This is a genomic window from Actinomadura kijaniata (assembly GCF_014138665.1).
GTDB lineage: Bacteria > Actinomycetota > Actinomycetes > Streptosporangiales > Streptosporangiaceae > Spirillospora > Spirillospora kijaniata.
On record NZ_JACJIA010000001.1, the window covers coordinates 954,289 to 1,010,911 of the forward strand.

Consider the following 56,623-nt stretch of genomic DNA (forward strand, 5'->3'; position numbering starts at 1 on the left):
GCACACCCACGGCACCGGCTGCACCCTCGCCTCGGCGATCGCCTCCCACCTCGCCCTCGGCGCGGACGTGCCCACCGCCGTGGAGCGGGCCAAGGAGTACGTCACCGGCGCCATCGCCGCGGGCTTCCCGCTCGGCGCGGGCATCGGCCCGGTCGACCACGGCTGGCGCACGCGCTGAGCCGGCGCGCCGCCGGCCGGCGGGCCGCGGGGCGGTCGCCGCGACCGCCCCGCGAGGTCACGCGGGCGGCCGGGGGCGACACGAAAAGCCGGCCCATCGGATCACTCCGATGAACCGGCCAGAAGTGCGCGGAGCCTTCCCCGCGGCCGAGCGTCAGACGGTCGGCTTGGCGACCTTGCCGGCCTTGATGCAGGACGTGCAGGCGTTGATCCGCTTGGTGCCGCCGTTGATCACGGCGCGCACCCGCTGGATGTTGGGGTTCCAGCGGCGCGGGGTGCGGCGGTGCGAGTGGGAGACGCGCATGCCGAAACCGGGTCCCTTGCCGCAGACGTCGCAAACGGAAGCCACGGGAAACTCCAAGTGGGTGTCGGTGCTCTGAATCTGGAGCGCCCGGTCCGGCGGCCGTGCATGACGCTGGGCCCTGGTGAGGCGCTCACTGATAGGCGCCCCGGACGAGGCGCATGGATCAGACTAGCCGACCCCGCGCCCGGTATGCGAATCGGCCTGCGGATTCACCCTTGATCGGTTTCCAACGACACCGCGGGCGCGATACAGAGGTAACCCGGAACCTACGGAGGGGAGCCAGGGTGGGCGAGGTCCTCGACGGCGCGGCGGCACGACGGTGGGCGCGGCTGGCGGCCGAGGCGCTGGGCCGCACCCGGGGCGAGATCGACGCCCTGAACGTCTTCCCCGTCCCCGACGGCGACACCGGCACCAACCTGCACCTCACCGTGCTCGCCGCCGCCGACGCCGTGGACGAGCTGCCCTCCGGCGCCGGGACGGCCACCGTCTGGCGCACCCTCGCCCAGGGCTCGCTGCTGGGGGCCCGCGGCAACTCCGGGGTCATCCTCAGCCAGATGTTCCGCGGCCTGGCCGACATCCTCGGCCACCAGGGCGCGCCCCCGGACGGCGAGGTGTTCGGGGACGCCCTCGAGTACGCCGCCGTGCTGGCCCGCAACGCCGTCGAGCACCCCGTCGAGGGCACGATCCTCACCGTCCTGGAGGCCGCCTCCGCCGCGACCGGACCGGCCGGTCCCGGCCTGGCCGCCGCCGCCCGCGCCGCCGCCGCCGGGGCCCGCCGCGCGCTGCGGGCCACTACCGGCCAGCTGGAGGTGCTGGCCCGCAACGGCGTCGTCGACGCGGGCGCGGCGGGCCTGTGCGTGGTCCTCGACGCCCTCGCCGCGGTGATCACCGAGGAGTACCCCGAGCGCTACGAGGTCCCCGCCCGCACCGCCGGGCCCACCCCCGTCCGCGAGGAGCGCGGCCCCGCGCCCGGCCCCGGCTACGAGGTGATGTACCTGCTGGACGCGCCCGACGAGACCGTCCCGGACCTGCGCGCGCGCCTGGACGGCCTCGGCGACTCGCTGGTGGTGGTCGGCGGCGGCGGGCTGTGGAACGTCCACGTCCACGTCGACGACGCCGGGGCCGCGATCGAGGAGGGGCTGGCCGCCGGGCGCGTCCACCGCATCCGCGTCACCTACCTGCACGCCCCCGCCGCCGAGCAGGAGCAGCCGCACGCCCCCTGCCGGGGCCGCGCCGTGGTCGCCGTCACCGCCGCCGACGGGCTGGCCGAGCTGTTCGAGGCGGGCGGGGCGACGGTGGTGCGGCGCGCGCCCGGCGCCGTCCCGCCGCTGGCGGTGCTGGCCGAGGCGATCCTGGCGGCGGGCGACGAGGTGGCGGTGCTGCCCAACGAGCCGGAGGTCCTGGCCCTGGCCGAGGCCGCCGCCGAACGCGCCCGCGACAGCGGCGCCCGCATCGCCGTCGTCCCCACCAAGGCCTCGGTGCAGGGGCTGGCGGCGCTGGCGGTGCACGATCCGCTGCGCCGCTTCGGCGAGGACGTGATCGCCATGACCCGCGCGGCCGGGGCCACCCGCTTCGGCCATCTGGAGATCGCCGCCGAGGAGGCCGTCACCAGCGTCGGCCTGTGCCAGCCCGGCGACGTGCTCGGCATGATCGACGGCGATGTCGCCATGATCGGCGCGGGCCTGCCCGCCGTCGCCCGCGGCGTCCTGGACCGGATGCTGTCGGCCGGCGGCGAGCTGGTCACCCTCGTGGTCGGCGCCCACGCCCCCGCCGGGCTGGCCGGACGGCTGGAGGAGCACCTGCGCATCGCCCACCCCGACGTGGAGGTCGGCGTCTACGAGGGCCGCCAGGAGCGCTACCCGCTGCTCGTCGGCGTCGAGTGACATCCCGCCCGCCCGGCCGCACCGGGCCCTTCCTGTCACCCCCATGGGCTTGAATGGGACGCGTGGCGAATCTCGACGAGCCGTTGCACAAGGTCCTCGGCGACAAGACCGCGAAGGTGCTGGCCAAGGGGCTCGACCTGCACACGGTCGGGGACCTGCTGCACCACTACCCGCGCCGGTACGCGCACCGCGGCGAGCTGACCCCGCTGAACGAGCTGGAGGACGGCGAGCACGTCACCGTGATGGCCGAGGTCGTCAAGGTGCAGGGCCGCAGCCTCACCCGCAGCCCCGGCTACGTGCTGGAGATCACGGTCACCGACGGCACCGGCGAGCTGAAGCTCAGCTTCTTCGGCCGCAAGGGCTCCTACGTGCCCGAACGCGACCTGTCGCCGGGCACCCGCGCCCTGTTCGCCGGGAAGATCAGCAGCTACGCCATGCGGAACGGCCGGGTGCAGCGCCAGCTCGCCCACCCCCAGTACAAGGTGGTCGCCGCCCGCGACGCGGCCGCCGCCGCCCAGGAGTGGGCCGACGAGATCATCCCGATCTACCCGACCACCAAGGGCCTGGACATCGACGCGATCGGCAAGTCGGTCGGCCTGCTGCTGGACCAGCTCGACCTGGGCCCCGACCCGGTGCCCGGGGAGCTGCTGCGCCGCCGCGGCATGATCGGCCTGACGGAGGCCTACGAGGGCATCCACCGGCCGGCGGACTGGGAGGAGCTGGGCCGCGCCCGCCGCCGCCTGAAGTGGGACGAGGCGTTCGTCCTCCAGATCGCCCTGGCGCAGCGCCGCCTGGCCGCCGCCGCCCTGCCCGCCAAGCCCCGGCCGAGGGTCCCGGGCGGCATCCTGGACGCCTTCGACGAGCGCCTGCCGTTCGACCTGACCGACGGCCAGCGCCAGGTCGGCGAGGAGGTCGCCGCCGACCTGTCCCACGAGCACCCCATGCACCGCCTCCTCCAGGGCGACGTCGGCGCGGGCAAGACGGTGGTCGCGTTGCGGGCGATGTTGCAGGTGGTGGACGGTGGCGGGCAGGCCGCGCTGCTCGCGCCGACCGAGGTGCTCGCCCAGCAGCACCACCGGTCGATCACCGGGATGCTCGGGGAGCTGGCGCAGGCCGGGCAGATCGGCGGGGCCGAGCAGGCGACGCGGGTGGCGCTGCTGACCGGGTCGCAGGGGGCGAAGGCGCGCAAGGCCGCGTTGCTGGACGTGGCGTCGGGGTCGGCGGGGATCGTCGTGGGCACCCACGCGCTGCTCCAGGACCACGTGCAGTTCGCCGACCTGGGGCTCGTGGTGGTGGACGAGCAGCACCGGTTCGGGGTGGAGCAGCGGGACGCGCTGCGGGAGAAGGTCGCCGGCGGGCGGCCGCACGTGCTCGTCATGACCGCGACGCCGATCCCCCGGACGGTCGCGATGACCGTGTTCGGTGACCTGGAGACCTCCGTGCTCGGGCAGCTCCCGGCCGGGCGGTCGGCGATCCAGACCCATGTCGTGCCGCCGGAGCGGCCCGCGTTCCTGGCCCGGACCTGGGAGCGGATCAAGGAGGAGGCCGCGCAGGGCCGGCAGATCTACATCGTCTGCCCGCGCATCGGGGAGCGGGAGGGCGACGAGGGCGACGTCCCGGCCGCCGCCGACGGCGAGGACGGGCCGCGCCGGTCCCCGCTGGGGATCATGGAGCTGCTGCCCCGGCTGGAGGAGGAGCTGCTGGCCGGCCTGCGGATCGGGGTGCTGCACGGCAAGCTGCACCCCGACGAGAAGGACGCGGTGATGCGGCGGTTCGGCGACGGCGAGCTGGACGTGCTGCTGGCGACCACCGTGATCGAGGTCGGGGTCGACGTGCCCAACGCCACCGTCATGGTGATCATGGACGCGGACCGGTTCGGCGTGTCCCAGCTGCACCAGCTGCGCGGCCGGGTCGGGCGGGGCAGCCTGCACGGCCTGTGCCTGCTGGTCACCGACGCCGAGCCCGGCAGCAAGGCGCGCGAGCGCCTGGACGCCGTCGCCTCGACCACCGACGGGTTCCGGCTGTCGCGGCTGGACCTGGAGCAGCGCCGGGAGGGCGACGTGCTGGGGGCGGCGCAGGCGGGGCGGTCGTCGAGCCTGCGCCTGCTGACGTTGCAGCGCGACGAGGACGTGATCCACGACGCGCGCGCGGAGGCGACCGCGCTGGTGGAGGCCGACCCCGAGCTGAGAGGACATCCGGCCCTGGCGGCGGAGCTGGCCGTCCTGCTGGACGAGGAACGCGCGGAGTACCTCGAGAAGGCCTGACCGGCACGGTTCCCGAACGGCCCCCGGCGCGAGCGCGCCGGGGGCCGTTCGCTGTGACGACCGTCACCTATTGAACCCCCCGGGGGTATGTTAGCTTCACCTCTCGAATGGATACCCCCTAGAGGTATATGGAGGCGGCGATGTCCGCGAACGTGCAACGGCGCCGGTGGTGGGCGCTCCTGGTGCTGGCCATGGCCCAGTTCATGGTGATCATGGACACCTCGATCATCGGGGTCGCGCTCCCCGACATGCAGCGCGACCTCGGCTTCTCGTCCGGCGGCCTGCAGTGGGTGTTCAACGCCTACGTGGTCGTCTTCGGCGGCCTGCTCCTCCTCGGCGGCCGCCTGTCGGACCTGCTCGGCGCCCGGCGGGTGTTCGCCGCCGGCTGGGCGGTGCTCATCGCCGGATCGGTCGTCGCGGCCGCCGCGCAGGACGCCTGGGTGGAGATCCTGGGACGCGGCGTGCAGGGCGTCGGCGGCGCGCTGATCACCCCGGCGGCCATGACCCTGCTCATGGCGATCTTCGGCGGCAACCCCCGCGAGCTGGGACGGGCCATGGCCCTGTACGGCGCGGCGGCCCCGGCGGGCGGCACGGCCGGGGTGTTCCTCGGCGGCGTGCTCACCGAGTGGCTGAGCTGGCCGTGGGTCTTCGTCATCTACGTCCCGATCGGCCTGGCCACCCTGGCGGCCGTCCCGGCGGTGCTGCCGGCCGTCGGGGCCCGGCGCGGCTCGGTGGACCTGCTCGGCGCGGTCGCGGTGACCGCGGGCCTGGCCCTGGCGGTGTTCGCGGTGGTCCGCGCCCCCGAGCAGGGCTGGGGCTCGGCGGCGACGCTGCTGCAACTGGGCGGCGCGGCGGTGCTGCTGGCGGCGTTCGTCGGGATCCAGCGGGCGCTGCGGCAGCCGCTGATGCCGCTGCGGATCTGGCGCACGCCCGACCTGGCCGCCGCCAACGTGGTGTTCGCCCTGCTGGGCGCCGCGTGGATCCCGGCCTGGTACTTCCTCAACCTCTACCTGCAGCAGGTCCTCGGCTTCGGGGCGTTCGCCAGCGGCGCGGCGCTGCTGCCGATGACCGTCACGATCATGGTGCTGATGGTCGGGGTCACCGGGCGGCTGATGGGCCGGTTCGGGACCAAGTCGCTGACGGTGACCGGCCTGGCCGTGCTGGCGCTCGGCCTCGGCGGACTGTCGCTGGCCCGGCCCGGCGGCAGCTTCGCGGTGGACGTGCTGGCCGCCTCCCTGGTCGCGGCCCTCGGCATGTCGCTGGCCTACATCCCCACGATGATGGCGGCGATCTCGCGGGTCGCGCCGCAGGAGAGCGGGCTGGCCTCCGGCATCGTCAACACCACCTACCAGGTCGGCTCGGCGCTGGGCCTGGCCGTCGCCACCGCGCTGGCCACCGCGCGGGGCGCGGACGCCCTCGGGAACGCCGCCCGGCTGACCGACGGCTTCCAGGCGGCGTTCCTGGTCGCGGCGGGCGTCGCCGGGCTCGGGGCGGTGCTGGCGCTGGTGCTGCTGCGCGGGCGCCGCGCCGACGCCGCCGAACGGAGGGAGCCGGTCGCGGAGCCGGTCGCATGACCGGGTGCTGTAGCGGGACGAGGGGGCGCACCGGTGGCGCCCTCTCGCTCTCGCCCCCATTCCCTACTTAATTAGTTGATTTAATCGAGACCTTGGGTGACCATGGAGGCGTGAACGTCACCGCGTCCCTCACCGCGCGCCTGCACGTCGACCTCCGGCGGCAGGCCAGTGCGCTGTGTCGCCGTCCCTGATCCCGCCGACCCCGACCGGATCCGACGGCCTCCCGGAGGACAGCACCATGACGATCATCGACCACCGCTCCCGCCCCGACACCCTCGACCCCGACCCGCCCGTGCCCGCCGACCTGGAAGGACACCTGCGCGCCCCCGAGCCCGAGGCGCGCGTCGCCGCCCTGCGGGCGCTCGTCCGCACCGCCCGCGACGGCCACGTCCCCGGTGGCACCGGCGACGCCCTCGCCTGGGCGCTGGCCGACCAGGACGCCGCGGTGCGCCGGATCGCCGCCGCCGCGCTGCGCGAGCTGCCCGAGCTGTACCTCGGCGACGACGGCGTGCGCGCCCTGCGCCTGGCCGCCGCGCACGGACGCGATCCCGACGTCCGCTCCACCGCCGCCGACCTGCTGGACACCCTGGTCCGCGGCGCGTCCGAGCTGTACGCCCAGGGCCTCCAGGACGACGAGACCCACGTGCGGGTCCAGGCCGTGCTCGGCCTGGTCGCGCTGGGCGCCGCGGGCGGGGTCGCCGAGGCCGCCGACGACCCCGCCCGCGAGGTGCGGGCCGCCGTCGCCGAGGGCCTGGCCCGGCTGGCGACGCCCGCCGGGACGGCCGTCCTGGACCACCTGCTGGCCGACCACGACCCGGTCGTGCGGATGGCCGCCCTGGACGCCGCCGCCGAGCTGGGCGTCCCCGAACGCCTGGCCGCCCGCGTCGCCGCCGCCGTCACGCACCCCGGCTGGCAGGTCCGCCGCCGCGCCGCGCTCGCCCTCGGCGCGGCCGCCCCCGAGACCGCGATCCCGCCGCTGGTCCACGCGCTGCGCGACCGCATCGTCGACGTCCGCCGCGCCGCCGTCCAGTCCCTGGAGCAGTGGGCCGCCGACCACCCGCGGGCCCTGACCGCGCTGACCGAGGCGCTGGCCGACCCCGACCCCGGCGTCCGCACCCAGGCGCGCTGGTCACTGGCCTGACCCGGCCCGGAGGCGCGGACCGAACGCCTCCGGCGCCGCCCCCGATGCGGGCGGGGCGTCTCGGGGTGGGGACGCCCCGCCCGTTTCCGGGGCGGCGCCGGAGCGTTTTCCGTAATCGACTCGTCACCGAACGCGATGGACCGTGAGGGCGTCGAACCAGTAGGGAGGAAGGAAACAGCGCCCGACTCAAGGAGCACCGATGACGGCCGTACGTCCCCTGCTGCCGCACGACCCGGCCCGGCTGGGGGGTTACGAGCTGGTCGGCCGTCTCGGCGAGGGCGGGCAGAGCATCGTCTACCTGGGGCGGGGCGAGGACGGCCGGACCGCGGCGGTGAAGCTGCTGCGCGTCCAGCTCAGCCAGGACCCGCAGTGGCGCGCCCGGTTCGAACGCGAGCTGGACGTCCTCGGCCGCGTCGCCGGGTTCTGCACCGCGCAGGTCCTGGCGGCCGACGTCGCGGGCGACCTGCCGTACGTGGTCAGCGAGTACGTGCCCGGCCCCTCGCTCACCGGGCTGGTCACCGAGCGCGGCCCGCGCGTCGGCACCGACCTGGACCGCCTCGCCATCGGCACGGTCACCGCGCTGGCCGCCATCCACCGCGCCGGGATCCTGCACCGCGACTTCAAGCCCTCCAACGTGCTGATGGGCCCCGACGGCCCGCGCGTGATCGACTTCGGGATCGCGCGGGTGATGGGCGCGGCGCGCTCCACCACCAGCGGCATCGTCGGCACCCCCTCCTACATGGCCCCCGAGCAGATCAGCGGCGAGGACCTGGGCACGGCGGTGGACCTGTTCGCCTGGGGCGCGACGATGCTGTTCGCGGCGACCGGGCGGCACCCGTTCGGCAACGACACCATCTCGGCGGTCTTCCACCGCATCCTGCACCACGAGCCCGACCTGTCCCCGCTGCCCGAAGCGCTGCGCGAGGTCGTGGCCGCCAGCCTGGACAAGGACCCCGCGGGCCGCCCCGAGGCCCAGCAGGCGCTGCTGGACCTGCTGGGACGCCGCGCCCCCGCCCCGGCGGTGCCGCCCGAACGCGCCCTGGACACCGGCGCCTTCCTGGCCGAGCCCCCGACCGACGAGACGCCCACCGAGCGGATCGCGGCCCGCGCCGACGAGGAGCGCACCCCCCGCCTCGAACCGCCCGTCCCCCCGGCGGCCCGGCCGCGCCCCGGCCGCCGCAGGGTGATCGCGGCGGGGATCCCGGTGATGCTGCTGGCCGCCGGGGGGACGGTGTGGGCGCTGGCCGACGACCGGTCCTCGCCCGTCCGGCGGGGAACGCCGTCCGCCGCCGTCGCCGACACCCCGGCCCCGCCCGGGCACGCCGTCACCGCCGCGGCCACCGCGGCCGGGACGATCGAGGCGGTGCTGACGTTCGAGCACGACCGGTTCGACCGGAACGTCGCCGCCGCGCACGCCCGCGTCACCCCCCGGTACCGCGCCGACTACGACGCCCGCCTGACCGCCGAGAACTTCCGCGAGAACCTGCGCGCGACCCGCAGCGCCGTCGCCGTCGACGTCACCGACACCGCCGTCACGGCCGCCGGGCCCGGCGGCGTCACCGTGCTGGCCCATCTGCGCCGGACCGTCCGGTCGGCGGGGCGCGCGCCCGAGACCCGGCGGTACACGATGCAGGCGACCCTGGTCGCGCGGGGCGCCGCCTGGCTGCTGGACGGCCTCTACGAGGTGCGGGCCGACGCCGTTCCCGCGTCCGCCGGGACCGGGGCCTGGCCCGGCGCGGCCGCCCGCGCCGCGCTCGCCGCCGCCGCGCGGGACGGGGCCGCCGCGTCCGGCGCGGTCGTGGCGCGGGGCCTGCGCCCCGGCGACGCCCCCGGCGAGCTGACGGCCCTGCTGGCCGTGGGCGACTGCCGTCCCGGCGCCTGCCGCGCCACCGCGCGGGTGACCGTCCGCAGGATCGCGCTGAGACGGGACGGCACCGGCTGGCGGGTGGCCGGCTCGCGCCGTCCGTGATCCGCCGGGCCGGTGCCGTTCCCTCGGCTCGGGCCCCTCAGGTCGGGACCGGCCGGGTCAGGAGCGGTGCGAACGCCGCCGCGCCCCCGCCACGGCCACGCCGCCCACCAGGGTGAGCGTCACCCCCAGCGCCGCCAGCGGCAGCACGTCGAGGCCGGTGAACGGCAGGCCCCCCGAGGGTGAGACCCGCGTCCCCGACTCCGCCGGGGGCGTGCCCGCCACCGCCCTGTCGGGCAGCTTCGGCAGCGACGGGACCGGCCGCGGAAGCTGCGGCAGGGGAGGAACCGGGCCCGGCTGGGGCGGCTGGGCGGGCGGCTGGGCAGGGGGTTGCGCGGGAGGTTGCGCGGGCGCCTGGGCCGGGGGGACGGCGACCGGGGCGATCTCGACCGGCGGCACCGTGAGCGGGGGCAGCTTGACCGGCGGCACCGCGATCGGGGGGATCGTGACCGGGGGCACCTTGACGGGCGGCACCTTGATCGGCGGGATCGCGATCGGGAGGCAGTCGTCGTCTCCCGCGGGCGGCCGGGGCGGCACCGGGTCCCGGTCCCGGCGCGCGGGCCCGACGCGTTCGGGGAGCGCGCGCCGGGAACGGACGCGCTCGGAGCGGACAGGGCCGGAACGGACACGGTCGGAAGGGGCGGGGACGGAGAGGAGGCGGTCGAGGCCGACGCGGACGATCGGTTCGGCGCGTTCCCGGCCGGAGGGCCCGGGCGGCCGGTGGTCGGCCCGCGCCGTCCCGCCCAGGACGGCCAGCCCCAGGAACGTCGCCCCGGCCGCCACCGCCAGTCGTTTTCCGTGATGCACAGGAGTCTCCTGATATCGACGGCAGACACGAACAGCGTTCATCCATACACGTCGGGTAGCGGACCTGGACGGCGATAGGCGGTTTTGGATATGGCCCCGCGGCGCGGCGCGAGCGCTGCCGGGACGCCGCGATACTGGGGGGATGAGCAGGGTCATCGCGGGAAGCGCCAAGGGGCGGCGGCTGGCCGTCCCGCCGGGCCGGGACACCCGGCCCACCAGCGATCGCGCCCGGGAGGGCCTGTTCTCCACCGTCCAGGCCCTGCTGGGCCCGCTGGACGGGCTGCGGGTGGCCGACCTGTTCGCCGGGTCCGGCGCGGTCGGCCTGGAGGCGCTGTCGCGCGGGGCGGCGCACGCGCTGCTGGTGGAGTCCCACCCCCGCGCGGCCAGGGTCGTCCGGCAGAACGCCGACGCGCTGGGCCTGCCCGGCGCGGTCCCGGTCGCCGACCGGGTGGAACGCGTCGTCCGCCGCGCCCCCGCCGAACCCTACGACCTGGTCTTCCTCGACCCGCCCTACGCGCTGGCCGACACGGCGGTCACCCAGATCCTGGAGGCGCTGCGCGACCACGGCTGGCTCGCGCCCGACGCCCTGGTCGCGGTGGAACGTTCGGTGCGGGGTCCCGCGTTGGAGTGGCCGGGGGGCTACGAGGCCGAGCGCGACCGCCGCTACGGCGAGGCCGTCTTCTGGTACGGGCGCGCCCCCGCCTGAGCCCTCGTCCCTCCCCCCGCCGGGACGAGACGAGGAGTGGACACGCGACTTCGGGGGATGGGGTCTGGGATGGACAAGGCGTTGCGGCGCACCTGGGTGATCGCGCTGGTGGGAGCGTTGGCCCTGCTGGCGAACATCACCTACGTCCAGGGGTTCGAGGCCCAGGCGCTGCGTGACGATCGCCACAACGCCCGCCAGTTCCAGAACCGCGACAAGATCAACCGCGGGCCGATCGTGGCGGGCGGGGAGCGCCTGGCCTGGTCGGTCCCGGTCTCCGGCGGCCGCTACCAGCGCCGCTACCTGGACAGCGAGATCTTCGCCCCGGTCACCGGGTACTTCTCCCAGTACTCCCAGTCCGGCCTGGAGAACGCCGAGAACCGCCTGCTGGACGGCACCGATCCCCGGCTGGCCACCACCAACCTGATCGACAAGGTCATCGGCAAGAAGGTGGCGGGCGGCGCCGTCGAGTCCACCGTCGACCCCGGCGCCCAGCGCGCCGCCTACCGGGCGCTGAAGGCCACCGGGGCCCGCCGCGCCGCCGCCGTCGCGCTGGACACCCGGACCGGCGCGATCAGGGTGATGGCGTCCACGCCGTCCTACGACGCCAACACGGTCTCCACGCTCGACACCAGGCGGGCCGACGCGGCGTTCAAGCGGCTCAACGCCGACCGGCTCAAGCCGATGCTGAACAAGGCGATCGGGGAGACCTTCCCGCCCGGCTCGACGTTCAAGACCGTGACGGCCGCCGCCGCGCTGGCCGCCGGGACCACCGCCCAGACCCCCGTCCCGGCCAGGCGCAGCTACACCCCGCCGGGCGCGGCCCGCCCCATCAACAACGACGAGAGCGACATCGGCGGCGAGTGCGACCTGCCCGCCATCCCGCTGATCAACTCCTACGCCCAGTCCTGCAACACCACCTTCGCCCGCATGGGCGCCGAGCGGCCCGGCGGCGACGCCATCGCGGCGCAGGCGCGCAAGTACGGGTTCGGGCAGCGCATCGAGATCGCCAGGGGGATGAGCAGCGCCCCCAGCGCCTACCCGGTCAGCGACCCCGCCCTCGACGCCCTGGGCGCGATGGGCCAGGGCAGCACGGTCGCCACCCCGCTCCAGATGGCCATGGTCGCCGCCGCCTCCGTCAACGGCGGCCAGGTCATGCGGCCCTACCTGGTCGAACGGGTGCGCGGCGCCGACGGCTCGGTCGTCGAGCAGACCAGGCCCGCCCGCCTGTCGCAGGCGCTCACCGCCGACCAGGCCGCCCAGCTGAAGCGGATGATGCGGGCCGTCGTGGAGCGCGGCACCGCCGACGATCTGCGCGGCACCGCCGTGGAGGGCGGCAAGACCGGCACCGCCGACGTCGACGACGCCTCCTACAACGACCGCTGGTTCATCGGGTTCGGCTCCCGCTACGCCGTCGCGGTCATGACCGAGGCCCCCGGTTACGGCATCGAGTCCGGCCCGGCCGCCGCGGCCATCCTGAAGGCGCTCGGCCGCTGACCACCGGACCAAGGAACGGCAAACCCCGGGTGCCGGTCGCCAACCGGTGGTTTGGTACGGTCGCGCCGCAGGTCAGATAAGCGGACCGAAGGGGTTCACCTCGTGCGACGTGTCGTCTGTCCGGGATCGTTCGACCCCGTCACCAACGGACATCTCGACATCATCAGCCGGGCGTCCCGCCTCTACGACGAGGTGGTCGTCGCCGTGCTGATCAACAAGAGCAAGAAGAGCCTGTTCACGGTGGACGAGCGCGTCGACATGATCGCCGAGGTCACCCGGGAGTACGGCAACGTCAAGGTCGACAAGTTCTACGGCCTGACCGTCGACTACTGCAAGCAGCAGGACATCCCGGTGATCGTCCGTGGGCTGCGCGCGGTCAGCGACTACGAGTACGAGCTGCAGATGGCCCAGATGAACCACCGGATCGCCGGGGTCGAGACGCTCTTCATGGCGACGAACCCGCTGTACGCGTTCCTGTCCTCCAGCCTGATGAAGGAGGTCGTCAAGTTCGGCGGCGACATCTCCGGGCTGGTCCCCGACAGCGTCCACCAGCGGCTCATCGAACGCCTCCAGCGCGAGGACTGACCGCGCCGGGTCCCGTCGGCCCGTGCTGTCGGCCCGTGCTGTCGGCCCGTGCTGTCGGCCCCGCAGGTCGGGGCGCGAGTTGGGTCCGCGCGCCATGGTCGGTTACCCTGGGGAATCGGCCAGGACCGACGGCCGTCGTTCACCATGCCTCACGAAAGCAGGATCACTCTGTCTCGCCTCGACCCCACCGCTCCGCTCGTGCTCGACACGCGAGTCCTGAGCCGGCAACCCGGGTCGTCGAAGGAGATGATCCGCAGCGTGCCGGCCCCGGAGGACTTCGGCGTCGAGATGATGGGCGTGCCCGAGGGCGCCACGATCGAGCTGGACATCCGGCTCGAGGCGGTGCTGGAGGGCGTGCTGATCACCGGCACCGCGCGCGTCCCCCTGGAGGGGGAGTGCGGGCGCTGCCTGGACCCGATCGCCTCGACCTTCGAGGCGGACTTCCAGGAGCTCTTCGTTTATCCTGACACCCGCTCCGGCGGGCACGCGGACGACGACGAGCTCCGCCTCGAGGACGATCTGATCGACCTCGAGCCGGTGCTCCGCGACGCGGTGCTGCTCGCACTGCCGCTGTCGCCGCTGTGCCGGGACGACTGTCCCGGTCTGTGCCCGGAGTGCGGTGTACGGCTGGCGGACGCCGAGCCCGACCACCACCACGACGCCGCCGACCCCCGGTGGGCGGCGTTGCGGAACCTGACCACCGAGGGCCCGGACAACGGGTCGGCGGCGGACTCCTCCGGTGGGGGGAGCGGGAGGAACGTCTCCCACGGACCATTCGACCAACGAGAAGGAAAGCAGGAGGGCTGACGTGGCCGTCCCCAAGCGTAAGAAGTCGCGCAGCAACACGCGGCACCGGCGGTCGCAGTGGAAGGCCGTGGCCCCGACCCTGGTCGAGTGCCCGACCTGCCGCGACAAGAAGCTCCCGCACGTCGCCTGCGCGACCTGCGGCACCTACGACCGTCGGCAGGTCATCGCGCCGTCGGCCTGATCTTCTGCACTCTGGGGGGCGGATCCGCGTACCGGTTACCGGTGGACGCGGCCGCCCCTCACGGTGTTCTCACCCACGGCCGGGGGCACGTTCCCCGGTGAGAGCAGTGTCACCACCCATCACGGCGCGTGACCCGGGCCGGAGCCCGGAGCGACCGGCCCGTCGGTGACGGGGCCCGGAGCCGTGGTGCACGCCGGGATCGAGACCGGCGCGCACCTCGTCTTCGCGGACCGAACCCGACGGCCGACCCGCCCGCCGGCCCCGCCGTCACCGCCGCAGCGGCCACCGCGCGACGCGGCGGCCCGGCCTTGCGAGGAGGGCCTGTGAGCGGCAAGAAGAACGGCGCCCCGGCGCCCGACCGGGCGGAACTGGTCACCGCCCTCGGCGTCGAGGTCTCCGACGAACTGCTGGAACGCGCGCTGACGCACCGTTCCTACGCCTACGAGAACGGCGGCCTGCCCACCAACGAGCGCCTGGAGTTCCTGGGCGACTCGGTGCTCGGCCTGGTCGTCACCGACACCCTGTTCCGCGACCACCCGGACCTGCCCGAGGGGCAGCTGGCCAAGCTGCGCGCCGCCGTGGTCAACATGCGGGCGCTGGCGGGGGTGGCGCGCGGCCTGGGCGTCGGCGCGCACATCCGGCTCGGCCGGGGCGAGGAGGGCACCGGCGGGCGCGACAAGTCGTCGATCCTGGCCGACACGCTGGAGGCGCTGATCGGCGCGGTGTACCTGGACCGCGGCCTGGAGGAGGCCTCCGCCCTGGTGCACCGGCTGTTCGACGGGCTGATCGAGCGTTCGGCCGGCCTGGGCGCGGGCCTGGACTGGAAGACCTCGCTCCAGGAGCTCACCGCCGTCGAGGAGCTGGGCGTCCCCGAGTACCACGTGGCCGAAAGCGGCCCGGACCACCAGAAGACGTTCCGCGCCTCGGTGCGGGTCGGCGGCACCGCCTACGGGTCGGGCGAGGGCCGGTCCAAGAAGGAGGCCGAGCAGCACGCCGCCGAGGCCGCCTGGACCGCCATCCGCGAGAGGGCCGTCAAGCGCGAGACCGAGAAGGCCCGGCAGGGCTCCGACGAGAACGGCGCCGGCCCCGCCGTGGCCGCCTCCGACAGCGGGCCCGCCGGTGCCTGAGCTGCCCGAGGTCGAGGTCGTCCGGCGCGGTCTCGACCGCTGGACCACCGGCCGGACGGTCGCGGCCGCCGAGGTGCTGCACCCGCGCGCGGTGCGCCGCCACCTGGAGGGCCCGGCCGACTTCACCGCGCGGGTCGCCGGGCGCACGTTCCTGGCCCCGCGCCGCCGCGGCAAGTACCTGTGGCTGCCGCTGTCGGACGCCGGCCCGGACGCCCCGCCCGACACCGCGATGATCGCCCATCTGGGGATGAGCGGCCAGCTTCTGGTCAACGAGTCCGGGCGGGAGCCCGAGAAGCACCTGCGCGTGCGGTTCACCTTCGCCGACGGCGGCCGCGACCTGCGGTTCGTGGACCAGCGGACGTTCGGGCACCTGATGCTCGCCGACCTGGTCCCCGACGCGCTGGCCCCGGACGCCGCGCCGGTGCCCGCGCCGATCGCGCACATCGCCGCCGACCCGCTGGAGGCGGCGTTCGACGAGGAACGGTTCTTCCGGGCGCTGCGCCGCAAGCGGACCGGGATCAAGCGGGCCCTGCTCGACCAGTCGCTCATCAGCGGCGTCGGCAACATCTACGCCGACGAGGCGCTGTGGCGCGCCAGGCTGCACTGGGCGCGGCCGACCGAGACGATGACCCGGGCGGAGGCCGAACGCGTCCTGACGGCCGCCAGGGAGGTCATGGCGGCGGCGCTGAAGGCGGGCGGGACCTCCTTCGACAGCCTGTACGTGAACGTCGACGGGGAGGGCGGCTACTTCGAACGCTCCCTGGACGCCTACGGCCGCCGCGACGAGCCGTGCCGCCGCTGCGGGACGCCGATCCGGCGGGACGTGTTCATGAACCGGTCCTCGTTCAGCTGCCCGACCTGCCAGCCGCGCCCGCGCCGGGCCCGGGCCTGAGGGACGGGCCCGGGGGACGGTCCGGTACCGAGGGGGAGCACGATGGACGAGGGACGCGACGGCGAGAAGATCGCTGACGAGAAGGCCGGGACACGGTTGACCGCGTGGGTGCGCGGGCATGTTCAGGGCGTGGGTTTTCGCTGGTGGACGCGGGCCCGCGCACTGGAGCTCGGTCTGGTGGGAAGCGCCTCCAACCTTCGCGACGGCCGTGTGGAGGTCATCGCCGAAGGGCCTCGCGAGGCGTGCGAGAGACTGCTGGAGCTACTGCGCGGCCCGGGGACGCCGGGACGTGTTTCGGGGGTGGTGGAACGGTGGAGCGAGCCCCGCGGCGGACTGGTCGGTTTCGAGGAACGCTGACGGGGTAGGGAAATCCGGTTTGTACCTGCTAAACTAGTCACGACAGGTTGTTACCGGCCCGTGATGTCCGTCTTGACCCGGACCTCGGGCGGTGCGACTCTAGACGATACGCGCACCAACATCTCGTTGCTCTTCGTGCGCGATTCCTGCTGGTTACTCAGCGTGGAGGACCCTTAGTCATGGCGAAGGCTCTACTCGGCCACGTCGGCGGTCCCGACCCCCGTATGGTCGCGGAGATGCGGCGTCTGCAGCAGCGCGTACGTGATCTGGAAGCCGAGCTGGTACGGCTTCAGACGGAGAACGACGCCCTCGCGACCGCGTCTGACGGCGATGCCGTCGTTCCGCTCGGTGTCTCGGACCGCGAACCGGCGCTGACCTGATTCAGCGCTTTCTCAAATGAACAGGGGGACGCCGCCTTCGGCGTCCCTTCCTTTTGCCCGGAGTGGTTTGTCGCGATCTGAGTGATCAGCGAAGATTGCGGCCAAGAATGCCGTCCATCCGGGATTGTGGCGTATCCCGCGGGTGCGTTACCGCACCCGCCGACCATCCCGTCCCTTCGGGCCGGGATCACCAGTTCGGGATCATTCGTCCGCGCCACGTTCCGCCCTACCCGCGAACGGGCCACCGCGGCCCCTCCTCCGGGAAAACGCCCCCGCGCCGCACGCCGGCGTGGAAGATGGCACATTGGAGGAGAACGGCCGCGTGGCCGACGGGTCCTGACGGGGTTCCGTCGTACCGGCCCGGTATCGTTCGTGAACGCTCCCGAGCCGTGCGCCGGTGAGTGACCAGGGGGAATCTCAAGCAGGAGGACGGCGACCGCGTGTACCTGAAGACGTTGACGCTGCGCGGCTTCAAGTCCTTCGCGTCCGCCACCACGCTGCGGTTCGAGCCCGGCATCACCGCCGTGGTCGGCCCCAACGGGTCGGGCAAGTCCAACGTCGTGGACGCCCTCGCCTGGGTCATGGGAGAGCAGGGCGCCAAGTCGCTGCGCGGCGGCAAGATGGAGGACGTCATCTTCGCCGGCACCGCCAACCGCGCCCCGCTGGGCCGCGCGGAGGTGGTGCTGACCATCGACAACTCCGACGGCGCGCTGCCCATCGACTACTCCGAGGTCACGATCTCCCGACTGATGTTCCGGTCGGGGCAGAGCGAGTACGCCATCAACGGCGACCCCTGCCGCCTGCTGGACATCCAGGAGCTGCTGTCGGACTCGGGCATCGGCCGCGAGATGCACGTCATCATCGGGCAGGGCCAGCTCGACCGCGTGCTGCACTCGGGCCCCGAGGGCCGCCGCGCCGTCATCGAGGAGGCGGCCGGCGTCCTCAAGCACCGCAAGCGCAAGGAGAAGGCGCTGCGCAAGCTGGACGCGATGCAGGCCAACCTCAACCGCGTCCAGGACCTCACCGCCGAGCTGCGCCGCCAGCTCAAGCCGCTGGGACGGCAGGCCGAGATCGCCCGCCGGGCCGCCGTCATCCAGGCCGACCTGCGCGACGCCAAGGCGCGGCTGCTCGCCGACGACCTGGTCACCCTGCGCGACAGGCTCGAACAGGAGGCCGCCGACGAGGCGTCCATCCGGCGGCGCCGCGCCGAGACCGAGCGCGCCCTGGCCGAGACCCAGGAGCGCGAGGCCGTGCTGGAGGCCGAGGAGGCCGCCGAGGCCCCGAAGCTCGCGCAGGTCCAGGACACCTGGTTCCGGCTGTCGGCGCTGCGGGAACGGCTGCGCGGCGTCGCCGACCTGGCCGCCGAACGCCACCGCAACGCCGCCGAGGCCCGCGACGAGGAGCGCCGGGGCCGCGACCCCGAGGACATGGAGCGCGAGGCCGCCGCCGTCCGCGAGCAGGAGGAGATGCTGCGCGCCGCGCTGGAGGAGGCCCGCGAACGCCTGGAGTACGCCGTCGAGGAGCGATCCACCGCCGAGGAGGCCCTGACCGCCGAGGAGCGCCGCCTCCAGGCCGCCGCCCGCGCCGCCGCCGACCGCCGCGAGCAGCTGGCCCGGCTGCGCGGCCGCGTGGAGGCGCTGCGCAGCAAGGTCCAGGCGGGCCACTCGGAGATCGGGCGCCTCACCGAGGCGCGCGCCGAGGCCGAGCAGCGCGCCGAGACCGCGCGGGCCGAGTTCGAGGCGTTCGAGGCCGAGGTCGTGGAGGACCCCGAGCTGCTCGCCGAGCACGAGGCGGCGCAGGAGGCCCTGGCCACCGCCAAGGACGCCGTCGAGACCGCGCGGGCCGCCGTCGACGGCCCGCGCCAGGAGCTCAAGGAGGCGCGGGCGGCGGTCGCGGCGGCGCGCTCGGCCGACCAGGCCGCGCAGAAGAGGGTCGCCGCGCTCCAGGCCCGCATCGAGGCGCTGAACCTCACCCTCGCCAGCGCCGCCGACGGGGGAGAGGCCCTGCTCGCGGCCGGTTCCGACGGGACGCTGGACGGCGTGCTGGGGACCGTCGCGTCGCTGCTGACCGTCCGCCCCGGCTACGAGACCGCCGTCGCCGCCGCGCTCGGCCACGCCGCCGAGGCCGTCGCCGTCGGCTCCCTGGACACCGCCGCGGCCGCGCTCGCGCTGCTGCGGTCCCGCGACGCCGGCCGCGCCGGGCTGCTGGTCGGCGGCGGACCGTCCGGAAACGGCCACCGCGTCCCCGGCGCCGACTACGCCATCGACGCCGTCACCGTCCCCGACCCCGTGCGCCCCGCCCTGCACCACCTGCTCGGCGACGTCGTGGTCGCCGACGACGTGGCCGCCGCCGCCGAGCTGGTGCGCCGCGCGCCGGAGCTGCGGGCCGTCACCCGCGACGGCGACCTGGTCGGCGCCCACTGGGCACAGGGCGGCGGCGCGGGCGGCGCGCAGGGCCTGCTCCAGATGCGCGCCACCCTCGACCAGGCCACCGAGGACCTGGCCACCGCCGAGTCGGCCGCCGAGCACACCGCCGCCGCCCTCGCCGAGGCCATGGAGCGCGAACAGGCAGGCCAGGCCGCGCTGGACGCCGCGCAGGCCGCCGTCCAGCAGGCCCAGTCCGGCGTCAACCAGGCCCAGTCGGAGCTGGACCGGGTCCGCTCCCGGCTGCGCGAGTTCGACGCCCAGGCGGCCCAGGAGGCCAAGCGCGCCGCCCGGCTGGAGGCCGACGTCCGGGCCGCGCGCGGCGAGGTCGAGCGCCTCACCAAGGCCGTGGACGCCGCCCAGCAGTCGCTGGAGTCCGACGCGCGGGCCGCCGAGGAGCTGGCCCTGCGGCTGGCCGAGGACGAGGAGGCGGCCGAGGCCGCCGACGACATCGGCCACGACACCGAGGCCCGCGACGAGCTGGCCGCCCGCGTCCAGGAGCTGCGCTCGGCCGAGATGGAGCAGCGCCTGTCGGTCCGCACCGCCGAGGAGCGCGTGCAGGCCATCGCGGGCCGCGCCGACGCCCTGGTCCGGGGCGCGCAGCGCGAACGCGAGGAGCGCGCCCGCGCCGCCCGCCGCCGCGCCCGCCGCGAGCAGCAGGCCAGGATCGCCGAGGCGGTGCTGGCCGGGGCGCGGATCGCCCTGGAGCGCATCGAGACGTCCCTGGCCGAGGCCGTCACCCTGCGCGAGGCCGCCGAACGCGCCCGCGCCGCCCGCGACGCCGAGCTCAAGGTCGTGCGCGGCCAGGTCCGCGAGCTGTCGTCCACCCTGGAACGCCTGGTCAACGTCGTGCACGGCACCGAGGTCGCCCGCGCCGAGCAGCGCCTGCGCCTGGAGCAGCTGGAGCAGCGCGCCCTGGAGGAGTTCGGCCTGGAGGTCGAGGCCCTGGTCGACGAGTACGGCCCCGACCAGCCGGTCCCGCCCGGCCCCGAGGCGGGCGAGGACGCCCGGCCGGTCCCCTACGACCGCGCCACCCAGGAGAAGCGCGCCCGCGTCGCCGAACGCCAGCTCAACCAGCTCGGCAAGGTCAACCCCCTGGCGCTGGAGGAGTTCGCGGCCCTGGAGGAGCGCCACGCGTTCCTCACCACCCAGCTGGAGGACCTGAAGAAGACCCGCCGCGACCTGATGAACGTGGTCAAGGAGGTCGACGAGCGCGTCCAGGAGGTGTTCGCCTCCGCCTACGCCGACACCACCGCCCAGTTCTCGCGGATCTTCGCGCGGCTGTTCCCCGGCGGCGAGGGCAGCCTGTCGCTCACCGACCCCGAGGACATGCTCGCCACCGGCGTGGAGGTCTCGGCCCGCCCGCCCGGCAAGAAGGTCAAGCGCCTGTCGCTGCTGTCGGGCGGCGAGCGCTCGCTGGTGGCGATCGCGTTCCTGGTGTCGGTGTTCAAGGCGCGGCCGTCCCCGTTCTACGTGCTGGACGAGGTCGAGGCGGCCCTCGACGACACCAACACCCAGCGCCTGCTGACGGTCTTCGAGGAGCTCCGCGAGTCCTCCCAGCTGATCATCATCACGCACCAGAAGCGCACGATGGAGGGCGCCGACGCGCTCTACGGCGTCAGCATGCGCGGCGACGGCGTCACCCAGGTGGTCAGCCAGCGCCTGGAACGCGACCGCGACGAGTAGCGCGGCGGGCGGGCGCGTTCGGCGCGGTGGCCGTTTTGCCGTTTTCTGGAGAACCCTTTCCGGCGCGCCTGGCTCTGGCGGGGACGCCTTATAACCTCGCCTCCGTAATTTCGCAAAGGTGCGCGCGTTCACCAGGGGCGGGACCTCCACGGCCATCATGCTCGCGTTGGCCCTGGGAGCGTCCATGGGCGTCCGCCGGTGCGAGAAACCGCCCACCACGCCCGCCGCGCCCACCCCCACCGCGAGCGCCACCGGCGCCGTCACCACCGCCGCCGAGAAGCACGGCTGGGGTCGCTCGATCGCCGACGACGACTTCAGCGGAAGACGGCTCGACCCGGACGACTGGACGGTCTACGACGGCCCCGGGCACGCGGGCAAGGGGCGCCGCAGCCCCTCGGCCGTGGCGGTGCGCGGCGGCGTCCTGACCATCACCGGGACGCCCGACGGCACCACCGGCGGCCTGTCGTGGCTGCCCGGCGCGCGCAAGCACGGCCGCTGGGAGGCCCGCGTCCGGATGGACCGCGCCTGCGCCTGCTACCACCCGGTCCTGCTGCTGTGGCCCGTGCGCGGCGGGGGCGGCGTCGCCCCCAAGGGGGGCGGCGGCGAGATCGACTACCTGGAGGTCACCGACGACGGCACCCGCCGCAGCGCCCTGTTCTTCCTGCACTACGGGTCCGAACGCGAGCACCGGCAGCTCAGCGCCCGCGTCGAGACCGACCTGACGCAGTGGCACACGTTCGCCGTGGAGTGGACGTCCCGCGCGGTGACCGGATACGTCGACGGCCGGGTCTGGTTCCGCTCCGACGACCCCGCCACGCTGCCACCGGGGAAGATGGGGCAGGCCATCCAGCTCGACTGGTTCCCCGAGGACGCCGGGCGCACCCACCGCGACGTCCCGCGCGACGCGCGCGCCACCCTCCAGGTGGACTGGATCCGCATGTACCGGCCCTGACTGGCCGGACCGCCCGTTCGGCGCACCGGCGCCCGTCTGGAAAACTGGTACGCGTTATGGAATATCTGATCCTCATCGCCGGGCTGGCGGTCGTCGCCTTGGTCATCGGCGGCGTCGTGTTCTTGCGGCCGGGCCGCCGCAAGCCCAGCCCGCCCGTGGAACACGCGGAGCGGCCCGAGGTTCCAAGGACCGGCACGACCGTCCTCGAGAAGGAGGATCAGGCGGCGCCGCCCGCCGAGCGGGCCCCGCCGGTCGAGGAGGCCCCGGTCAGGCCCGGGGTCGAGATCGAGCAGCCGCCGCCCGGCGCGGGGCGCCTGGTCCGGCTGCGCGCCCGGCTGGCCCGCTCGCAGAACGCGTTCGGCAAGACGCTGCTGGGCCTGCTGTCGCGCGACACCCTCGACGACGACGCCTGGGAGGAGATCGAGGACACCCTCATCGGCGCCGACATCGGCGTGGCGGTGTCCCGCCAGATCACCGAGGCGCTGCGCACCCGCGTGCAGGTGCTGGGCACCCGCTCGGTCGAGGAGGTGCGCGCCCTGCTCAAGGAGGAGCTGGTCAAGCAGATCGGCCCCGACTTCGACCGCGCCGTCCGGACCGAGCCGCACGGCGACAAGCCCGCCGTCGTGATGGTCGTCGGCGTCAACGGCACCGGCAAGACCACCACCACCGGCAAGCTGGCCCGCGTGCTGGTCGGCGACGGCCGCACCGTGCTGCTGGGGGCCGCCGACACCTTCCGCGCCGCCGCCGCCGACCAGCTCCAGACCTGGGGCGAACGCGTCGGCGCCGAGGTGGTCCGCAAGGAGGAGGGCGCCGACCCCGCGTCGGTCGCGTTCGACGCCGTCAAGCGCGGCATCGAGTCCAAGGTGGACACCGTCATCGTCGACACCGCCGGCCGCCTGCACACCAAGACCGGGCTGATGGACGAGCTCGGCAAGGTCAAGCGGGTGATCGAGAAGCAGGCCGCGGTCGGCGAGGTGCTGCTGGTGCTGGACGCCACCACCGGCCAGAACGGCATGCAGCAGGCCCGCGTGTTCGCCGAGGTCGTCAACATCACCGGCATCGTGCTGACCAAGCTGGACGGCACCGCCAAGGGCGGCATCGTGGTCCAGGTCCAGCGGGAGCTGGGCGTCCCGGTCAAGCTGGTGGGCCTGGGAGAGGGCCCCGACGACCTGGCCCCGTTCGAGCCGGAGGCGTTCGTGGACGCCATCCTGGGCGACGCCTGACCGTCGCCCTCCGTTTTTCCGTCCGCACCCCGTCCGCATCCCTGATGCGGGCGGGGTGTTCGTTGTTCGGCGGAAGGGGCGGGACGGTTCCGGAACGGTGCCGGAAAGCCAGGTTCCACTGGCCTGAGCGGCATGCGGTGAGGCTTTCGAAACAGACCCGAAACATCGGGGTGACGGGTTTCACACCGGCGAAACACTCATGCCCCGCACGTGAAACGGCCTGGCTGAAAGCTCTCGGGCAGAGTCAGTCACCCTCCCCGAAAGGACGGCCAGCATGCCGCCGGACGTGCTCGAATCGCTGAACTCAGGCGACACCGCCTGGGTTCTGGCCGCATCCGCGCTGGTCCTGTTGATGACACCGGGGCTCGCCTTCTTCTACGGCGGCATGTCCCGTTCCAAGAGCGTCCTCAACATGATGATGATGAGCTTCGGCACCATCGCGCTCGTCAGCGTCATCTGGGTGCTCTACGGATACTCGCTGGCCTTCTCCGGCGACGTCGGCAACGGGCTGATCGGCAACCTCGACAAGATCGGCCTGAAGGACACGCTGCTGACGGCCTCGGGCACCTCGCCGGAGCTGGCCTTCGTCGCGTTCCAGCTCATGTTCGCGATCATCACGCCCGCGCTGATCAGCGGCGCCATCGCCGACCGCGTGAAGTTCGGGGCGTGGATGGTGTTCGTCGGGATCTGGGTGACCGTCGTGTACCTGCCGGTCGCGCACTGGGTGTTCTACTTCGGCGACACCTCCAAGACCGGCGACGGCGGCTGGCTGGCCGACAGCGTCCTGGCCCTGGACTTCGCGGGCGGCACCGCCGTCCACATCAACGCCGGCATGGCCGCCCTCGCCCTGGCCCTGGTGGTGGGCAAGCGCGTGGGCTGGCCGAAGGAGCAGATGCGCCCGCACAACCTGCCGTTCGTGCTGCTGGGCGCGGGCCTGCTGTGGTTCGGGTGGTTCGGCTTCAACGCCGGGTCGGCGCTGGCCGCCAACGGGCAGGCCGCGGTCGCGTTCGTCAACACGCAGGTCGCCACGGGCGCGGCGGCGCTCGGCTGGATCATCGTGGAGAAGCTCCGGCACGGGAAGTCCACCACCCTCGGCCTGGCCTCCGGCGCGGTCGCCGGGCTGGTCGCCATCACCCCGGCCTGCGCCTCGGTGAACCCGCTCGGCGCGATCGCGATCGGCCTGATCGCCGGCGCCCTGTGCGCGGTGGCGATCGGGCTGAAGTACCGGCTCGGGTTCGACGACTCCCTCGACGTGGTCGGCGTGCACGCGGTCGGCGGCATCACCGGCGCGCTGCTGATCGGGCTGTTCGCCACCGGCACCGTCACCGGCATCCTGACCCCCGAGTCCGACGGCGTGAACGGCCTGCTCATGGGCGGCGGCCTGGAGCAGCTCGGCCGCCAGGCGATCGGCGTGGTCGCCGTCGGAGCGTTCTCCTTCGTGGCCACCTGGATCATCGCCAAGCTCCTCGATGTCACGATGGGCCTGCGCGTCACGCCCGAGGACGAGGTCTCCGGCATCGACCAGGCCGCGCACGCCGAGACCGCCTACGACCTGGGCCCGTCCACCGGCGGCGGCACGGGCGCGCTCGCGGCGGCGGTCGCCGCGGCCAAGGAGAAGCCGGCCGGCAAGCCGGCTGACCGGAAGGTGGAGGCATGAAGCTGGTCACGGCAGTGATCAAGCCGTTCAAGCTGGACGAGGTGAAGGCGGCCCTGGAGGCCTTCGGGGTCAAGGGCCTGACCGTCAGCGAGGCCAGCGGCTACGGGCGGCAGAAGGGGCACACCGAGGTGTACCGGGGCGCCGAGTACCAGGTGGACCTGGTGCCCAAGCTGCGGATCGAGGTTCTGGTGGACGCCGACGACGCCGACGACATCATCGACGTCATCGTCAAGGCCGCCCGCACCGACAAGATCGGCGACGGCAAGGTCTGGGCGGTTCCCGTGGACACCGTGGTCCGCGTCCGCACCGGCGAGACCGGACCCGAGGCCCTGTAGGTGACCGTCGCGTACGACACGGGGGGCGGATCGGCCGCCCGCACCGCGTCACAGGCCCGCGCCGCGCTCGCCGCGGCGCGGGCCTCGCGCTCGGCGGAGCTGGACCGCTGGCTGGCGGACCTGCCGGCCGCCGGACGCGGCCCCGGCCGCCCCGCGGGCGCCGGCGACGTCGCGCTGGTCGCGGTCGGCAGCCACGCCCGCCGCGAGCTGACCCCCGGCGGCGACCTGGACCTGGTGCTCGTCCACCGGGGCCACCCCGGCATCGCCGAGGTCGCCGACCGCATCTGGTACCCGGTGTGGGACTCGGGCCTGCGCCTGGACCACTCGGTCCGCACCGTGGGGGAGGCCCGCGAGGTCGCCCGCGCCGACATGAAGGCCGCGCTGGGGCTGCTGTCGGCCCGCCGCATCGCCGGCGACCAGGCCCTGGCCGACGAGCTGCGCGCCGCCGTGCTGGCCGACTGGCGCGCCGACGCCCGCCGCCGCCTGGCCGAGCTGGCGGCGATGAGCCGCGAACGCTGGGAGAAGCAGGGCGAGCTGGCGTTCCTCCTCGAACCCGACCTCAAGGACGCCCACGGCGGGCTGCGCGACGTGCACGTCATGCAGGCCGTGGCCGCGTCCTGGGTGGCGCCCGCGCCCGACGCGCGCGTGCGCGCCGCCCACGACCTGCTGCTGGACGTCCGGCACGCGCTGCACGACGCCACCGGCCGCGCCACCGACCGCCTCGTCCTCCAGGAGCAGGAGTCCGTCGCGCACGCCCTCGGCCTGATGGACGGCGACGTGCTGATGCGCCTGACCGCCGAGGCCGCCCGCACGGTCACCCACGCGGGCGACCAGCTCTGGCGGCGCGTCGAGCGCTTCTGCCGCCCCCGCCGCGCCGCCTCCCGCGCCGTCGAACGCCGCCCGGTCGGCGACGGCGCGGTCGAGCAGGAGGGCGAGGTCGTCCTGGCGCGCGGCGCGGACCTGGGCGACCCGTCCCTGGTCCTGCGCGTGGCCGCCGCGGCCGCCCAGGCGGACCTGCCCCTCGCCCCCGCCACCGTGGAACGCCTGGCCGGGCACGCCGCGCTGCCCGGCCCCCGCTGGCCCGCCGGGGCCCGCGACGCGCTGGTGGCGCTGCTGGGCGCGGGGCCGCCCGCGATCGGCGTGTGGGAGGCCCTGGACCAGGCCGGGCTGATCGTCCGGCTGCTGCCCGACTGGGAACGCGTCCGCAACCGGCCACAGCGCAACCCGTTCCACCGCTTCACCGTGGACCGCCACCTGGTCGAGGCCGCGGCCGGGGCCGCCGCCCTCACCCGCGAGGTCGCCCGCCCCGACCTGCTGCTGGTCGGCGCGCTGCTGCACGACATCGGCAAGGGCTGGCCCGGCGACCACTCCACGGTCGGCGCGGTCGTGGCCCGCGACCTGGGGACGCGCCTGGGCTTCCCGCCCGGCGACGTCGCGGTCCTGGAGGCCCTGGTCCGCCACCACCTGCTGCTGCCCGAGACCGCGACCCGCCGCGACCTCGACGACCCGGTGACCGTGGCGACCGTCACCACGGCCGTCGCGGACGTCCCCGGCCGCGAACGCGAGCTCGTGGAGCTGCTGGCGGCCCTGGCCGCCGCCGACGGCCAGGCCACCGGCCCCGCCGCGTGGGGCGGCTGGAAGGCCCGCCAGGTCGCCGAGCTGGCGCGCCGCGCCACCGCCGCGCTGGCGGGCGGCACGCCCCCGCCCCCGCCGCTCCCGGACTCCGAGCACCTGTCCCTGGCCCGCTACGACGGCGCGGCCGTCCGCGTGGCGGGCCCCCGCGTCACGATCGCCGCGCCCGACCGTCCCGGCCTGCTGTGGCGGGCGGCGGGCGTGCTGGCGCTGCACCGCCTGGCGGTGAAGACGGCGCGTTCCATGACGGCGCAGGAGACGCCCACGGCGGTCCTGGACTTCACCGCGGTCCCTGAGTACGGCACCCCGCCGGACCCGGCCGCCCTGGAGGCCGACCTGCGCCTGATGCTGGCCGACCGCCTGGACGTCGCGGCCCGCCTGGACCGCCGCGCCCGGTCGGTCCGCCCCCGGCCCGGCGCCCCGGCCCCGCCGCCCCGCGTCACGATCGTGGACGACGCCTCGCACACCGCGACGGTGGTGGAGGTCCGCGCCCACGACCGCCCCGGCCTGCTGTGGCGCATCGGCCAGGCGCTGGGCTCGTGCGGGCTCCAGGTGCGCGGCGCGCAGGTGGACACGCTGGGCGCGGAGGTCGTCGACGTCTTCTACGTGGTGGACGCCGCGGGCGACCCGCTGACCGACCCCGCCGTCCTGGCCGAGGTCCGCCGGGAGGTCCTGGCGGCCCTGACCTGACCCCGCGCGCGGAGTACCCCGGGACGAGCCGCGCGTACACAGAAGGAAGGACACCGACTCCGTTCCCGCGGCGGAGGCCCGGACGCCGGCGACCGGCCACGCTTGGTCTGTGATCTCGGAAAGCCGCACGACCTCGTCACGGGCGATCCTGGCGGCGGGCATCGCCGTGTACACCCTGGCCTTCGCCTGGCTCCTGCTCACCGGGACGACGCGGATCGGCGCGTCGGCCGACGACGGGGCGGCCAGGATCTCCCTGTGGGCGGCGGTGCTGCCCCCGCTCGCCGCCCTGCTCCTGACCCGCCTGGTCCCGCCCGCCGTGACACCCCCGCTCCCGCTGGCCGGGCTCCCCGGCCGGCGGCTCGCCCGGGAGACCTGGGCGATGATCGGCGCCGCCGTGGCGTTCCCGCTGCTGCTCACCGTGCTGCCCAGGAACGACCTGTACCCCCTGGTCAAGGTCCTGGTGCTGCTGGCGCTGCCCGCCCTGGCCCTGCGGCTGCTCCGCGACGGCGGCCCGAAGGCGCGGGCGTTCCCCGCGCCGGTCACCTGGCTGGCCCCGCTCCCGGCGGCGGCGGCCTGGTTCCTGCTCTCCCAGGTGGGGCCGCTCGCCCCGCCCCTCACCCAGGACCTGCCCGACCCCGTCGTCCTCGCCGTCGCCTCACTGATCACCTTCCTCACGGCGAGCGTGCTGGAGGAGATCTTCTACCGGGGATGGCTCCAGACCCGCCTGGAGGCCCGCCACGGCCGCTGGCCCGCGATCATGATCTCGTCGCTGCTGTTCGCGGCGATGCACGTCACCCACATCCGCGCCGGCGCCGTTCCCGAGGGACTGGCCACGGTCGTGGCCTACCAGGGACTGTTCGGGGTCATGCAGGGCTACCTGTGGTCCCGCTACCGCAACATCTGGGTCCCGATCGCCGTCCACACCGCCGTCAACCTCGTCTACATCGACCTTCTCGTCCAACGCTTCTGAGACCCGGGACGATCCTCGCTCCGCTGCGGTCGCTCGGCCCGATACTCTGATAGGCGATTCTGAAGCTTCCTAGGACGGGTCCAGACAACGTGTTCGAGACGCTCTCCGATCGGTTGACGACGGTCTTCTCGTCGCTGCGCAGCAAGGGCCGGCTCTCCGAGGCCGACATCAACGCGACGGCCCGCGAGATCCGCGTCGCCCTGCTTGAGGCCGACGTGGCGTTGCCCGTGGTCAAGGACTTCATCGCGCACGTCAAGGAGCGCGCCACCGGCGCGGAGGTCTCCCAGGCGCTGAACCCGGCCCAGCAGGTCGTCAAGATCGTCAACGAGGAGCTCATCCAGATCCTCGGTGGCGAGACCCGGCACATCCGGTTCGCCAAGACCGCGCCCACCGTGATCATGCTGGCGGGTCTGCAGGGCGCCGGTAAGACCACCCTGGCGGGCAAGCTGGCCCGCTGGCTGAAGCAGGAGGGCCACACCCCGCTGCTGGTCGCCGCCGACCTCCAGCGCCCCAACGCCGTCCAGCAGCTCCAGGTCGTCGGCGAGCGCGCCGGCGTCCCGGTGTTCGCGCCCGAGCCCGGCAGCGGCGTCGGCGACCCGGTGAACGTCGCCCGCGACTCCATCGACGAGGCCCGTCGCGCCCTGCACGACGTGGTCATCATCGACACCGCGGGCCGCCTGGGCATCGACGCCGAGATGATGCAGCAGGCCATCGACATCCGCGACGCCGTCCGCCCCGACGAGGTGCTGTTCGTCGTGGACGCCATGGTCGGCCAGGACGCGGTCAACACCGCGCAGGCGTTCATGGACGGCGTCGGCTTCGACGGCGTGGTGCTCACCAAGCTCGACGGCGACGCGCGCGGCGGCGCCGCGCTGTCGGTGCGGCACATCACCGGCCGCCCGATCATGTTCGCCTCCACCGGCGAGAAGCTGGAGGACTTCAACGTCTTCCACCCCGACCGCATGGCCGGGCGCATCCTCGACATGGGTGACATCCTCACCCTGATCGAGCAGGCCGAGCAGGCGTTCGACGCCCAGCAGGCCGAGAAGATGACCACCAAGTTCGTGTCGGGCGAGGACTTCACGCTCGAGGACTTCCTCGAGCAGATGATGATGATCCGCAAGCTCGGCCCGATCGGGAACCTGCTCGGCATGATGCCGGGCATGGGCCAGGTCCGCGACCAGGTCAAGCAGATCGACGACAAGGACCTGGACCGCGTCGCGGCGATCATCCGGTCGATGACGCCGGACGAGCGGAGCAACCCCAAGATCATCAACGGGTCGCGCCGCGCCCGCATCGCCCGGGGCTCCGGCGTCCAGGTCGGCGAGGTCAGCGCCCTGGTCACCCGGTTCTTCGAGGCCCAGAAGATGGTCCGCGCCATGGCGGGGGGCATGGGCCTGCCCGGCTCGCCGGCCCGCCGCAACGCCAAGAAGCAGGTCAAGGCGGCCAAGAAGAAGGGCAAGCAGCGCAGCGGCGACCCGCGCAAGCGCGCCATGGGCAACCAGCGCGCCGAGCAGCCCGCGGTCGACGGCGCGCCCCAGGGGCTGCCCCCGGGCCTCGGCGGCCAGCTCCCGCCCGGGCTGGCCGGTCAGCTTCCGCCGGGCTTCCAGATGCCCGACCTGGACAAGCTCCAGAGCCGGAAGAAGAAGGACAAGTAGGGCGAGTCAGACGTGTGACAGCGGCCGCGGCACCCCGGGTGACCGCGGCCGCCGCGCGTTCCCGGGCGTTCCGTGCGGGCGCGCCGCCCGTGACGGCATGCCCGGAACGGGAATGGGGGAGCGCCCGGAACGCGTTCCGGGCACGGGTGGCCGCGTGTCACCGCACGATTGCGCTTTTTCCGCGATCGTCTGGCAGAATGGCACGCTGGAAACCCCGGAATCGCCAGGCGCCCTCTCTCGTCCTGAGCGGCCGGAGTCCATCGAACGCCCGGGAGCCGGTGTTCCCCACCTGGCCGCGGCGCCGTTCACCCTGTAATGAAGTCTGGAGTACACCACACCCGTGGCAGTCAAGATCAAGCTCAAGCGTCTGGGGAAGATCCGGAACCCGCAGTACCGGATCGTCGTCGCCGATGCCCGCACCAAGCGTGACGGCCGGGCCATCGAGGAGATCGGGCTCTACCAGCCCAAGCAGGAGCCCTCGCTCATCCAGATCGACTCCGAGCGGGCGCAGTACTGGCTGGGCGTCGGCGCGCAGCCGACCGAGCCGGTGCTGAACCTCCTCAAGATCACCGGCGACTGGCAGAAGTTCAGGGGCGAGCCGGGCGCCGAGGGCACCCTGAAGGTCGCCGAGCCCAAGCCCGACCGCAAGGCGGTCTTCGAGGCCGCCGTCAAGGAGTCGATGGGCGACGCCCCGGCCGACGCCCCGGCGACCAAGTCCAAGGCCAAGAAGTCCGAGCCGAAGAAGGCCGACGAGGCCGCCGCCGCCGACGACGAAGCCAAGAGCGAGGGCTGACGTGCTCGAAGAAGCGCTCGAGCACCTGGTCCGCGGGATCGTCGAGCACCCGGACGACGTCCGGGTGCGCGCCCGTCGGATCAGGGGCGGCCGGGTTCTTGAGGTGCGCGTGCACCCCGACGACCTCGGCAAGGTCATCGGCCGCAGCGGTCGTACCGCCAAGGCCCTGCGCACCGTGATCAGCGCCCTGTCGGGTGGCCGGTACGTGCGCGTCGACCTGCTCGACGTCAACGAGGTCCGCTGACCGTGGCACCCCGGTTCACACAGCGGGCCACCGCGCCCGCGGGGTCCGCCGTCGCGGACCGGGGCGTCTCGGACCAGGGCGCCGGCCCCGACCCCCGGGCGGGCCGGTCATGACCGAGGCGAACGATCAGCGGATCGTCGTCGGCCGGATCGGGCGGGCCCACGGGGTCCGCGGCGAACTGGCCATCGACGTGCGCACCGACGATCCGGACCTCCGGTTCGCGCCGGGCACGGTGCTGGCCACCGACCCGGCGTCCACCGGCCCGCTGACCGTCGAGAAGGCCCGTTGGCACTCGGGCCGCCTGCTCGTGCGCTTCGCCGGGGTCGACGACCGCACCGCCGCGGAGAACCTGCGCGGCACCTGGCTCGTCGTCGACCCCGACGACCTCTACGCCTCCGACGACCCCGACGACTTCCACGACCTGGAACTGATCGGGCTCGCGGTGGTCACCGTCGCCGGAGAACCGGTCGGCACCGTCACCGAGGTCCGGCACCACGCCCAGGACCTCCTGGTGATCCACCGGGAGACCGGGGAAGAGGTGCTGGTCCCGTTCGTCGCCGCGCTCGTCCCCGAGGTGGACGTCGCGGGCGGACGGCTCGTCGTCGACCCGCCGCCGGGCCTGCTCGACGACGGATCATGAGACTCGACATCATCACGATCTTCCCGGAGTACTTCGCTCCGCTGGAGGTCTCCCTGCTGGGCAAGGCCCGCCGCGCCGGGCTGCTCGACGTGTCGGTGCACGACCTGCGGTCCTGGACCCACGACCGGCACCGCACCGTCGACGACACCCCCTACGGCGGCGGTCCCGGCATGGTCATGAAGCCCGAACCGTGGGGCGAGGCCCTGGACGCGGTCGCCCCGCCCACCGCCGAGGCCACGCCGCGGCTGGTGGTCCCCACCCCGAGCGGACGCCCGTTCACCCAGGCCATGGCCGCCGAGTACGCGGCGCGTCCGTGGCTGGTGTTCGCCTGCGGCCGCTACGAGGGCATCGACCGGCGCGTCTACGACGAGGCCGCCACCCGCATGCCGGTCGACGAGGTCAGCCTCGGCGACTTCGTGCTGGCGGGCGGCGAGGTCGCCGTGCTGGTCATGATCGAGGCGATCAGCCGTCTCGTCCCCGGCGTGCTGGGCAACCGCGAGTCCGTCACCGACGACTCGTTCGCCCCCGGCGCGATGGAGTCCCTGCTGGAGGGGCCCGTCTACACCAAGCCGCCGGTCTGGCGCGAGCGCGCCGTCCCCGACGTCCTGCTGTCGGGCCACCACGGCGCCATCGCCCGCTGGCGCCGCGACGAGGCGCTGCGCCGCACCGCCGCGCACCGCCCCGAGCTGCTGGCCAGGCTCGACCCGGCCGCCCTCGACAAGCACGACCGCAAGGTCCTCGCCGAGGCCGGTTTTCCGGTTGACGGCGAAGATATGGCACACTGAAGCGTTGTCGCGTACACGCACGCCTGCGTGCGACACACCGACTTGAAGATCCACTCGCGCGGCGCGACGCCCCCTCTGCCCGTTCTTCCGGGGCCTCTCGACGTCCGCGCTCCATCCAGTTGAGGAACGCCATGCACACCCTGATCCAGGAGATCGAGCAGGCCGCGCTGCGCACCGACCACCCGGACTTCCGTCCCGGTGACACGGTGCGGGTGCACGCCCGCATCACCGAGGGCAAGGTCACCCGTGTCCAGGTCTTCGAGGGCGTGGTGATCCGTCGCCAGGGCGGTGGCGCCCGCGAGACCTTCACCGTCCGCAAGGTCAGCAAGGGCGGCTACGGCGTCGAGCGCACCTGGCCGCTGAACAGCCCGCACATCGAGAAGCTCGAGGTCGTCACCCGCGGTGACGTCCGCCGCGCCAAGCTGTACTACCTGCGCAACCTGCGCGGCAAGGCCGCCCGCATCAAGGAGAAGCGCGACTTCTGAGCCCGTCGGCTCCACCGACCGCTCCGACGCCCCGGGAACCCGGCACGGTTCCCGGGGCGTTGCCCGTTGCGGTGGGGAACTGCCCGCGACACGCTTGTGCACAGGGTGCGAAGGGCCCGCCGCCGATAGGCTTGCCCTTCGATGACAGACGAGGACGATCGGAGAGACGTGCGTTCCGAAGCCGAGGGCGCGGTGCCCGAAGAGAAGCAGACCGTGACCTCCGGTGAGGACACCGCCGCCGACGACGCCAAGGGCAAGAAGAAGAAGCAGGGCTCGTTCTGGAAGGAACTGCCCCTCCTGATCGGCGTGGCGCTGGTGCTCGCGCTGGTCATCAAGATGTTCGCGGTGCAGGCGTTCTACATCCCCTCCGGCTCGATGGAGAACACCCTGCAGATCGGCGACCGGGTGCTGGTCAACAAGATCGTCTATCACACCCGGGACGTGGCGCGCGGCGACATCATCGTCTTCAACGGCCTGGACTCCTGGGACCCCGAGGCCGAGGTGCCCGAGCCGACCAACCCCGTGTCCAAGGCGCTGCGCGCCGTCGGCACGCTGTTCGGCGTGGCCCCCAACGAGAAGGACTACATCAAGCGGGTCATCGGCATCCCCGGCGACACCGTCGAGTGCTGCGACGCCGGCGGCCGCGTCACCGTCAACGGCCACCCGCTGGACGAGAGGTCCTACATCTTCACGGACCCGGTGACCCGCGAGCAGGACAAGCCCTCCAACGAGCGGTTCAAGGTGACCGTGAAGGAGGGGCAGCTGTGGGTGATGGGCGACCACCGCTCGCTGTCCTACGACTCCCGCTCCCACCGCGGCGACCCCGGCGGGGGCACGATCCCGGTGGACAAGGTGATCGGCCGGGCGTTCGTGATCGTGTGGCCGTTCAACCGCATCGACACGCTGCCGATCCCCGGCACCTTCAAGCAGCCCGCCCTGAAGGCGGCGGCGGCCCTGACCCCGGTCACGCCGCTGGCGCTGGGCTTCGCGGGGGCCCTTCCCCTGACCTGGCTGACCCGCCGGGTCCGCCTGCGCCTGCGCGGCGACTGACGGGCTCCCGCCCGGCTCCGACGCCCCGGCCGCGCGATCCGCGCGCCGGGGCGCGCCGTTTCCCGGGGGCGGAACGCCGCACACGGCGGTGGATCCGGAGAACCATGGCACATCGGACGGTGGTGGGCACGTACGCTGCGGTGCATGAAGGGTCGTCCGCTCCGTTTCACGCCGCGCCGTGACGCCGGGCTGTACGCCTACGAACGCGCCCTGGAGCACGCCGGGCTCGGGCCGGTCGCGGGCGTCGACGAGGCGGGCCGCGGGGCGTGCGCGGGCCCGCTGGTCGTCGCCGCGGTGATCCTGGGCACCGGCGCGCGCCGCCGCGTTCCCGGCCTCGGCGATTCCAAGCTGCTCACCCCGGCCCGCAGGGAGGCGGTCTACGCCGAGATCGTGGAACGCGCGCAGGCGTGGAGCGCGGTGGTGATCCCGAGTCACGACATCGACCGGGTCGGGGTGCACCGCTGCAACATCACCGGGATGCGGCGGGCCCTGGCCCTGCTGGAGGAACGGCCGGGGTACGTGCTCAGCGACGGCTTTCCCGTGCCGGGCCTGACCGTGCCCTCCCTCGCGATGACCAAGGGGGACCGGGTCGCCGCGTGCGTCGCCGCCGCCTCGGTGATCGCGAAGGTGACCCGTGATCGGATCATGGTGGAGCTGCACGGGCGGCACCCCCGGTACGGCTTCGACGTGCACAAGGGATACATCACCAGGGAGCATTCGGCGGCGCTGGCCGAGCACGGGCCGTGCGCCGAGCACCGCTTCTCCTATGTCAATGTCGGACGGGCCTTGCGCGACAATGGAACGGTGGCCCCGGGGGAGGGCACCGGGACCCCGGCCGCGCGGGTCCCGGGCGTGGGCCGGACGGAAAGGGCGCGCACATGAGTGCTGAGGATCTCGAGAAGTACGAGACCGAGATGGAGCTCCAGCTCTACCGCGAGTACCGGGACGTCGTCGGGCTGTTCGGCTACGTGGTGGAGACCGAGCGTCGCTTCTACCTGACCAACTCGGTGGACCTCCAGGTGCGCGGCGGCGACACCGGCGAGGTCTTCTTCGAGGTCACGATGCAGGACGCGTGGGTCTGGGACATGTACCGCCCGGCCCGCTTCGTCAAGAACGTCCGGGTGGTCACCTTCAAGGACGTCAACATCGAGGAGCTGGCCAAGAGCGACTTCGAACTCCCCTCCGAGCAGTGACGCGCAGGAGGGCCAGCGCGGTGGCCGCACGCGTGCCGGGAGGGGCCGAGCAGACCACGAGGGTCTGGCCGGCCTCCGGCGCCAGGAGCATGTCGCAGTCGAGGGTGAGAGGGCCCAGCTCCGGATGCTCGATGGTCGTGGTGGCGGCGCGCAGGGTGCTGGAGCGCCCGCCCCGCCAGAGCTCGTCGAACCACCCGCTCCCCGCAGCTCGGCGATGAACCGGGCCAGGTCGGGATCGCCGAGGATCAGGTTCTGCTTCAACACCTCCCCCGAGACCACCGTCGACGCGATCCGCCGGTGGATCCGGTAGGACGGTCCCGGTCTACTCGGTCAGCAGCACCAGGCCGTAGGCCGCCAGCGCCTCGCTGACGGGCAGGAAGTAGGCGGCGCAACTGCTGCTCGACGCGGCGACCAGGGTGCCCTGGGCCTGCCCGTTGGCGATGAGCGGGGCGCCCAGGTCACCGGGCCCGGCGCAGATGTTGGTGCGGATCGCCCCGTACAGGATGCCCTCGGGGAAGTTGATGGTGACGTTCCTGGCCAGGATGGTGCCGCACCGCCAGCGGCTGACGGCCCCGGACATGCACGCGGCCGAGCCGACCGGCGCCGCCTGGGCCCCGCGCACGGCGACGAAGGTCCCGTCGTGGCGGTTGACCAGGCCGCGCGGCCGCCAACTGCTGTTGGTCTTCACCCAGGCGACGGCGTTGACGGGGAAGGTCGTGCTCTGCACGGTGCCCTGGGCGACCCCGTTGTAGCCGATGACGCTCTGACCGGCGCGGGCGCACCGGCCGGAGGTGATGTAGCCGCCTCGGACGGAGAAGCCGATCGTGCACCGGCCGGAGGAGGGCGTGGCGCTGAACGCGTCACCGCCGCGAACGTCGTAGGTCACCGCGGCCGCCGCCGAGGCCGGCGCCGCCGACAGGGCGACGAGCGTGCCGCTGAGGACGAGGAGACTCCGGATCATCGGTTCTCCCAGAGATCGGGGGCGTCCCCGTCATTGAAAACACGAAACCGGACCCCGATCCACCGCCGGATCCGGCCACCCCGATCCACCGGCCTCACCAAGACCCCGGCCAAGGACCAGCCCAGCGAAGGCCCCACACTAAGAACGAGCGACCTGGCCCACGGCACCACCCCAGCATGACGCCCTACCCACCTCAGCCCTTCGAAGGCCCGCACGGAGCAGACCGCGCCCCTCGACACCGACCGCAGGCCGGGTGCCCCTAACAGGCCGGGCGACGCGCCCGCATCGCGAAAGGGCACACCTCCACCCACCGCGTCCGGCCGTCCATCCGCTCCTCGTCCGGCTTGGCGACCGCGACTGCGAGGTGACCGACGAAGCAGCCTGGTAGGCCGAAGGAACGGACGCCCCGGCACACCCGAGCGGGGTTGGGGCGTTCGGCCGGCACCGTTCGACATCGGCGCGACCTCGACCAGGTGGCAAGGCGGGATCATCCGGGCAGGCGGCCCAGGAACGCCCCGCTCCGGGGCAGGCGCGGTCGTGTTGATGCTCGCGACTGGTCGAGCCTGCTGGTATCCATCAGATCAGCTCACGCGGCTCGCGGTGCCGCCGGGCCGTGAAACCCGGCGGCACCGCTGCGTCCGTTCGATGCGGGGCCGGAGCCGTACTCCAGCGGCGGTGCTTGGGCCTGCGGCGCTGTGGCGGACTTCGCTTGCGTCGTTCCGCGCCCGCCCCGAGGACCAACATGCGTCCATCGACGCGGCAGAAGGCGCGGCTGTAGTGCCACGGCGCTTCTGACGAAGCTTCAGGACGTCGCTCCCCGCCTCGCCCTACTGAAACTCCGCTGCCGTAAGGCCGCAGGGGCCGCTTCTGCTTCATCAGAAGCGGCCGAGGCTGCGTTTCAACGCCCTCTCCTCCGACGCTCGCCTGGCGGTTCGCGCCTCAGAAGGTCTTGGCAAGAGTGCCGTCGCTTCGTTACCTGACCTGCGAGCCATCGCCTCCGTTTCGGGCCGCAGCCCAGGTGACGCACCGCGTGCATGGCTGAGGCCCACTTTGCGGCAGCCTCCAGCGGGAACGCGCGGAGCCACGGCTCGCGCGTTGGAGAGTGTCGCGGAGAGTTCGGCTTTCGGCCCGTTGAGCGAGGGCCGTCGGGGCTCTTGCCCGTGCCGGACTCGGATGGCCTGCCTTCCGACGCTGTCCGTTGGAGGAACGGCCTTTTGCGCTGGTGCGTAGCGTGCCGTGGAGGGAGCCGGCTCCTCGCCAAGGCATCTCCTGCCCTGCCCGGGAGGTCATTCGGGTGCTCCGGTCGGGTGAGGGCCGCACGGGACGTCTGCGGGGACGGTGGCGAGGGCAGGGGAGTCGATCTTGGCGGCTTTGGTGAGGCGCCAGCCGCCGGGGGCGCGTTCCACGAAGCCCGCCGCTGCCAACAGCCCGAGCTTGGCGTTGGTGGTGGCGAGATCCACGCCCGCCTTGGTGGCGAGCTGGGCCGTGCCGGTCGTGCCGCGCGATGGGAACGCCTCCAGCACCGCTCGGGTCACCGGCTCCAGGTGGTCGCGGGGCAGCACCGGGCTTTCGGGCTCGGGGGCCAGATCGGCGCCGATCCGGCCGACCGCCTCCACGACCTCTTCCCAGCGGGTGACCAGGAGGGCGGGCGGCTGGTCGCGCAGCAGACGATGGCAGCCGACCGAGGCGACCGAGTCCGCCGGGCCCGGGACCGCCATCACCTCGCGGCCCAGCTGGCGGGCCCACTTGGCGGTGTTGAGCGCACCGCTGCGGCGGGCGGCCTCCACCACGACGGTGCCGCGCGACAACGCGGCGATCACCCGGTTGCGGACCAGGAACCGCGTTCGCCGCGGATGCGCGCCCAACGGTGACTCGCTGACCAGCAGGGCACGGCGGGCCATCTCGGCGAACAACCCCTCGTTGGCCGCCGGATAGGGAACGTCCACGCCGTTGGCGAGAACCGCGACGGTGGGGCCGTCGGCGGCCAACGCGCCCCGGTGGGCGGCCGCGTCGATGCCCAGCGCCCCGCCGGAGATCACCGCCCAGCCGCGTTCGGCCAGGTCGGCGCCCAGCTCGGCGGCGAACCGCATCCCGTAGGAGGACGCGGCGCGCGAGCCGACCACCGCGACCGAACGCAGGCAGGTGAACCGCAGGTCCTCCGGCCCGCGCAGCCACAGCCCGTAGGGCCGCTCGACCCCGAGATCGTCGAGCGTGGTGGGCCACTCGGGATCCCCCGGGCACACGAACCGGCAGCCCAGATGCTCAGCCACGGTCATGTCCTCCTCGGGAGAGACGTCGGCCAGCCTGATCCGCCAGCGCTCCAACGTCGCCAGGAACTTCCCGTGCTCCTCCGGCTCCACCCGCACGGCCTCCGGGATCGCGCCGATCCGCACCGCGTCGATCACTCCGACCGGCCCGACCGCGTTGATCATCCGGTTGACGTACGGCTCCCCGGGCTCGGCCATGGCGCACAACACCATCCGCGCCACCCGCTCCGGGGACACACCCCCGAAGCCGCCCCGGCCGCCCCCACCGTCGCCAGCACCGTGAACGCCGCCCCGCCCCACGGCCACCCCGGACTCTCCGCCGCCCAAAACGCCGCCCTCAGCGACATCGCCCTCTCCAAGAAGAAGCCCACCAACGAACTCCCCACCTTCGGGCTCCAGGTGTGTGGGCTCCAGGTGTGCGGGCTCTACGCCTGCGGGCTCTACGCCTGCGGGCTCTACGCCTGCGGGCTCTACGCCTGCGGGCTCCAGGTGTGCGGGGCCCAGGTGTGCGGGCTGCGTGCTTGCGAGCTCCGTGCCTGCGGGTTCCAGGTCTGCGGGCCCGAGGCCTGCGGGTTCCAGGTGCGCGGGCTCCGGGGCTGCGAGTCCGAGGCCTGTGGGTTCCATGTGTGCGGGGTCGGGGTGTACGGGCCCCATGTTTGCGGGGTCTAGGCGAGCGGACCCCACGCTCGCGGACCCCACGCTCGCGGACCCCACGCTCGCGGACCCCACGCTCGCGGACCCCACGCTCGCGGGGTTCAGGGGTGTGGGGGCTGGGGCGGTGTGGTTGTCGGTTGGGAGGGGTTTTCTGGGGGTGGGGTGGTGGTTTGTGGTGGCTTGGTGGGTGGGGGCTTGGCTTGGGGCGGGGGCGTGTGGGGGGCCTTCGCGGGGGGTGTTCTCGTGGGGGACGGGGTGGTCGTGGATGTGGTTGGGGTCAGGGAAGGAGGGGTGGGCTGGGGTGAGGTCGGGCTGGGGGTTGCCGGTCATGGGGTCTTCTCCTTTGAGGGTTTGTCGGGGAAGTGGTTTCGGGTCAGGTTTTTCGGCAGGTCCACAGGGCCAGGGCGCCTCCTACGTCGTCGGCGGTGGGGGTGTCTCGTTCGGCCAGGTCTGCCAGGGTCCAGGCGACTCTCAGGACGCGGTCCAGGCCCCGGACGCTGAGGGTGCCGTTCTGTAGGGCGTCGTCGGCGGTGCGCATCGCCTCCGCGCTGGGCAGGAAGTGGCGGCGCAGTTCGGGGCCGGGGATCTCGCTGTTGGCCCGCCAGGGGGTCTCGGCCAGGCGTTTGACGGCTCGTTCGCGGGCCAGGAGGACTCGGTCGGCGACGACCCGGCTGGGTTCGGCGACTTCCAGGTCGTAGCGGAGTTCGGCCCGGGTGGCGGGGGAGAGGTCGAGTTTCAGGTCGATGCGGTCCAGGAGGGGGCCCGAGATGCGTTCCAGGTATCTGCGGCGGACCGCCGGGGCGCAGGAGCAGTCGATCTGTTTCGCGGCGGCGCAGGGGCAGGGGTTGGCCGCCAGGACCAGGGTGAAGCGGGCCGGGAAGCTGGTGGCCCGCTCGGCCCGGGAGATGCGGACCTCTCCCTCTTCGAGGGGTTGGCGCAGGGCCTCCAGGGTGCCCCGGTCGAACTCGGGGGCCTCGTCCATGAACAGGATCCCCCGGTGGGCCAGGGTGACCGCGCCGGGTTGCAGGACCCGGCCCGAGCCGCCGCCGACCATGGACGCGCGGGTCGAGGTGTGGTGCGGGGCCTGGAACGGGGGACGGGTGATCAGGGGTTGGCCGGGCGGCAGGGTGCCGGCGACCGAGTGGATCGCGGTGACCTCCAGGGCCGCTTCGGGGGCGAGCGGGGGCATGAGCGTGGGCAGGCGTTCGGCCAGCATCGTCTTCCCGCACCCCGGCGGGCCCGAGTAGAACAGGTGGTGGCCTCCGGCGGCGCTGATCTCCAGGGCCCGGCGGGCCTCGGCCTGGCCTCGGACGTCGGCCAGGTCCAGGGTGTCGCGGCGGTCCGGGGGGCGTGCCGGCGCCTCGGCGGGCGGGGGCTCCTGCTCGTCCTCGGGCGGGGGCGGGTCGCCTCGCAGGAGGGACAGCAGGCTGCGCAGGGACGCGGCCGGGATCACCTCGATGTCGGGGACCAGGCGGGCCTCGGCGGTGTTGGGGTGGGGGACGACCACGGTGCGGCAGCCCGCGTTCGCGGCCGCCAGGACCGCCGGGAGCACGCCGGGGATCGCGCGCAGGCGGCCGTCCAGGCCCAGTTCGCCGATCAGGACCAGGCCCGCGCAGGAACGGGGTGGGATCGCCCCGGCCGCCGCGAGGATGGCCGTCGCGATCGCGATGTCGAAGGTCGAGCCGCGCTTGGGGACGCTGGCGGGGAACAGGGAGATCGTGACGTGGCGGTTGGGCCACTCCTCCCCGGAGTTGAAGATCGCGGCGCGGACCCGGTCGCGGGACTCGTTGAGGGCGGTGTCGGGGAGGCCCACCAGGTGCAGGCCGGGAACGCCGCTGGTGATCGCGGCCTCGACGTCCACGACGTAGCCGTCCACCCCGACCAGGCCGACCGAGCGGGTCTTGGCGAGCGTCATTCAGCACACCCCCCGCAGGTGGTCCAGGAGGAAGCCGTCGCCGTCGGACACCAGGCCGAGGACGTCCACGCGCACGAGGGCGGCGGGAACGCGGTGCTCGGCGGCCCAGCGGTTCGCCAGGCGGCGCAGGCGGGCGGCCTTGGGCGGGGTGATCGCCTCCACCGGTTCGCCCAGCGCGGTGGAGGCGCGGGTCTTCACCTCGCAGGCCACGTGCTGGCGGCCGTCGTGGGCGACGATGTCCAGCTCGCCCTCGGGGCAGCGCCAGTTGCGGTCGAGGATCATCCAGCCGAGGCCGGCGAGGTGGGCCGCCGCCGCGCTCTCCCCACGCCGGCCGAGATCGATGTGTCGGGGGGTCATCTGCTTCTCCTTCGCTGTCCGGTCCGACGGTGCCCGCCGGCTGTGACCGTCCGCTACGGCCGATCACGATCTGTGGATAAGTCGGGATCTTGGAGGTGCGGTGCTTGTCTTCGGGGCGCGAGTGGCGCAGCGTGGCGGTTGTGAGTGACGTGGCGTTGCAGGAGGCCGTGGCGGAGTTCGACCGGCATCTACGGGCCGAGCGGGGTGTTTCGCCCCACACCCTCCGCGCCTACCGCGGTGACCTGCGGGACCTGTGTTCCTACGCGGCCGCCGTGGGGGTCTCCGGCCCCGAGGGGCTGGACGTGACGGTGCTGCGGGCCTGGCTGGCGCGGCAGCACGCGCTGGGCAGGTCGCGGGCCACCCTGGCGCGGCGGACCGCGGCGGTGCGGGCCTTCACCGGCTACCTGCACCGGCGCGGGCTGCTCGACTTCGACCCCGGGCCGCTGCTGGGCACGCCTCGGCAGAACCGCGACCTCCCCACCGTGCTCAGCCAGGACGACGCCGGGCGGCTGCTGGACCGGATGGACGTCAGCGGACCCTTGGGGCTGCGCGACCTGGCTGTGCTGGAGGTGCTGTACGGGACCGGTGTACGGGTGAGTGAGCTGTGCGGGCTGGACATCGACGACCTGGACGCCGCGCGCAACACCGTTCGTGTCCTCGGCAAGGGCGGCAGGGAACGCGTGGTGCCGATCGGGGAGCCCGCCGCCCGGGCCGCGGGGGACTGGCTGCGGGCCGGGCGGCCCGCCCTGGCCAACGAGCGGAGCGGAGCGGCGCTCTTCCTCGGCGCGCGCGGTGGACGGCTGCACCCCAACAGCGCCCGCCGCATCGTGCACAGCCGTATCGCCGAGGTCGGGGGCGTGCCCGACCTGGCTCCCCACGGGCTGCGGCACAGCGCCGCCACCCATCTGCTGGAGGGTGGGGCCGACCTGCGCAGCGTCCAGGAGATCCTGGGGCACGCCTCGTTGCAGAGCACCCAGCTCTACACGCATGTCTCGGCCGAGCGCCTGAAGCAGGTCCACCGCCAGGCGCACCCCAGGGGCGCGGCCGAGGACCGGTGATCAACGCGCGCGCCGCAGCCGCCGCTCCCGTTCCAGGTCGATGACCCCCGTCGGCGGCCGGCGCGGGGGCCCTGGTCTGGTCCGGCGCCGCGCGAACACCAGGGCGGACGTCAGGAGGACGCCGGTGAGCGCGCCGCCCGTCGCCGTGCTCGCGTCCCGCAGGCCCAGGCGGAGCGGAGGCCCGGACGGGGCCTTCTCCGCCGGGGGACGTGCCCGGGAGCCGGGCCAGCGGGGCAGCAGGCGCACCTGCGGGCGGACCAGGGCCAGGGGGTCCCGGTACCCGGACGCGTCGAGGAGGCCCCAGTGCAGGCAGGCGGCCGCGCAGTGCCGGGGCGCGCCCTCCACCACGCCGATGCGCGCGCCTGACGCGATCATGCTGCCGCGCTTCACCGACGGGCGGACCGGCAGGTAGGTGGTCCGCAGGACGCCGTGGGTGATCGCGACCACGCCCCGGCCCGCCAGACGGCCCGCGTAGGAGACGCGGCCGGGCCCCGCCGCCAGGACCGCCTGGCCCGGCCGCGCCGCCAGGTCCACGCCCCGGTGCCCCGCCAGCCACGGGGCCGGCGGGGGCGAGAACGCCCGCAGCACCTCCGGGACGGGGGTTAACGGCCACCGCCATTCCCCTCCGGACGGTGGCGGCGGCACGGTGAGGACGACGGCGCCGATGAGGACTGTCACGAACACGCTCATGGCCCCCAGCCTGCGTCCCGCGTCACTCCCGTCACCAGAGGAGAACGCCATCTGTGGATAACCCGCCTGACGTGACGGCCCGCCGGTCCCGGTTGATTCCACGTGCGCGGCCAACATCCAATAGACTTGGGAAACGGTCGCGCAGGTCCTCAGCCTGAGCGGCCGAATTCACGCGCTCGCCCGCCACCCAGCGGCCCGCCGCAAGGAGGGCAAGGTGGGACGCGGCCTCTCGGTCCGTCGCTCGCGACGGCGGGGCCGCGCCCGAGCGCCGGCAGACAACCGGAACGTGGCCCGCCTCGCGGGCCGGACAGGAGAACACGGGCTTATGGCTCCCGTCGTCACCATGCGACAGCTGCTCGAGAGCGGCGTCCACTTCGGTCACCAGACCCGCCGTTGGAACCCGAAGATGAAGCGCTTCATCTTCACGGAGCGCAACGGCATCTACATCATCGACCTCCAGCAGTCGCTGTCCTACATCGACCGCGCCTACGAGTTCGTCAAGGCCACGGTCGCCCACGGCGGCACCATCCTGTTCGTCGGCACCAAGAAGCAGGCGCAGGAGGCCATCGCCGAGCAGTCGACCCGCGTCGGGATGCCGTACGTCAACCAGCGCTGGCTGGGCGGCATGCTCACCAACTTCTCCACCGTCCACAAGCGCCTCACCCGGCTCAAGGAGCTGGAGGAGATCAACTACGACGACGTGGCCGGCTCCGGCATGACCAAGAAGGAGCTTCTCGGTCTGCGCCGCGAGAAGGAGAAGCTGGAGCGCACCCTCGGCGGTATCCGCGACATGGCGAAGGTCCCCAGCGCCATCTGGATCGTGGACACCAAGAAGGAGCACATCGCGGTCAACGAGGCCAAGAAGCTCGGCATCCCGGTCGTCGCGATCCTGGACACCAACTGCGACCCCGACGAGGTCGACTACCCGATCCCGGGCAACGACGACGCCATCCGCTCCGTCAGCCTGCTGACCCGCGTCGTGGCCGACGCCGTCGCCGACGGCCTGATCGCCCGCTCCGGCGCCGCCGCCGGTGACGACAAGCCCGCCGAGGCCGCCGCGGCCGAGCCGCTGGCCGAGTGGGAGCGCGAGCTGCTCGAGAACAAGTCCGCCGACGCCGCGGCCCCCGCGGAGGCCCCCGCCGAGGCCCCCGCCGAGGCCCCCGCCGAGGCGCCGGCCGAGACCGAGCAGGCCGCCGAGCCCGCCGCCGCCGCGACCGAGGCGACCGAGAACACCGAGGCCGAGCAGGCCTGATCCCCGATCCCCGGTGGCCCGCGTCCGTGCGGGCCACCGGGGATCGTCGCGGATCCACCGAGCACACCACTCACAGAGACGAAGAGAGCGATGGCTGACTTCACCGCCGCTGACGTCAAGCGGCTTCGCGAGCTGACCGGCTCCGGCATGATGGCCTGCAAGAACGCCCTGACCGAGGCCGAGGGCGACTTCGAGAAGGCCGTGGAGATCCTGCGCCTCAAGGGCGCCAAGGACGTGGGCAAGCGCGCCGAGCGCACCGCCGCCAACGGCCTGATCTCCGAGTTCTTCGACGGCTCCGGCGACGGCGCCCTGCTGGAAGTCAAGTGCGAGACCGACTTCGTCGCCAAGAACGCCGAGTTCATCGCGCTGGCCGACAGGCTGGTCGAGTTCGCCGCCAAGAGCGGCGTCGAGAGCGCCGCGGACCTGCTGAAGGCCGAGATCGAGCCCGGCAAGTCCGTCGAGCTCCTGGTCCAGGAGGCCAGCGCCAAGATCGGCGAGAAGCTGGAGATCGGTCGCTTCGCGCACTTCAAGGGCGCCTACGTGGCCTCCTACCTGCACAAGTCCGACCCGTCCCTGCCGCCGACCACCGGCGTGCTGGTCGAGCTGGACACCGAGAACGCCGAGGTCGCCAAGGACGTCGCCCAGCAGATCGCGGCGATGGCCCCCAAGTACCTCACCTTCGAGGAGATCCCCGCCGAGGTGATCGAGAAGGAGCGCGCCCTCGCCGAGACCAAGACCCGCGAGGAGGGCAAGCCCGAGGCCGCGATCGCCAAGATCGTCGAGGGTCGGGTCAACGCCTACCTGCGTGACTTCGTGCTGCTGGAGCAGGCGTTCGTCAAGGACGGCAAGAAGACCATCGCCAAGCTCCTCGACGAGAACGGCGTGAAGGTCGTGCGCTTCGCCCGCTTCAAGGTGGGCCAGAGCTGAGGGACCCTGGAGACAGGAGCCCGACAGAGTTTTCACGAAGCAACGAGGAGGCCGCCGACGTGCCGGAAGACAAGAACACTGACACGACGGCGGCCTCGTCGTCCGCTGGGCGGCCGTCGCACCAGCACGCCCCCCGGGGCGGCTGGAAGCGCGTGCTGCTGAAGCTGTCCGGCGAGGCGTTCGCGGGCGGCGACCCGATGGGTATCGACCCCGAGGTCGTGCAGCACGTCGCCGAGGCCATCGCCGAGGCCGTCAAGGACGGCGTGCAGGTCGCCGTCGTCTGCGGCGGCGGCAACATGTTCCGCGGCGCGCAGTTGGCCGAACGTGGCCTGGACCGCGGCCGCGGCGACTACATGGGCATGATCGGCACGGTGATCAACTGCCTGGCGCTCCAGGACTTCCTGGAGAAGCTGGGCGTGGACACCCGCGTGCAGACCGCCATCACCATGAGCCAGGTCGCCGAGCCCTACATCCCCCGTCGCGCCATGCGCCACCTGGAGAAGGGCCGCGTGGTGATCTTCGGCGCGGGCCTGGGCCAGCCGTTCTTCTCCACCGACACCACCGCCGCCCAGCGCGCGCTGGAGATCGGCGCCGAGGCGGTGCTGAAGGCCACTCAGGTGGACGGGGTGTACGACGCCGACCCCCGCAAGCATTCGGACGCGGTCAAGTTCGACCGTTTGGATTACGGTGAAGTCCTACAGCGAGGGCTGAAGGTCATGGACGCCACGGCCATCAGCCTCTGCATGGACAACGCGCTGCCCATCGTGGTGTTCGACCTGATGGGCCAGGGCAACATCGTCCGGGCCGTCCGGGGTGAGAAGATCGGCACTCTGGTCAGCCCGGCCGACGGCTGACGGCTGACCGAAACAGAGCCAGACCGGCAGTGCCACACAGGCCGACCAGATGAACCGGGAGTCGAAGTGATCGACGAGACCCTCCTCGAGGCCGAGGAGAAGATGGAGAAGGCGGTCGCGGTCGCCAAGGAGGACTTCCAGGCCATCCGCGCCGGCCGCGTCACGCCCGCCATGTTCAACAAGATCACCGCGGAGTACTACGGCACGCCGACGCCGATCAACCAGCTGGCGTCGTTCACGCTGCCCGAGCCCCGCATGGTCATCGTGCAGGTCTTCGACAAGTCCTCGATGCAGGCGGTGGAGAAGGCGATCCGTGACTCCGACCTGGGCGTGAACCCCACCAACGACGGCAACGTCATCCGCGTGGTGTTCCCCGACCTGTCGGAGGAGCGCCGCAAGGAGTTCATCAAGGTCGCCGGCACCAAGGCCGAGGACGCCAAGATCTCCATCCGGAACGTCCGGCGCCGCGCCAAGGACACCCTCGACAAGCTCGCCAAGGACGGCGAGGCCGGCGAGGACGACGTCCGGCGCGCCGAGAAGGAGCTCGACGACACCACCCACAGGTACGTGGCGCAGGTTGACGAGTTGCTTGAGCACAAGAAGGCCGAACTGCTCGAGGTTTGATGGAACTCGACGCATCCGGGGAGCCCGCGGGCTCCCCGACCGGCGAGGACAAGCCGTCGGTCAAGAACCGGGCGGGCCGTAACCTGCCCATCGCCATCGGCGTCGGGGCCGCCCTCGGCGCTCTCGTGCTGCTGTCCCTCTACACCGTCAGGGAGATCTTCCTGGCGGTGATGGTGGTGTTCCTGCTCCTCGGGATGCAGGAGCTGACCAAGGCGTTCGCCACCCGCGGCATCCAGGCCCCGTTCGTCCCACTGGCGGTCGGGATGGTCCTGGCGCCGGTCGCCGCCTACGTGTGGGGACCGATCGCGCTGGTGGCGGTGGTCGCGCTGACCGTGCTGGCGGTGCTGGTCGTGCGGATGCCCGAGGGGGCCGAGGGCTACGTCCGCGACACCACGGCCGGGGTGTTCGTCGCCGGGTACCTGGTGCTGATGGGCGGCGTGGTGGCGCTGCTGCTGGCCCCCGAGGACGGCGCCGAACGCATCGTGGTGTTCATCGCGGTCACGGTCTCCAGCGACATCGGCGGCTACTTCGCCGGGGCGTTCCTCGGCAAGCACAAGATGGCGCCCACGATCAGCCCGAAGAAGACCTGGGAGGGCGTCGCCGGTTCGGCGCTGACCTGCATGCTCGTCGGCGCGTGGCTGCTGTGGTGGCGGCTGGACGACGGGCGCTGGTGGCACGGTCTGCTGATCGGCCTGGCCGTCGTGGTGACCGCGATCGTCGGCGACCTGATCGAATCGATGATCAAGCGGGATCTGTCGATCAAGGACATGGGCACCCTGCTGCCCGGCCACGGCGGCGTGATGGACCGGCTGGACTCGCTGGTCGCCACCGCCCCCGTGGTGTGGCTGCTGCTGGAGCTGTTCGTCCCGGCCGGCACCTGACCGGCGGATCCTCCGGACGGCCGCGCGACCCCGGTCCCGCGGCCGTTCGCGCGTTCTCCGGCCAAGCGAGGGTCACGGGCGGGTCAAGTCCGGCCCGGCCGGGATGGCGCGGGCACGGCGCGGCGTTTGCGACACTGGAGGAACGATGTCTGCGACCACCGAACCCGCCCCCGCCGGATCCGCGCCGAAGAAGACCCCGCCGAAGCTGGTCTTCGCCGCGCCCCGCCGGGGCAAGCCGCCGCGCCACCTGGCCGACCTGACCACCGACGAACGCCGGGAGGCCGTCGCCGCGCTCGGCGAGAAGCCGTTCCGCGCCGACCAGCTGTCCCGCCACTACTTCGCGCGCCTGACCAAGGACCCGGCGGACATGACGGACCTGCCCGCCGCGCTGCGCGACAGGCTCGCCGCCGAGCTGCTGCCGGAGCTGCTCACCCCGGTCCGGGAGCTGGCGTGCGACGGCGGCAAGACCCTCAAGACGGTCTGGAAGGCCTTCGACGGGGTGCTGTTCGAGTCGGTGCTGATGCGCTACCCCGACCGGGCGACGATGTGCGTGTCGTCGCAGGCCGGGTGCGGCATGAACTGCCCGTTCTGCGCGACCGGCCAGGCCGGGCTGACCCGTAACCTGTCCACCGCCGAGATCGTCGAGCAGGTCGCCGCCGGGGCCCGCGCGATGGCGGCGGGCCGCGTCGCGGGCGGGCCGGGCCGGGTGTCCAACATCGTGTTCATGGGCATGGGCGAGCCGCTGGCCAACTACAAGGCGGTCATCGGCGCGGTGCGCCGCATCACCGACCCCGCGCCGGCCGGGCTGGGCATCTCGCAGCGCGCGGTGACGGTGTCGACGGTGGGCCTGGTCCCGGCGATCGAGAAGCTGGCCGCCGAGGACATGTCGGTGCGGCTGGCGCTGTCGCTGCACGCCCCCGACGACGAGCTGCGCGACGAGCTCGTGCCGATCAACAACCGGTGGAAGGTCGAGGAGGTCCTGGACGCCGCCTGGCACTACGCCGACCGGTCGGGCCGCCGGGTCTCCATCGAGTACGCGCTGATCAAGGACATCAACGACCAGGCCTGGCGCGCCGACCTGCTGGGCCGCCGGCTGAAGGGCCACCGGGTCCACGTCAACCTCATCCCGCTGAACCCCACGCCGGGGTCGAAGTGGACCGCCTCGCGGCCGGAGGACGAGCGCGAGTTCGTCCGCCGCCTGGAGGCGCACGGCGTGCCCGTCACGGTCCGCGACACGCGCGGCCGGGAGATCGACGGGGCCTGCGGCCAGCTCGCCGCCGCCACCAAGGAGTAGCGGAGGGTTCCCGGCGCCTTGCGGAGCACTCGGGCGGGGCGTCAGGCTGGACGTCGCGGACGAGGTGGCGGCCGTGACGAAAGGGAGCCGGGTGGTGGTGAAGACGGGTGGGCGGCTGCTGCTGACGCGGCCGCCCGTCGTGATGCGCGGGTACGACCGGGCGCAGGTCGACGCCCTGCTGGAGCGCATCGGGAAGGCGTTCGACGGGGACGGCGGGCTCACCGCCGAGGAGGTGCGCGGTACGCGGCTCGACGTCGTGATGCGCGGCTATGACCGGCGGGTCGTCGACGAGCTGCTGATGGAGTGCGTCCGGCGGCTGCGGGCGTCCGGGCCGCGGACCCGGCGGGCCGGGCGGCCCCGCGCGAACCCCGAGTGGCTGATCGGGTGGATCCAGAGCGCGCGGTTCGGCCGGGCCGGGCTGCGGACCGGGTACGACGTGCGGGACGTGGACGCGTTCCTGGACCGGGTCGTGGCGGGGCTGCGGGGGCCGGCCGCGCCGGTCGCGGCGTCGGACGTGCGCGAGTGCGCGTTCCGGACGGTGCGGTTCGGGGCCGCCTACGACGAGGGCGAGGTCGACCGGTTCCTGGAGCAGCTCGCCGTGGCGCTGGAACGGCGCTAGCCCGCGGCCGCGGGAGTCCCATACCGGCCTGGTACGCGCCGGGCGGGTGGGGAACGGTATGTGTCATGGATCACTTCCACGCGCAGCGGCAGCGGCTGCACTCCCTGTTCGGTGTGTTCTTCGCCCCCGAGGTCACGGCGGCGCTGCTGGAGCTGGCCCGGCCCGCTCTGGCCCTGGGCGCCGAGGGGGAGGCGACGGTCCGGCTCGGCGGGGCGCCGGTGCTGCCCGTGGGGGAGGAGTGGCCGGTTGTGGCCGGGCGGCCGTTGGACTTCCTGGGCGCGGTGGACTTCGGGGAGATCGCCGCGCTGGGGGCCGTTCCCTGGCTTCCCGACAAGGGGGTGGCGGCGTTCTACGGCGGTGCCGGGTGCCGGGTGTTCGCCGGTGAGATGCGGGAGGCCGAACGCCCGGAGGGCGCGTCGGCGTACCCGTCGTGCCCGCTCGGCGCGAAGCCGTTCCTGTCGGTGCCCTCGCCGCAGGAGCCCGCGCTGCGGCGGCTGGAGGCGGCCTACAGCGGATGCCTGCCCCTCTACGAGCAGCTCCACGCGGCGTGGGCCCAGCACGCCTGGCCGGACGACGCGCCCATGCACCAGATCGGCGGCTGGCCGGTGCTGGCGCGCGACCCCGAGGGGCCGCAGGCGACCGAGTCCGGGTGGCGGCTGCTGTTGCAGCTGGACTCCGACAACCGCCTCGGCTGGGACTGGGGCGGCTCCGGGCGCGTCTACTTCTGCGTGCGGGAGAACGCCCCGGTGGACAGCGCCTGCCTCACCGCCCAGGCCGCCGAGGGTCAGCGGCGGCGGGCGACGAACGCGTAACCGCCTCCCACCACCGCCGTCCACAGGACCAGGTGGAGCGCGATCCCGGGGTAGGCGTCGGTGAACGCGGCCGGGCCGGCGTGGGCGGCGCGCACCCAGTCCAGGATCGGCACCGCCAGCGGGTTCAGCGGCCCCAGGCCCAGCAGGAGCGCGGCCACCAGCGCGCCCAGCAGCGCCAGCAGGGCGGTGCCGGGGGCGGGGATGACGGCGCGGCTCGTCCACGCGCCCAGCGCCGTCGCGGCGGCGTTGACCAGCAGCGCCAGCCCCACGCAGGTGAGCAGCGCCGAGGCGGGCACGCCGACCAGGACGGACTGCAGCAGCGGGGAGGCCAGGGCCAGGGCGCCGAGGACGAGGTTGACGGTGTAGGCGGCCAGCAGCCCGGCGAGCACCGGGACGTCCCGGCGGCGCGCGGCGACGGCCGACAGGTCGCGCTGGACGTCGGGCTGGGCGTCCAGCAGGGCGCGGGCGGTCCAGGCCCACACGAAGAACAGGAACGCGGGCACGTCGCCGAGCGTCCCGGTGGCGGCCTCCACGGTGTCCTCGGGCGTCTCGCCGCTGGGCCACTGGGACAGCACCAGCGCCACCACCAGGAAGATCACCACGAGTGGTTGCAGGACGCGCAGCGAGCGCACGTACCCGTCGAGCTGGAACCGCGCCAGGGCGATCATCGCTGGGTCCTCCGCACCTCGTGGCCGTCGGCGCGCAGCTTGGTCTCCAGGTCGTCGGCCTGGTCGCTGCGCACGACGACCTCCAGGACGGTCCATCCGCCGTCGTCGTCGGCGGCGGTGACGGTGCCGTCGGCGACGCGCACGCGGCGGACGCCGGGCAGGTGCTCCACGACGCGCTGGTGGTCGCTGACGACGACGGTGGCGCCCTCGCCGGCCAGGTCGGCGATCAGGCCGGGCAGCGCGTCGCGGATCTGGGCGTCGAGCCCGGAGAACGGCTCGTCCAGCACCAGCAGGCCGGGGGAGTGCAGCAGCGCCTGGACGAGGCCGACCTTCTGGGCGCTGCCCTTGGACAGCTCGGGCAGGCGCGTGTCGAGCAGCCGGCCGAGGGCGAGGCGCTCGATCCACGGGTCGGCGGCGCTCGCGGGGACGCCGTGGACCGCCGCCATGTGCGCCAGGTAGGACCGCACGCTGAACGGCTGGTCCACCGGGAACCGCTCGGGCGCGTACCCGACGCGTTCGGGCCGCCCGCTGACGGTGCCCCGGCGCGGGTCGCGCAGCCCGGCGACCAGCCGCAGCAGCGTCGACTTGCCCGCCCCGTTGCGGCCGGTCACCTCGGCGACCGTGCCGGGCGGCAGGTCGAGGGTGACGTCCCGCAGGATCCACGGCGACCGCCGCCGGTATCGGAACGCGATGCTGTCCAGGCGCATGGGACCGCACCGTAGCGGTGATCATGTAAAGCGGTCATCAGCCCGGCGGGGGGACGGCTGCCGGACCGGTGGGGGAGAATGCGTCGGGTGAGCGACCCCGACTGCGTGTTCTGCCGGATCGTCAAGGGCGAGCAGCCCGCGCACCTGGTGCTGGAGGAGCCCGGGGCGCTGGCGTTCCTCGACACCCGCCCGCTGTTCAAGGGGCATGTCCTGCTGGTGCCGCGCGAGCACCACGAGACGCTGCCCGACCTGCCGCCCGAGCAGGTGGGGCCGCTGTTCCTGCACGCGCGGCGGCTGGCGGCGGCGATGGAGGGAACGCTCGGCGCGGCCGGGTCGTTCGTGGCGATGAACAACCGGGTCAGCCAGAGCGTCCCGCACCTGCACGTCCACGTCGTGCCGCGCAACCGCAAGGACGGGCTGCGCGGGTTCTTCTGGCCGCGGCACCGCTACGACTCCGACGCCGAGGCAGCCGACTACGCCGCCCGGCTGCGCGAGGCGCTGGGCGGCGCGTGAGGCTCCCCGGCCGTCAGCTTCCCAGCGCGGTCAGGAGGGCGGTCAGCGGGCCGGCCGCGCCCTCGCGTCCGTCGGGGCCGGGCACGGCGGGGTGGGGTGGCGGGTCGTTGAGGGCGGCGTGCTCGTACAGGTCCCGTTCCGCCCGGTCGAGGGCGGCGCACAGCACGTACTGGGGCACCGTCCAGCCCAGCAGCTCGGCCGCCTTGCTGATCACTAGGTGCTGTTCGACCGTGGTCGGGAAAGTGACGAGCTCGTCGGGTCGGGGGGAGGGAAGGCCCTGGCGCACCGACTCAGACATGGTCGGTCTCCTTCCTGGCAGCATCTCAAAGTACGCCCGCGCGCACCGATGCGGCATCCCCAATAAGAAGGAGAATATGAGCCCGCGGGCCACCGGTCGCCCGCTCCGCGGCGTCCGTGGGGAACGGGGGCGCCGCCGCGCGAGGTGGGGCGGCCGGGCCTCGCGCGGCGACGGGACCCGGAGTGATCAGCGGGTCCCCCACGAGTAGGTCTGCTTGCGCAGCTTCAGGTAGACGAAGCTCTCGGTGGAGACCACGCCCGGAACGCGCCGGATGCGGCCCAGCAGCTCCAGCAGCTGCTCGTCGTCCTCGCAGACCAGCTCGACCAGGATGTCGAACGACCCGGCGGTGATCACCACGTAGTCGATCTCCTCGAACGCGGCCAGCTCGTCGGCGACGGCCTCCAGGTCGCCCTCGCACTTGAGGCCGATCATCATCTGCCGGGAGAAGCCCAGCATCAGGGGGTCGGTGACGCCGACGATCTGCATGACGCCGGAGTCCAGGAGCTTCTGCACGCGTTGCCGCACCGCCGCCTCCGACAGGCCGACGGCCTTGCCGATCGCGGCGTAGGAACGGCGTCCGTCCTGCTGGAGCTGCTCGATGATCTGTTTGGCGGTCTCGTCGAGCTGGACGGACGCGAGGGCGCGGCGAGACCCGTTCCGGCGGTCCCGGGAGCCCTCCGTGGGGCGCTCCGTCATGGCTGGTCTCCTTGCTGCGGCAGTGGGCCTGATGAGCGGACGATCCAAGGAATCCGTCGTGAAATTGGATCGTAACAACGGAATCCCTTGTCAGGAGCCTGATCCTCTGTCAAGGTCGTGCCCAAGTGGACACATCGGGCATATGCCCCTGAGAAGGGAACGACGTGACCAGCGACGGCAGGACCAGGCTGCGCAACTTTATCGGCGGCGAGTACACCGACACCAAGGACGGGCGCACCCTGGAGGTGGTGGACCCCAGCACCGGCGAGGTCTACGCCGAGGCGCCGCTCTCGGCCGAGGCCGACGTCGACGCGGCGTTCCGGGCGGCGGCCGAGGCGTTCCCCGCCTGGCGGGACCTCACGCCCAAGGACCGCAGCCTGGCGATGCTGAAGTTCGCCGACGCGGTCGAGGCCCGCGCCGCCGACCTCGTCGCGGCGGAGGTCCGCGACACCGGCAAGCCGGTGCAGCTGACCACGGAGGAGGAGATCCCTCCCATGGTCGACAACCTGCGCTTCTTCGCCGGGGCGAGCCGCATCCTGGAGGGCAAGGCCACCGGCGAGTACATGGCCGACCACACCTCCTCGGTCCGGCGGGAGCCGATCGGCGTCTGCGCGCAGGTCACGCCGTGGAACTACCCCATGATGATGGCGGTGTGGAAGTTCGGCCCGGCGCTGGCGGCGGGCAACACCGTCGTGCTCAAGCCGTCGGAGACGACCCCGGCCAGCACCCTGCTGCTGGCGGAGATCGCCGCCGAGTTCTTCCCGCCCGGCGTGTTCAACGTCGTGTGCGGCGACCGCGACACCGGCCGCGCCCTGGTGACCCACCCGACCCCGCAGATGGTGTCGATCACCGGTTCGGTACGGGCGGGCATGGAGGTCGCGCGGGCCGCCGCCGACGACCTCAAGCGCGTCCACCTGGAGCTGGGCGGCAAGGCCCCGGTCGTGGTGTTCGACGACGCCGACATCGAGAGCGCCGCCGCCGGCATCGCCGGGGCGGGCTACTTCAACGCCGGCCAGGACTGCACCGCCGCCACCCGCGTGCTGGTCGCCGACCGCCTCGCCGACGACTTCACCGCCGCCCTCGCCGAGGCCGCGCGCGGCACCAAGGTCGGCCCGCCCACCGAGGAGGACGCCGACTACGGGCCGGTCAACAGCGCCGGACAGCTCGAACGCGTCCAGGGCTTCCTGGACCGCGTCCCGGACCACGCCGAGGTCGTGGCCGGCGGGCGGCGCGTCGGCGACCGCGGCTACTTCTTCGCCCCGACCGTCGTCTCCGGCATGCGCCAGGACGACGAGATGGTGCAGAACGAGATCTTCGGCCCGGTCATCACCGTGCAGCGCTTCAGCGACGAGCAGCAGGCGACCGCCTGGGCCAACGACGTCAAGTACGGGCTGTCGGCCAGCGTGTGGACCCGCGACCACGGCCGCGCCATGCGGATGACCAAGGCCCTGGACTTCGGCGCCGTGTGGGTCAACACCCACATCCCGTTCGTGTCGGAGATGCCGCACGGTGGCTTCAAGCACTCCGGCTACGGCAAGGACATGTCGATGTACGGCGTGGAGGACTACACCCGTATCAAGCACGTCATGCACTACATCGGGGCCTGACCCCGCCCCCCCGGGTCCAGTGGGCCGGGCGGCCCCCTCCGCCACGCCGCCCGGCCCGCTGACCGTCTTTTCCCACATAACCTGCTTATTCGCAGGTCACCGTCGTGCCTCCCGCAGCTGACCGACCCCGCGACCCTGTGTAAGGAACCCAGCATGACCGACACCAGCCCCGCCCCGGTGCGTGACGACCCGGGCCGTGCCGACACGGCGGTACCCGCGATCGAACTCGCCGGAGTCCGCAAGTCCTACGTCTCGCACGGCGAGACCGTCGCCGCCGTGCGCGGCGTGGACCTGCGCATCGGCCAGGGGGAGTTCTTCTCCCTGCTCGGCCCGTCCGGTTGCGGCAAGACCACCACCATGCGGATGATCGCCGGGTTCGAGGAGCCCACGGCGGGCGAGGTGTACCTGCACGGGCAGAGCGTCACCGGCGTTCCCGCCAACAAGCGCGACGTGAACATGGTGTTCCAGTCCTACGCCCTGTTCCCGCACATGAGCGTGTTCGAGAACGTCGCGTTCGGGCTGCGCCGCAGGGGCGTCGCCAAGAACGAGATCAAGCAGCGCGTCGGCGACATCCTGGAGATCGTCGACCTCACGGGCCGGGAGAAGCGCCGCCCCAGCGAGATGTCGGGCGGCCAGCAGCAGCGCGTCGCGCTGGCGCGGGCCCTGGTCAACCGGCCCCGCGCCCTGCTGCTGGACGAGCCCCTCGGCGCGCTGGACCTCAAGCTGCGCCAGGCGATGCAGGTCGAACTGAAGCGCATCCAGCGCGAGGTCGGCATCACGTTCGTCTACGTCACCCACGACCAGGGCGAGGCGCTGACGATGTCGGACCGCATCGCCGTCATGAACGACGGCCTGGTCGAGCAGCTCGGCCCGCCGCGCGAGATCTACGAGCGGCCCGCCACCAAGTTCGTCGCCGGGTTCATCGGCACCTCCAACCTGCTGTCGGGCACCGTCACCGAGCTGTCGGGCGGGGACGCGGTGCTGTCCCACGGCGACGAGGGGCGCATCGTGGTCCCGCTGCGCGAGGACCTGGCGGCCGGGGCCGGGGACGCCCTGGAGGTCACCGTCCGCCCCGAGAAGATCGAGATCGTGGGCGAGCGGCCCGCCGGCGGCGGCTCGGCCGTCCCCGCCACCGTCGCCGAGGTCGTCTACCTGGGCACCTCCACCAACTACCTGGTCACCACCGCCGACGGCACGGAGGTGACGGTGTTCATGCAGAACGCCAACAACTCCGACGACGTCGCCGAGCGCGGCGACCGCGTCTGGCTGGCCTGGGAGCCGCGCCACTCCTACGCCATCGGCGGCGGCGCCGGCGGTGTCAGAGGCGACGCGTCGAAGGCGGCGGTATGAGTGAGCTGAACCGGCGTGACCTTCGGGACGACCCCGCGTTCGCCCGCGGCATGACCTCCCGGCGGAGCGCCCTGAAGCTGTTCGGCGCGTCGGCCGCCGCGCTCGCCCTGTCGGCCTGCTCGATCCCCGGGCAGGGCGGCCGCGGCAGGATCACCCAGGCGCAGATCGACGCGTTCTGGAAGGGCCGGACCGGCAAGGGCTCCCTGAAGTGGGCCAACTGGCCCGGCTACATGGAGGACGACCGCGCCACCATCAAGGCGTTCACCAAGCAGACCGGCATCAAGATCGAGTACAAGGAGGTCATCCAGGAGGCCGCCGACTGGTTCGGCAAGGTGCAGGCCCCGCTGGCCGCCGGGCAGTCGATCGACTTCGACCTGATGGTGGTCACCAACGGCATCCAGAGCACCAAGATGATCGAGCTGGGCTACCTGGCCCCCCTCGACCACCGACGGCTGCCGAACTTCGCCAGGTACGCGTCGCCGAAGTTCAAGAACCCCTCCTACGACCCCGGCAACGCGTTCACCGTCCCGTACGTGTCGGGCGTCACCGGCATCGCCT

General features: G+C 73.4%; 58 protein-coding genes (2 of these 58 running past the window's edge). 46 read left to right on the forward strand and 12 right to left on the reverse strand.

The features are described 5' to 3' along the window. A protein-coding gene (gene thiD, locus HNR61_RS04590) for a bifunctional hydroxymethylpyrimidine kinase/phosphomethylpyrimidine kinase (protein WP_182841776.1) crosses the window boundary here: on the forward strand, positions 1-178 show its final stretch. It extends 632 nt beyond the left edge of the window; only the last 178 of its 810 coding nucleotides appear in the window; the start codon falls outside the window, past its left edge; its stop codon occupies positions 176-178. Between the two features lie 153 nt (positions 179-331). Here thiD and rpmB read toward each other — a convergent pair whose 3' ends face one another. Beyond that, the gene (gene rpmB / locus HNR61_RS04595) at positions 332-526 is read right to left on the reverse strand and encodes a 50S ribosomal protein L28 (RefSeq protein WP_067819545.1); all 195 of its coding nucleotides are present in this window, start codon (positions 524-526) and stop codon (positions 332-334) included. 239 nt (positions 527-765) lie between these two features. On the opposite strand from rpmB, the gene HNR61_RS04600 reads away from it, so the two are divergent. The 6 genes from HNR61_RS04600 to HNR61_RS46660 all read left to right on the forward strand — a co-directional run bounded on the left by HNR61_RS04600 (position 766) and on the right by HNR61_RS46660 (position 9,312). Next, on the forward strand, positions 766-2,364 hold the full coding sequence (locus tag HNR61_RS04600; protein ID WP_312897769.1) for a fatty acid kinase ATP-binding subunit FakA: 1,599 nt from the start codon (positions 766-768) through the stop codon (positions 2,362-2,364). Between the two features lie 53 nt (positions 2,365-2,417). Further along, complete coding sequence (recG, locus tag HNR61_RS04605; RefSeq protein WP_182841778.1) at positions 2,418-4,628, forward strand: ATP-dependent DNA helicase RecG; 2,211 nt, start codon at positions 2,418-2,420, stop codon at positions 4,626-4,628. Positions 4,629-4,768: 140 nt separating this feature from the next. After that, positions 4,769-6,202, forward strand: coding sequence for an MFS transporter (locus HNR61_RS04610; RefSeq protein ID WP_182841779.1), 1,434 nt, complete (start codon positions 4,769-4,771; stop codon positions 6,200-6,202). Between the two features lie 110 nt (positions 6,203-6,312). After that, complete coding sequence (locus tag HNR61_RS50400; RefSeq protein ID WP_369688730.1) at positions 6,313-6,393, forward strand: putative leader peptide; 81 nt, start codon at positions 6,313-6,315, stop codon at positions 6,391-6,393. Positions 6,394-6,440: 47 nt separating this feature from the next. Next, complete coding sequence (locus tag HNR61_RS04615) at positions 6,441-7,343, forward strand: HEAT repeat domain-containing protein (RefSeq protein ID WP_182841780.1); 903 nt, start codon at positions 6,441-6,443, stop codon at positions 7,341-7,343. Between the two features lie 199 nt (positions 7,344-7,542). Next, positions 7,543-9,312 (forward strand): serine/threonine-protein kinase, encoded by a 1,770-nt coding sequence (locus tag HNR61_RS46660; protein ID WP_220508894.1) that lies wholly within the window; start codon positions 7,543-7,545, stop codon positions 9,310-9,312. 57 nt (positions 9,313-9,369) lie between these two features. Here HNR61_RS46660 and HNR61_RS04625 read toward each other — a convergent pair whose 3' ends face one another. Next, the gene (locus HNR61_RS04625) at positions 9,370-10,116 is read right to left on the reverse strand and encodes a hypothetical protein (RefSeq protein ID WP_182841781.1); all 747 of its coding nucleotides are present in this window, start codon (positions 10,114-10,116) and stop codon (positions 9,370-9,372) included. A gap of 142 nt (positions 10,117-10,258) precedes the next feature. Between HNR61_RS04625 and rsmD the strand changes: the two genes are divergently transcribed. From rsmD to HNR61_RS04750, 25 genes are all read left to right on the forward strand, one after another. Further along, a complete protein-coding gene (gene rsmD, locus HNR61_RS04630) occupies positions 10,259-10,822 on the forward strand; it encodes a 16S rRNA (guanine(966)-N(2))-methyltransferase RsmD (RefSeq protein WP_182841782.1) in 564 nt (187 codons plus the stop codon). Between the two features lie 69 nt (positions 10,823-10,891). Next, on the forward strand, positions 10,892-12,316 hold the full coding sequence (locus HNR61_RS04635) for a penicillin-binding transpeptidase domain-containing protein (protein ID WP_246441943.1): 1,425 nt from the start codon (positions 10,892-10,894) through the stop codon (positions 12,314-12,316). 102 nt (positions 12,317-12,418) lie between these two features. After that, the gene (coaD, locus tag HNR61_RS04640; protein WP_067830122.1) at positions 12,419-12,901 is read left to right on the forward strand and encodes a pantetheine-phosphate adenylyltransferase; all 483 of its coding nucleotides are present in this window, start codon (positions 12,419-12,421) and stop codon (positions 12,899-12,901) included. A gap of 246 nt (positions 12,902-13,147) precedes the next feature. After that, complete coding sequence (locus tag HNR61_RS04645; protein WP_246441945.1) at positions 13,148-13,708, forward strand: YceD family protein; 561 nt, start codon at positions 13,148-13,150, stop codon at positions 13,706-13,708. A 1-nt stretch (position 13,709) separates the two neighbouring features. Then, positions 13,710-13,889 (forward strand): 50S ribosomal protein L32, encoded by a 180-nt coding sequence (gene rpmF / locus HNR61_RS04650; protein ID WP_067830128.1) that lies wholly within the window; start codon positions 13,710-13,712, stop codon positions 13,887-13,889. 323 nt (positions 13,890-14,212) lie between these two features. Continuing rightward, positions 14,213-15,016 carry a ribonuclease III gene (rnc, locus tag HNR61_RS04655; RefSeq protein ID WP_182841785.1) on the forward strand — a complete coding sequence of 268 codons (804 nt, stop codon included), beginning with the start codon at positions 14,213-14,215 and terminating at the stop codon, positions 15,014-15,016. Next, on the forward strand, positions 15,009-15,908 hold the full coding sequence (gene mutM, locus HNR61_RS04660; protein ID WP_182841786.1) for a bifunctional DNA-formamidopyrimidine glycosylase/DNA-(apurinic or apyrimidinic site) lyase: 900 nt from the start codon (positions 15,009-15,011) through the stop codon (positions 15,906-15,908). The genes rnc and mutM overlap by 8 nt, the downstream gene beginning before the upstream one ends. Positions 15,909-15,950: 42 nt before the next feature. Next, positions 15,951-16,265: an acylphosphatase gene (locus HNR61_RS04665; RefSeq protein WP_182841787.1), complete on the forward strand. Its 315-nt coding sequence runs from the start codon at positions 15,951-15,953 to the stop codon at positions 16,263-16,265. Positions 16,266-16,444: 179 nt separating this feature from the next. Next, complete coding sequence (locus HNR61_RS04670) at positions 16,445-16,645, forward strand: hypothetical protein (protein ID WP_067830134.1); 201 nt, start codon at positions 16,445-16,447, stop codon at positions 16,643-16,645. A gap of 440 nt (positions 16,646-17,085) precedes the next feature. Then, a complete protein-coding gene (gene smc, locus HNR61_RS04675; RefSeq protein WP_182842298.1) occupies positions 17,086-20,754 on the forward strand; it encodes a chromosome segregation protein SMC in 3,669 nt (1,222 codons plus the stop codon). A 118-nt stretch (positions 20,755-20,872) separates the two neighbouring features. Next, positions 20,873-21,706: a glycoside hydrolase family 16 protein gene (locus HNR61_RS49040; protein WP_182841788.1), complete on the forward strand. Its 834-nt coding sequence runs from the start codon at positions 20,873-20,875 to the stop codon at positions 21,704-21,706. A 56-nt stretch (positions 21,707-21,762) separates the two neighbouring features. Continuing rightward, on the forward strand, positions 21,763-22,929 hold the full coding sequence (gene ftsY / locus HNR61_RS04685; RefSeq protein WP_182841789.1) for a signal recognition particle-docking protein FtsY: 1,167 nt from the start codon (positions 21,763-21,765) through the stop codon (positions 22,927-22,929). Between the two features lie 274 nt (positions 22,930-23,203). Beyond that, entirely contained in the window at positions 23,204-24,586 is a 1,383-nt protein-coding gene (locus tag HNR61_RS04690; protein ID WP_182841790.1) for an ammonium transporter, read from the forward strand. Further along, the gene (locus HNR61_RS04695) at positions 24,583-24,921 is read left to right on the forward strand and encodes a P-II family nitrogen regulator (RefSeq protein ID WP_067830146.1); all 339 of its coding nucleotides are present in this window, start codon (positions 24,583-24,585) and stop codon (positions 24,919-24,921) included. The genes HNR61_RS04690 and HNR61_RS04695 overlap by 4 nt, the downstream gene beginning before the upstream one ends. Beyond that, positions 24,922-27,243: a [protein-PII] uridylyltransferase gene (locus HNR61_RS04700; protein ID WP_182841791.1), complete on the forward strand. Its 2,322-nt coding sequence runs from the start codon at positions 24,922-24,924 to the stop codon at positions 27,241-27,243. Positions 27,244-27,352: 109 nt separating this feature from the next. Beyond that, entirely contained in the window at positions 27,353-28,213 is an 861-nt protein-coding gene (locus HNR61_RS04705; protein WP_182841792.1) for a CPBP family intramembrane glutamic endopeptidase, read from the forward strand. A gap of 89 nt (positions 28,214-28,302) precedes the next feature. Continuing rightward, complete coding sequence (gene ffh / locus HNR61_RS04710) at positions 28,303-29,871, forward strand: signal recognition particle protein (protein WP_182841793.1); 1,569 nt, start codon at positions 28,303-28,305, stop codon at positions 29,869-29,871. Between the two features lie 340 nt (positions 29,872-30,211). After that, positions 30,212-30,664 (forward strand): 30S ribosomal protein S16, encoded by a 453-nt coding sequence (rpsP, locus tag HNR61_RS04715; RefSeq protein ID WP_182841794.1) that lies wholly within the window; start codon positions 30,212-30,214, stop codon positions 30,662-30,664. 1 nt (position 30,665) lies between these two features. Continuing rightward, positions 30,666-30,908 (forward strand): RNA-binding protein, encoded by a 243-nt coding sequence (locus HNR61_RS04720; RefSeq protein ID WP_067482376.1) that lies wholly within the window; start codon positions 30,666-30,668, stop codon positions 30,906-30,908. A gap of 109 nt (positions 30,909-31,017) precedes the next feature. Beyond that, entirely contained in the window at positions 31,018-31,548 is a 531-nt protein-coding gene (gene rimM, locus HNR61_RS04725) for a ribosome maturation factor RimM (RefSeq protein ID WP_067830160.1), read from the forward strand. Further along, positions 31,545-32,333 carry a tRNA (guanosine(37)-N1)-methyltransferase TrmD gene (gene trmD, locus HNR61_RS04730; protein WP_182841795.1) on the forward strand — a complete coding sequence of 263 codons (789 nt, stop codon included), beginning with the start codon at positions 31,545-31,547 and terminating at the stop codon, positions 32,331-32,333. Before rimM ends, trmD begins: the two co-directional genes overlap by 4 nt. 131 nt (positions 32,334-32,464) lie before the next feature. Beyond that, positions 32,465-32,818, forward strand: coding sequence for a 50S ribosomal protein L19 (rplS, locus tag HNR61_RS04735; protein WP_067830164.1), 354 nt, complete (start codon positions 32,465-32,467; stop codon positions 32,816-32,818). Positions 32,819-32,986: 168 nt separating this feature from the next. Further along, positions 32,987-33,868, forward strand: a complete 882-nt coding sequence (gene lepB / locus HNR61_RS04740; protein ID WP_312897771.1) for a signal peptidase I — start codon at positions 32,987-32,989, stop codon at positions 33,866-33,868. Positions 33,869-34,012: 144 nt separating this feature from the next. Then, the gene (locus HNR61_RS04745; RefSeq protein ID WP_182841797.1) at positions 34,013-34,750 is read left to right on the forward strand and encodes a ribonuclease HII; all 738 of its coding nucleotides are present in this window, start codon (positions 34,013-34,015) and stop codon (positions 34,748-34,750) included. Next, positions 34,747-35,061, forward strand: coding sequence for a DUF2469 domain-containing protein (locus HNR61_RS04750; RefSeq protein ID WP_067830174.1), 315 nt, complete (start codon positions 34,747-34,749; stop codon positions 35,059-35,061). The genes HNR61_RS04745 and HNR61_RS04750 overlap by 4 nt, the downstream gene beginning before the upstream one ends. On the opposite strand, the gene HNR61_RS50405 is transcribed toward HNR61_RS04750, so the two are convergent. The 3 genes from HNR61_RS50405 to dprA form a co-directional block, all read right to left on the reverse strand. Continuing rightward, positions 35,009-35,215 carry an MmyB family transcriptional regulator gene (locus HNR61_RS50405; RefSeq protein ID WP_182842299.1) on the reverse strand — a complete coding sequence of 69 codons (207 nt, stop codon included), beginning with the start codon at positions 35,213-35,215 and terminating at the stop codon, positions 35,009-35,011. The genes HNR61_RS04750 and HNR61_RS50405 overlap by 53 nt on opposite strands. A gap of 168 nt (positions 35,216-35,383) precedes the next feature. Beyond that, entirely contained in the window at positions 35,384-36,022 is a 639-nt protein-coding gene (locus tag HNR61_RS04760; protein ID WP_182841798.1) for a S1 family peptidase, read from the reverse strand. Positions 36,023-37,308: 1,286 nt separating this feature from the next. After that, a complete protein-coding gene (gene dprA, locus HNR61_RS04765; protein WP_246441949.1) occupies positions 37,309-38,487 on the reverse strand; it encodes a DNA-processing protein DprA in 1,179 nt (392 codons plus the stop codon). 81 nt (positions 38,488-38,568) lie between these two features. Between dprA and HNR61_RS04770 the strand changes: the two genes are divergently transcribed. Beyond that, positions 38,569-38,958, forward strand: coding sequence for a hypothetical protein (locus HNR61_RS04770; protein WP_182841800.1), 390 nt, complete (start codon positions 38,569-38,571; stop codon positions 38,956-38,958). 358 nt (positions 38,959-39,316) lie between these two features. Here the strand turns inward: HNR61_RS04770 and HNR61_RS04775 are convergent, their stop codons facing one another. Next, positions 39,317-40,858: a YifB family Mg chelatase-like AAA ATPase gene (locus HNR61_RS04775; protein WP_182841801.1), complete on the reverse strand. Its 1,542-nt coding sequence runs from the start codon at positions 40,856-40,858 to the stop codon at positions 39,317-39,319. Beyond that, the gene (locus HNR61_RS04780; RefSeq protein WP_182841802.1) at positions 40,859-41,215 is read right to left on the reverse strand and encodes a YraN family protein; all 357 of its coding nucleotides are present in this window, start codon (positions 41,213-41,215) and stop codon (positions 40,859-40,861) included. It lies immediately after the preceding gene. A 140-nt stretch (positions 41,216-41,355) separates the two neighbouring features. Here HNR61_RS04780 and HNR61_RS04785 point away from each other — a divergent pair, with 140 nt between their 5' ends. Further along, positions 41,356-42,273, forward strand: a complete 918-nt coding sequence (locus HNR61_RS04785; protein ID WP_312897772.1) for a tyrosine recombinase XerC — start codon at positions 41,356-41,358, stop codon at positions 42,271-42,273. Here HNR61_RS04785 and HNR61_RS04790 read toward each other — a convergent pair whose 3' ends face one another. Next, positions 42,274-42,963, reverse strand: coding sequence for a M23 family metallopeptidase (locus tag HNR61_RS04790; protein WP_182841804.1), 690 nt, complete (start codon positions 42,961-42,963; stop codon positions 42,274-42,276). A 325-nt stretch (positions 42,964-43,288) separates the two neighbouring features. On the opposite strand from HNR61_RS04790, the gene rpsB reads away from it, so the two are divergent. The 8 genes from rpsB (at position 43,289) to HNR61_RS04830 (ending at position 50,226) form a co-directional block, all read left to right on the forward strand. Beyond that, a complete protein-coding gene (rpsB, locus tag HNR61_RS04795) occupies positions 43,289-44,215 on the forward strand; it encodes a 30S ribosomal protein S2 (RefSeq protein ID WP_182841805.1) in 927 nt (308 codons plus the stop codon). 90 nt (positions 44,216-44,305) lie between these two features. Further along, a complete protein-coding gene (gene tsf, locus HNR61_RS04800) occupies positions 44,306-45,142 on the forward strand; it encodes a translation elongation factor Ts (protein ID WP_182841806.1) in 837 nt (278 codons plus the stop codon). Positions 45,143-45,201: 59 nt separating this feature from the next. After that, the gene (gene pyrH, locus HNR61_RS04805; protein ID WP_084000587.1) at positions 45,202-45,996 is read left to right on the forward strand and encodes a UMP kinase; all 795 of its coding nucleotides are present in this window, start codon (positions 45,202-45,204) and stop codon (positions 45,994-45,996) included. A 66-nt stretch (positions 45,997-46,062) separates the two neighbouring features. Beyond that, positions 46,063-46,620 (forward strand): ribosome recycling factor, encoded by a 558-nt coding sequence (gene frr, locus HNR61_RS04810; RefSeq protein WP_067828233.1) that lies wholly within the window; start codon positions 46,063-46,065, stop codon positions 46,618-46,620. Next, on the forward strand, positions 46,620-47,501 hold the full coding sequence (locus tag HNR61_RS04815) for a phosphatidate cytidylyltransferase (protein WP_182841807.1): 882 nt from the start codon (positions 46,620-46,622) through the stop codon (positions 47,499-47,501). The genes frr and HNR61_RS04815 overlap by 1 nt, the downstream gene beginning before the upstream one ends. Before the next feature lie 145 nt (positions 47,502-47,646). Beyond that, a complete protein-coding gene (gene rlmN, locus HNR61_RS04820; protein ID WP_067828236.1) occupies positions 47,647-48,795 on the forward strand; it encodes a dual-specificity RNA methyltransferase RlmN in 1,149 nt (382 codons plus the stop codon). Positions 48,796-48,868: 73 nt separating this feature from the next. Next, a complete protein-coding gene (locus tag HNR61_RS04825; RefSeq protein WP_182841808.1) occupies positions 48,869-49,414 on the forward strand; it encodes a DivIVA domain-containing protein in 546 nt (181 codons plus the stop codon). Positions 49,415-49,479: 65 nt separating this feature from the next. Beyond that, complete coding sequence (locus HNR61_RS04830) at positions 49,480-50,226, forward strand: DUF1963 domain-containing protein (RefSeq protein ID WP_182841809.1); 747 nt, start codon at positions 49,480-49,482, stop codon at positions 50,224-50,226. Here the strand turns inward: HNR61_RS04830 and HNR61_RS04835 are convergent. After that, positions 50,199-50,894, reverse strand: coding sequence for a hypothetical protein (locus HNR61_RS04835; protein ID WP_182841810.1), 696 nt, complete (start codon positions 50,892-50,894; stop codon positions 50,199-50,201). The two genes, HNR61_RS04830 and HNR61_RS04835, sit on opposite strands and share 28 nt — an antisense overlap. Then, complete coding sequence (locus HNR61_RS04840) at positions 50,891-51,601, reverse strand: ATP-binding cassette domain-containing protein (protein ID WP_182841811.1); 711 nt, start codon at positions 51,599-51,601, stop codon at positions 50,891-50,893. Before HNR61_RS04840 ends, HNR61_RS04835 begins: the two co-directional genes overlap by 4 nt. Before the next feature lie 78 nt (positions 51,602-51,679). On the opposite strand from HNR61_RS04840, the gene HNR61_RS04845 reads away from it, so the two are divergent. Continuing rightward, on the forward strand, positions 51,680-52,114 hold the full coding sequence (locus tag HNR61_RS04845; RefSeq protein ID WP_182841812.1) for an HIT family protein: 435 nt from the start codon (positions 51,680-51,682) through the stop codon (positions 52,112-52,114). 13 nt (positions 52,115-52,127) lie between these two features. Here HNR61_RS04845 and HNR61_RS04850 read toward each other — a convergent pair whose 3' ends face one another. After that, positions 52,128-52,412: a type II toxin -antitoxin system TacA 1-like antitoxin gene (locus tag HNR61_RS04850; RefSeq protein WP_182841813.1), complete on the reverse strand. Its 285-nt coding sequence runs from the start codon at positions 52,410-52,412 to the stop codon at positions 52,128-52,130. A 186-nt stretch (positions 52,413-52,598) separates the two neighbouring features. Continuing rightward, the gene (locus HNR61_RS04855) at positions 52,599-53,108 is read right to left on the reverse strand and encodes an Lrp/AsnC family transcriptional regulator (protein ID WP_067828256.1); all 510 of its coding nucleotides are present in this window, start codon (positions 53,106-53,108) and stop codon (positions 52,599-52,601) included. 164 nt (positions 53,109-53,272) lie between these two features. On the opposite strand from HNR61_RS04855, the gene HNR61_RS04860 reads away from it, so the two are divergent. The 3 genes from HNR61_RS04860 to HNR61_RS04870 all read left to right on the forward strand — a co-directional run. Further along, complete coding sequence (locus HNR61_RS04860) at positions 53,273-54,715, forward strand: gamma-aminobutyraldehyde dehydrogenase (RefSeq protein WP_182841814.1); 1,443 nt, start codon at positions 53,273-53,275, stop codon at positions 54,713-54,715. A 153-nt stretch (positions 54,716-54,868) separates the two neighbouring features. Further along, positions 54,869-56,065 carry an ABC transporter ATP-binding protein gene (locus HNR61_RS04865; RefSeq protein ID WP_182841815.1) on the forward strand — a complete coding sequence of 399 codons (1,197 nt, stop codon included), beginning with the start codon at positions 54,869-54,871 and terminating at the stop codon, positions 56,063-56,065. Further along, on the forward strand, positions 56,062-56,623 hold the 5' portion of the coding sequence (locus HNR61_RS04870) for an ABC transporter substrate-binding protein (RefSeq protein WP_182841816.1). 677 nt of this gene lie beyond the right edge of the window; only the first 562 of its 1,239 coding nucleotides appear in the window; it begins with the start codon at positions 56,062-56,064; its stop codon lies beyond the right edge, outside the window. Before HNR61_RS04865 ends, HNR61_RS04870 begins: the two co-directional genes overlap by 4 nt.

Coding starts and splice junctions, on each gene's coding strand:
- HNR61_RS04760 (WP_182841798.1), bottom strand. CDS start 36,022: ATGATCCGGAGTCTCCTCGTCCTCAGCGGCACGCTCGTCGCCCTGTCG.
- dprA (WP_246441949.1), bottom strand. CDS start 38,487: ATGGCCGAGCCCGGGGAGCCGTACGTCAACCGGATGATCAACGCGGTC.
- HNR61_RS04645 (WP_246441945.1), top strand. CDS start 13,148: ATGATCCGCAGCGTGCCGGCCCCGGAGGACTTCGGCGTCGAGATGATG.
- HNR61_RS04690 (WP_182841790.1), top strand. CDS start 23,204: ATGCCGCCGGACGTGCTCGAATCGCTGAACTCAGGCGACACCGCCTGG.
- HNR61_RS04750 (WP_067830174.1), top strand. CDS start 34,747: ATGAGTGCTGAGGATCTCGAGAAGTACGAGACCGAGATGGAGCTCCAG.
- tsf (WP_182841806.1), top strand. CDS start 44,306: ATGGCTGACTTCACCGCCGCTGACGTCAAGCGGCTTCGCGAGCTGACC.
- HNR61_RS46660 (WP_220508894.1), top strand. CDS start 7,543: ATGACGGCCGTACGTCCCCTGCTGCCGCACGACCCGGCCCGGCTGGGG.
- HNR61_RS04855 (WP_067828256.1), bottom strand. CDS start 53,108: ATGACGGAGCGCCCCACGGAGGGCTCCCGGGACCGCCGGAACGGGTCT.
- HNR61_RS04745 (WP_182841797.1), top strand. CDS start 34,013: ATGAAGGGTCGTCCGCTCCGTTTCACGCCGCGCCGTGACGCCGGGCTG.
- HNR61_RS04665 (WP_182841787.1), top strand. CDS start 15,951: ATGGACGAGGGACGCGACGGCGAGAAGATCGCTGACGAGAAGGCCGGG.
- rimM (WP_067830160.1), top strand. CDS start 31,018: ATGACCGAGGCGAACGATCAGCGGATCGTCGTCGGCCGGATCGGGCGG.
- HNR61_RS04835 (WP_182841810.1), bottom strand. CDS start 50,894: ATGATCGCCCTGGCGCGGTTCCAGCTCGACGGGTACGTGCGCTCGCTG.
- HNR61_RS04610 (WP_182841779.1), top strand. CDS start 4,769: ATGTCCGCGAACGTGCAACGGCGCCGGTGGTGGGCGCTCCTGGTGCTG.
- HNR61_RS04695 (WP_067830146.1), top strand. CDS start 24,583: ATGAAGCTGGTCACGGCAGTGATCAAGCCGTTCAAGCTGGACGAGGTG.
- HNR61_RS04830 (WP_182841809.1), top strand. CDS start 49,480: ATGGATCACTTCCACGCGCAGCGGCAGCGGCTGCACTCCCTGTTCGGT.
- HNR61_RS04840 (WP_182841811.1), bottom strand. CDS start 51,601: ATGCGCCTGGACAGCATCGCGTTCCGATACCGGCGGCGGTCGCCGTGG.
- recG (WP_182841778.1), top strand. CDS start 2,418: ATGGGACGCGTGGCGAATCTCGACGAGCCGTTGCACAAGGTCCTCGGC.
- HNR61_RS04815 (WP_182841807.1), top strand. CDS start 46,620: ATGGAACTCGACGCATCCGGGGAGCCCGCGGGCTCCCCGACCGGCGAG.
- HNR61_RS04635 (WP_246441943.1), top strand. CDS start 10,892: ATGGACAAGGCGTTGCGGCGCACCTGGGTGATCGCGCTGGTGGGAGCG.
- rplS (WP_067830164.1), top strand. CDS start 32,465: ATGCACACCCTGATCCAGGAGATCGAGCAGGCCGCGCTGCGCACCGAC.
- rpsB (WP_182841805.1), top strand. CDS start 43,289: ATGGCTCCCGTCGTCACCATGCGACAGCTGCTCGAGAGCGGCGTCCAC.
- rsmD (WP_182841782.1), top strand. CDS start 10,259: ATGAGCAGGGTCATCGCGGGAAGCGCCAAGGGGCGGCGGCTGGCCGTC.
- trmD (WP_182841795.1), top strand. CDS start 31,545: ATGAGACTCGACATCATCACGATCTTCCCGGAGTACTTCGCTCCGCTG.
- HNR61_RS04780 (WP_182841802.1), bottom strand. CDS start 41,215: ATGACCCCCCGACACATCGATCTCGGCCGGCGTGGGGAGAGCGCGGCG.
- HNR61_RS04670 (WP_067830134.1), top strand. CDS start 16,445: ATGGCGAAGGCTCTACTCGGCCACGTCGGCGGTCCCGACCCCCGTATG.
- ftsY (WP_182841789.1), top strand. CDS start 21,763: ATGGAATATCTGATCCTCATCGCCGGGCTGGCGGTCGTCGCCTTGGTC.
- HNR61_RS04865 (WP_182841815.1), top strand. CDS start 54,869: ATGACCGACACCAGCCCCGCCCCGGTGCGTGACGACCCGGGCCGTGCC.
- HNR61_RS04615 (WP_182841780.1), top strand. CDS start 6,441: ATGACGATCATCGACCACCGCTCCCGCCCCGACACCCTCGACCCCGAC.
- HNR61_RS04775 (WP_182841801.1), bottom strand. CDS start 40,858: ATGACGCTCGCCAAGACCCGCTCGGTCGGCCTGGTCGGGGTGGACGGC.
- rlmN (WP_067828236.1), top strand. CDS start 47,647: ATGTCTGCGACCACCGAACCCGCCCCCGCCGGATCCGCGCCGAAGAAG.
- HNR61_RS04850 (WP_182841813.1), bottom strand. CDS start 52,412: ATGTCTGAGTCGGTGCGCCAGGGCCTTCCCTCCCCCCGACCCGACGAG.
- HNR61_RS04790 (WP_182841804.1), bottom strand. CDS start 42,963: ATGAGCGTGTTCGTGACAGTCCTCATCGGCGCCGTCGTCCTCACCGTG.
- HNR61_RS04845 (WP_182841812.1), top strand. CDS start 51,680: ATGCGTCGGGTGAGCGACCCCGACTGCGTGTTCTGCCGGATCGTCAAG.